General features: G+C 39.4%; 55 protein-coding genes and 1 pseudogene. 41 read left to right on the top strand and 15 right to left on the bottom strand.

The genetic code is table 11. The features are described 5' to 3' along the window. Positions 1–147 precede the first annotated feature (147 nt). The 9 genes from ACFSTH_RS03425 to ACFSTH_RS03385 all read left to right on the top strand — a co-directional run bounded on the left by ACFSTH_RS03425 (position 148) and on the right by ACFSTH_RS03385 (position 8404). Entirely contained in the window at positions 148–1161 is a 1014-nt protein-coding gene (locus ACFSTH_RS03425) for a LacI family DNA-binding transcriptional regulator (protein ID WP_377769658.1), read from the top strand. 51 nt (positions 1162–1212) lie between these two features. Beyond that, positions 1213–2610, top strand: coding sequence for a protoporphyrinogen oxidase (gene hemG / locus ACFSTH_RS03420; RefSeq protein WP_377769596.1), 1398 nt, complete (start codon positions 1213–1215; stop codon positions 2608–2610). 566 nt (positions 2611–3176) lie between these two features. Further along, complete coding sequence (locus ACFSTH_RS03415) at positions 3177–3548, top strand: hypothetical protein (RefSeq protein ID WP_377769597.1); 372 nt, start codon at positions 3177–3179, stop codon at positions 3546–3548. Further along, positions 3545–4069 (top strand): accessory gene regulator ArgB-like protein, encoded by a 525-nt coding sequence (locus ACFSTH_RS03410; protein WP_377769598.1) that lies wholly within the window; start codon positions 3545–3547, stop codon positions 4067–4069. Before ACFSTH_RS03415 ends, ACFSTH_RS03410 begins: the two co-directional genes overlap by 4 nt. A 135-nt stretch (positions 4070–4204) precedes the next feature. Next, complete coding sequence (locus ACFSTH_RS03405; RefSeq protein ID WP_377769599.1) at positions 4205–4531, top strand: LytTR family DNA-binding domain-containing protein; 327 nt, start codon at positions 4205–4207, stop codon at positions 4529–4531. 963 nt (positions 4532–5494) lie between these two features. Beyond that, complete coding sequence (locus ACFSTH_RS03400; protein WP_377769601.1) at positions 5495–5659, top strand: hypothetical protein; 165 nt, start codon at positions 5495–5497, stop codon at positions 5657–5659. A 179-nt stretch (positions 5660–5838) separates the two neighbouring features. Beyond that, a complete protein-coding gene (locus tag ACFSTH_RS03395) occupies positions 5839–6195 on the top strand; it encodes an MGMT family protein (RefSeq protein WP_377769602.1) in 357 nt (118 codons plus the stop codon). 278 nt (positions 6196–6473) lie between these two features. After that, on the top strand, positions 6474–7496 hold the full coding sequence (locus tag ACFSTH_RS03390) for a Gfo/Idh/MocA family protein (protein ID WP_377769603.1): 1023 nt from the start codon (positions 6474–6476) through the stop codon (positions 7494–7496). Continuing rightward, positions 7496–8404, top strand: coding sequence for a Gfo/Idh/MocA family protein (locus ACFSTH_RS03385; protein ID WP_377769604.1), 909 nt, complete (start codon positions 7496–7498; stop codon positions 8402–8404). The genes ACFSTH_RS03390 and ACFSTH_RS03385 overlap by 1 nt, the downstream gene beginning before the upstream one ends. Positions 8405–8699: 295 nt before the next feature. Here the strand turns inward: ACFSTH_RS03385 and ACFSTH_RS03380 are convergent, their stop codons facing one another. Further along, entirely contained in the window at positions 8700–9041 is a 342-nt protein-coding gene (locus tag ACFSTH_RS03380; protein ID WP_377769605.1) for a helix-turn-helix domain-containing protein, read from the bottom strand. Between the two features lie 223 nt (positions 9042–9264). On the opposite strand from ACFSTH_RS03380, the gene ACFSTH_RS03375 reads away from it, so the two are divergent. Next, positions 9265–9957 (top strand): HD-GYP domain-containing protein, encoded by a 693-nt coding sequence (locus tag ACFSTH_RS03375; protein WP_377769606.1) that lies wholly within the window; start codon positions 9265–9267, stop codon positions 9955–9957. Positions 9958–10140: 183 nt separating this feature from the next. On the opposite strand, the gene ACFSTH_RS03370 is transcribed toward ACFSTH_RS03375, so the two are convergent. From ACFSTH_RS03370 to ACFSTH_RS03355, 4 genes are read right to left on the bottom strand one after another with little or no spacing between them, the layout of a single operon-like run. Next, on the bottom strand, positions 10141–10797 hold the full coding sequence (locus tag ACFSTH_RS03370) for a GAP family protein (protein ID WP_377769607.1): 657 nt from the start codon (positions 10795–10797) through the stop codon (positions 10141–10143). 14 nt (positions 10798–10811) lie between these two features. Further along, the gene (locus ACFSTH_RS03365) at positions 10812–11291 is read right to left on the bottom strand and encodes a MerR family transcriptional regulator (RefSeq protein WP_377769608.1); all 480 of its coding nucleotides are present in this window, start codon (positions 11289–11291) and stop codon (positions 10812–10814) included. Next, complete coding sequence (locus ACFSTH_RS03360; RefSeq protein ID WP_377769609.1) at positions 11239–11565, bottom strand: MerR family transcriptional regulator; 327 nt, start codon at positions 11563–11565, stop codon at positions 11239–11241. The genes ACFSTH_RS03365 and ACFSTH_RS03360 overlap by 53 nt, the downstream gene beginning before the upstream one ends. Before the next feature lie 25 nt (positions 11566–11590). Then, on the bottom strand, positions 11591–11740 hold the full coding sequence (locus tag ACFSTH_RS03355; protein WP_377769610.1) for a hypothetical protein: 150 nt from the start codon (positions 11738–11740) through the stop codon (positions 11591–11593). 214 nt (positions 11741–11954) lie between these two features. Here ACFSTH_RS03355 and ACFSTH_RS03350 point away from each other — a divergent pair, with 214 nt between their 5' ends. The 4 genes from ACFSTH_RS03350 to ACFSTH_RS03335 all read left to right on the top strand — a co-directional run bounded on the left by ACFSTH_RS03350 (position 11955) and on the right by ACFSTH_RS03335 (position 15369). Next, entirely contained in the window at positions 11955–12611 is a 657-nt protein-coding gene (locus tag ACFSTH_RS03350; protein ID WP_377769611.1) for a DUF4097 family beta strand repeat-containing protein, read from the top strand. 169 nt (positions 12612–12780) lie between these two features. Further along, complete coding sequence (locus ACFSTH_RS03345) at positions 12781–13644, top strand: MurR/RpiR family transcriptional regulator (protein ID WP_377769612.1); 864 nt, start codon at positions 12781–12783, stop codon at positions 13642–13644. Positions 13645–13855: 211 nt separating this feature from the next. Further along, entirely contained in the window at positions 13856–14413 is a 558-nt protein-coding gene (locus tag ACFSTH_RS03340; RefSeq protein WP_377769613.1) for an RNA polymerase sigma factor, read from the top strand. After that, positions 14410–15369: a hypothetical protein gene (locus tag ACFSTH_RS03335; protein WP_377769614.1), complete on the top strand. Its 960-nt coding sequence runs from the start codon at positions 14410–14412 to the stop codon at positions 15367–15369. Before ACFSTH_RS03340 ends, ACFSTH_RS03335 begins: the two co-directional genes overlap by 4 nt. A gap of 197 nt (positions 15370–15566) precedes the next feature. On the opposite strand, the gene ACFSTH_RS03330 is transcribed toward ACFSTH_RS03335, so the two are convergent. Beyond that, positions 15567–15743, bottom strand: a complete 177-nt coding sequence (locus ACFSTH_RS03330; RefSeq protein WP_377769615.1) for a hypothetical protein — start codon at positions 15741–15743, stop codon at positions 15567–15569. Between the two features lie 508 nt (positions 15744–16251). Between ACFSTH_RS03330 and murQ the strand changes: the two genes are divergently transcribed. The 9 genes from murQ to ACFSTH_RS03285 all read left to right on the top strand — a co-directional run bounded on the left by murQ (position 16252) and on the right by ACFSTH_RS03285 (position 25669). After that, positions 16252–17157, top strand: a complete 906-nt coding sequence (gene murQ, locus ACFSTH_RS03325; protein ID WP_377769616.1) for an N-acetylmuramic acid 6-phosphate etherase — start codon at positions 16252–16254, stop codon at positions 17155–17157. Between the two features lie 31 nt (positions 17158–17188). Beyond that, positions 17189–18667 carry an ABC transporter substrate-binding protein gene (locus tag ACFSTH_RS03320; protein WP_377769617.1) on the top strand — a complete coding sequence of 493 codons (1479 nt, stop codon included), beginning with the start codon at positions 17189–17191 and terminating at the stop codon, positions 18665–18667. A gap of 111 nt (positions 18668–18778) precedes the next feature. After that, the gene (locus ACFSTH_RS03315; RefSeq protein ID WP_377769618.1) at positions 18779–19684 is read left to right on the top strand and encodes a carbohydrate ABC transporter permease; all 906 of its coding nucleotides are present in this window, start codon (positions 18779–18781) and stop codon (positions 19682–19684) included. Between the two features lie 17 nt (positions 19685–19701). Then, entirely contained in the window at positions 19702–20562 is an 861-nt protein-coding gene (locus tag ACFSTH_RS03310) for a carbohydrate ABC transporter permease (RefSeq protein WP_377769619.1), read from the top strand. 6 nt (positions 20563–20568) lie between these two features. Continuing rightward, entirely contained in the window at positions 20569–21834 is a 1266-nt protein-coding gene (locus ACFSTH_RS03305) for an anhydro-N-acetylmuramic acid kinase (protein ID WP_377769620.1), read from the top strand. Positions 21835–21876: 42 nt separating this feature from the next. Further along, entirely contained in the window at positions 21877–22866 is a 990-nt protein-coding gene (locus ACFSTH_RS03300) for a GNAT family N-acetyltransferase (protein WP_377769621.1), read from the top strand. Further along, positions 22867–23571, top strand: a complete 705-nt coding sequence (locus ACFSTH_RS03295) for a PIG-L deacetylase family protein (protein WP_377769622.1) — start codon at positions 22867–22869, stop codon at positions 23569–23571. Between the two features lie 15 nt (positions 23572–23586). Continuing rightward, a complete protein-coding gene (locus ACFSTH_RS03290; protein WP_377769623.1) occupies positions 23587–24729 on the top strand; it encodes an exo-beta-N-acetylmuramidase NamZ family protein in 1143 nt (380 codons plus the stop codon). Positions 24730–24745: 16 nt separating this feature from the next. Beyond that, on the top strand, positions 24746–25669 hold the full coding sequence (locus tag ACFSTH_RS03285; protein ID WP_377769624.1) for a BadF/BadG/BcrA/BcrD ATPase family protein: 924 nt from the start codon (positions 24746–24748) through the stop codon (positions 25667–25669). Positions 25670–25699: 30 nt separating this feature from the next. On the opposite strand, the gene ACFSTH_RS03280 is transcribed toward ACFSTH_RS03285, so the two are convergent. Further along, entirely contained in the window at positions 25700–26182 is a 483-nt protein-coding gene (locus tag ACFSTH_RS03280) for a hypothetical protein (RefSeq protein ID WP_377769625.1), read from the bottom strand. Positions 26183–26786: 604 nt separating this feature from the next. Here ACFSTH_RS03280 and ACFSTH_RS03275 point away from each other — a divergent pair. Both ACFSTH_RS03275 and ACFSTH_RS03270 read left to right on the top strand, forming a co-directional pair. Continuing rightward, on the top strand, positions 26787–27254 hold the full coding sequence (locus ACFSTH_RS03275) for a MarR family winged helix-turn-helix transcriptional regulator (RefSeq protein ID WP_377769626.1): 468 nt from the start codon (positions 26787–26789) through the stop codon (positions 27252–27254). Next, positions 27223–27861 carry a nitroreductase family protein gene (locus ACFSTH_RS03270; RefSeq protein WP_377769627.1) on the top strand — a complete coding sequence of 213 codons (639 nt, stop codon included), beginning with the start codon at positions 27223–27225 and terminating at the stop codon, positions 27859–27861. The genes ACFSTH_RS03275 and ACFSTH_RS03270 overlap by 32 nt, the downstream gene beginning before the upstream one ends. A gap of 200 nt (positions 27862–28061) precedes the next feature. Here ACFSTH_RS03270 and ACFSTH_RS03265 read toward each other — a convergent pair whose 3' ends face one another. Together ACFSTH_RS03265 and ACFSTH_RS03260 are read right to left on the bottom strand one after the other, a co-directional pair. Next, positions 28062–28604, bottom strand: coding sequence for a phosphoribosyltransferase family protein (locus tag ACFSTH_RS03265; protein ID WP_377769628.1), 543 nt, complete (start codon positions 28602–28604; stop codon positions 28062–28064). Positions 28605–28619: 15 nt separating this feature from the next. Beyond that, on the bottom strand, positions 28620–29696 hold the full coding sequence (locus ACFSTH_RS03260) for an NCS2 family permease (RefSeq protein ID WP_377769629.1): 1077 nt from the start codon (positions 29694–29696) through the stop codon (positions 28620–28622). A gap of 303 nt (positions 29697–29999) precedes the next feature. On the opposite strand from ACFSTH_RS03260, the gene fucO reads away from it, so the two are divergent. The 5 genes from fucO to ACFSTH_RS03235 all read left to right on the top strand — a co-directional run bounded on the left by fucO (position 30000) and on the right by ACFSTH_RS03235 (position 35875). Then, the gene (fucO, locus tag ACFSTH_RS03255; protein ID WP_377769630.1) at positions 30000–31148 is read left to right on the top strand and encodes a lactaldehyde reductase; all 1149 of its coding nucleotides are present in this window, start codon (positions 30000–30002) and stop codon (positions 31146–31148) included. Between the two features lie 875 nt (positions 31149–32023). Beyond that, a complete protein-coding gene (locus ACFSTH_RS03250) occupies positions 32024–32215 on the top strand; it encodes a hypothetical protein (RefSeq protein WP_377769631.1) in 192 nt (63 codons plus the stop codon). A 23-nt stretch (positions 32216–32238) separates the two neighbouring features. Next, positions 32239–33117 (top strand): ABC transporter ATP-binding protein, encoded by an 879-nt coding sequence (locus ACFSTH_RS03245; RefSeq protein WP_377769632.1) that lies wholly within the window; start codon positions 32239–32241, stop codon positions 33115–33117. Next, the gene (locus ACFSTH_RS03240) at positions 33110–35221 is read left to right on the top strand and encodes an ABC transporter permease/M1 family aminopeptidase (protein ID WP_377769634.1); all 2112 of its coding nucleotides are present in this window, start codon (positions 33110–33112) and stop codon (positions 35219–35221) included. The genes ACFSTH_RS03245 and ACFSTH_RS03240 overlap by 8 nt, the downstream gene beginning before the upstream one ends. Positions 35222–35236: 15 nt before the next feature. Then, on the top strand, positions 35237–35875 hold the full coding sequence (locus ACFSTH_RS03235; protein WP_377793598.1) for a hypothetical protein: 639 nt from the start codon (positions 35237–35239) through the stop codon (positions 35873–35875). 218 nt (positions 35876–36093) lie between these two features. Here the strand turns inward: ACFSTH_RS03235 and ACFSTH_RS03230 are convergent, their stop codons facing one another. From ACFSTH_RS03230 to ACFSTH_RS03215, 4 genes are all read right to left on the bottom strand, one after another. Beyond that, a complete protein-coding gene (locus ACFSTH_RS03230) occupies positions 36094–37056 on the bottom strand; it encodes an arsenic resistance protein (RefSeq protein WP_377769636.1) in 963 nt (320 codons plus the stop codon). A gap of 187 nt (positions 37057–37243) precedes the next feature. Then, positions 37244–37708 carry a GNAT family N-acetyltransferase gene (locus tag ACFSTH_RS03225; protein ID WP_377769637.1) on the bottom strand — a complete coding sequence of 155 codons (465 nt, stop codon included), beginning with the start codon at positions 37706–37708 and terminating at the stop codon, positions 37244–37246. Between the two features lie 37 nt (positions 37709–37745). Further along, a complete protein-coding gene (locus tag ACFSTH_RS03220; RefSeq protein WP_377769638.1) occupies positions 37746–38477 on the bottom strand; it encodes a response regulator transcription factor in 732 nt (243 codons plus the stop codon). After that, positions 38470–40353 carry a sensor histidine kinase gene (locus ACFSTH_RS03215; protein WP_377769639.1) on the bottom strand — a complete coding sequence of 628 codons (1884 nt, stop codon included), beginning with the start codon at positions 40351–40353 and terminating at the stop codon, positions 38470–38472. The genes ACFSTH_RS03220 and ACFSTH_RS03215 overlap by 8 nt, the downstream gene beginning before the upstream one ends. A 198-nt stretch (positions 40354–40551) precedes the next feature. Between ACFSTH_RS03215 and ACFSTH_RS03210 the strand changes: the two genes are divergently transcribed. The 9 genes from ACFSTH_RS03210 to ACFSTH_RS03170 all read left to right on the top strand — a co-directional run bounded on the left by ACFSTH_RS03210 (position 40552) and on the right by ACFSTH_RS03170 (position 51788). Next, positions 40552–41868, top strand: a complete 1317-nt coding sequence (locus ACFSTH_RS03210) for an ABC transporter substrate-binding protein (RefSeq protein ID WP_377769640.1) — start codon at positions 40552–40554, stop codon at positions 41866–41868. Positions 41869–41900: 32 nt separating this feature from the next. After that, positions 41901–42770 carry a carbohydrate ABC transporter permease gene (locus ACFSTH_RS03205; protein WP_377769642.1) on the top strand — a complete coding sequence of 290 codons (870 nt, stop codon included), beginning with the start codon at positions 41901–41903 and terminating at the stop codon, positions 42768–42770. Next, entirely contained in the window at positions 42767–43594 is an 828-nt protein-coding gene (locus ACFSTH_RS03200; protein WP_377769643.1) for a carbohydrate ABC transporter permease, read from the top strand. Before ACFSTH_RS03205 ends, ACFSTH_RS03200 begins: the two co-directional genes overlap by 4 nt. A gap of 34 nt (positions 43595–43628) precedes the next feature. Beyond that, positions 43629–44450 (top strand): helix-turn-helix domain-containing protein, encoded by an 822-nt coding sequence (locus tag ACFSTH_RS03195; protein WP_377769644.1) that lies wholly within the window; start codon positions 43629–43631, stop codon positions 44448–44450. A 114-nt stretch (positions 44451–44564) separates the two neighbouring features. Beyond that, a complete protein-coding gene (locus ACFSTH_RS03190) occupies positions 44565–46775 on the top strand; it encodes a helix-turn-helix domain-containing protein (RefSeq protein ID WP_377769645.1) in 2211 nt (736 codons plus the stop codon). 140 nt (positions 46776–46915) lie between these two features. Then, positions 46916–47899 (top strand): ABC transporter permease, encoded by a 984-nt coding sequence (locus tag ACFSTH_RS03185; RefSeq protein ID WP_377769646.1) that lies wholly within the window; start codon positions 46916–46918, stop codon positions 47897–47899. Continuing rightward, complete coding sequence (locus ACFSTH_RS03180) at positions 47893–48792, top strand: carbohydrate ABC transporter permease (protein WP_377769647.1); 900 nt, start codon at positions 47893–47895, stop codon at positions 48790–48792. The genes ACFSTH_RS03185 and ACFSTH_RS03180 overlap by 7 nt, the downstream gene beginning before the upstream one ends. A gap of 28 nt (positions 48793–48820) precedes the next feature. Further along, on the top strand, positions 48821–50407 hold the full coding sequence (locus ACFSTH_RS03175; RefSeq protein WP_377769648.1) for an extracellular solute-binding protein: 1587 nt from the start codon (positions 48821–48823) through the stop codon (positions 50405–50407). A gap of 241 nt (positions 50408–50648) precedes the next feature. After that, on the top strand, positions 50649–51788 hold the full coding sequence (locus tag ACFSTH_RS03170; protein ID WP_377769649.1) for a glycosyltransferase: 1140 nt from the start codon (positions 50649–50651) through the stop codon (positions 51786–51788). Positions 51789–52444: 656 nt separating this feature from the next. Here ACFSTH_RS03170 and ACFSTH_RS03165 read toward each other — a convergent pair. Both ACFSTH_RS03165 and ACFSTH_RS03160 read right to left on the bottom strand, forming a co-directional pair. Beyond that, positions 52445–55330, bottom strand: coding sequence for a beta strand repeat-containing protein (locus tag ACFSTH_RS03165; RefSeq protein ID WP_377793595.1), 2886 nt, complete (start codon positions 55328–55330; stop codon positions 52445–52447). 70 nt (positions 55331–55400) lie between these two features. Further along, positions 55401–55748: a hypothetical protein gene (locus ACFSTH_RS03160; RefSeq protein WP_377793593.1), complete on the bottom strand. Its 348-nt coding sequence runs from the start codon at positions 55746–55748 to the stop codon at positions 55401–55403. A 769-nt stretch (positions 55749–56517) separates the two neighbouring features. Between ACFSTH_RS03160 and ACFSTH_RS03155 the strand changes: the two are divergent. Continuing rightward, positions 56518–56724, top strand: a pseudogene (locus ACFSTH_RS03155) (transposase); the annotation flags it as partial. 321 nt (positions 56725–57045) lie between these two features. Then, positions 57046–57522 (top strand): GNAT family N-acetyltransferase, encoded by a 477-nt coding sequence (locus ACFSTH_RS03150; protein WP_377769653.1) that lies wholly within the window; start codon positions 57046–57048, stop codon positions 57520–57522. The last annotated feature ends 149 nt before the right edge of the window (positions 57523–57671 follow it).

Genomic DNA, 57671 nt, shown 5'->3' with positions numbered 1-57671 from the left:
TGCAAACGAGGGTGGAATTCAATATTTAAATTATGATTTACCGACAAAAGATGATAGTATTTAACATATAAGAACAAATATAGATTATCGTTGACGATAAATATTGAAATAGTTATTCCAATGAAGGAGGAGTACGTATTGAAAGAGGTGACGATTTATGATGTCGCGCACGAAGCGGGTGTCTCTGTAGCAACCGTCTCACGTGTGTTGAATAATACTGCACCAGTTAGCCCGAAGACGAAACAAAAAATAATGACAGTTATTGAAAAGTATCAGTTTCAACGAAACGCGCTAGCTAGAAGTTTAAAGAAAAAAGAAACAAGAACGCTAGGCATTATCTTACCGGATATTACGAATCCGTTCTTTCCGGAAGTGTTTAGTGGGATAGAATTAGAGGCAAGAGAAAATGATTACACCTTGTTTTTGTGTGATACGATGGGCGAATATGAACGGGAAACACAATATTTGTATATGTTGCGAGAGCGACAAGTTGATGGAATAGTTTTTTTGGGTGGGCGGATTAATTTAAGTAAAGTGGAACAAAACTTAGCGGAAGAATTACAAACGTTTGCTCAGCGCGTGCCAACTGTACTCGTTAACGGTAGTATTCCAGGTAACCCAATCCACCGTGTTTGTGTTGATGAAGGAGCTGGTACAGAACAAGCAGTACGGCATTTACTTGCATTAGGGCATACAGATATTGCGTTCATCGGTGGCTTAGAATATATGACTACTACGATGCAAAAGATTAGAGCGTTTAAAAAGGTGTTTCGTGAACATGGGCTTACGGTTCGTAAAGAATGGATTTTGTACGATGATTTTTCTTTAAACGCTGGCAAGCGACAAATGAAAAAATTATTGCATATGTCACATAAACCAACAGCCGTTCTATGTGTGAACGATTATACTGCTGTAGGTGCGATTCAAGAAGCGGGACGGAGAGGTTATTCTATTCCGAACGATATATCGATTATAGGATTCGATGATGTACCATTGGCGACTGCTATATTGCCAGAAGTAACGACAGTATCACAAAAAACAGAGCTATTGGGCAGAACTGCTATTTCTATTTTACACAAACTGATTCAAAAAGAAAAAGTGAAAAAATTAACGGTAATAGAACCCGAGCTAATTATTCGGGAAAGTACTGCACAATTATAGAGTAATGTCGTTTTATTGTACATTGATTATTCAAGATAAGGAGGAAGTGGAGTGCGCACCATTGCAATTATTGGCGGTGGAATTACCGGAATTTCTACAGCCTATTATTTGGAGAAACAGCTTGCGGAAACAGGACAGCAAGTCAAGATTGTATTGATAGAACGTGAGGAAAAACTAGGCGGTAAAATTAATACACAACAGGAAGCAAGCTTTTTAATGGAAGTAGGAGCCGATTCAATCGTAGCACGAAAACAAAACGTTGCTCCATTACTCGAAGAATTAAACTTGGCGGATGAAGTTGTCTATAACACAGTAGGAGTTTCGTATTTATACAATGCAGATGGATTAAAGCGAATTCCACCAGATACTATTTTTGGCATTCCGATGACAGTACAATCGTTAGCAGAATCAGAGTTAATTTCTGATCAAGGTAAAGTAGCTGCACTAAAAGATATATACACACCAAACGAAAAATTCACAGCACAAGATTCCATTGGTCATTTTTTAAAACATTTCTTCGGGGAAGAGTTAGTTGACAAACAAATTGCCCCCGTACTTTCTGGTGTTTACTCAGGCAACATCTATGAATTGACATTAGCCAACACACTACCTTATTTACTCGAATATAAAAATACTTATGGCAGTATTATTAAAGGGCTAGAGCAGCATAAAGCACAATTTCAACAGGCAAACAATAAAAAGTTTATTTCATTTGCTAATGGATTAGATCGATTGCCCAATAAAATGGCACAACAGCTAAAGCAAACGGAAATATTACAAGGAATTGCAGCAGAGCACATAACGAAGCAGCATAGTTTACACGATTCCTATGTCATTACACTGTCTAATGGAGAAACGATTAACGCAGATTATGTCATCCTTAGTACACTGCACACCGTAGCGCAACAATTGTTACAGGACGAGCAACTAGATACTTTATTTTCACAATTGAAAACAAGTTCATTAATCAGTATGTATCTTGGTTATGCTCTGCCAGATGCTACATTACCAGCAGATGGAACAGGCTTTATTGTAGCCGGTAATAGTGCGTTAACATGCAATGCTTGTACATGGACAAGCCGCAAATGGGAACATACATCAGCTGAGCAACGATTGTTACTTCGTTTATTTTACAAGAGCAACAGCACTGCGTTTGAGAAATTATGTCAGATGGATGAACAGGCACAATTGCAATTTGCAAAACAGGAAATTAAAGCTAGTTTGAAAATTATAGCCGATCCTGTCGAATTTGTTGTTACAAAATGGACAGATACGATGCCTAACTATCATTTGCAGCATCCTCAAATCGTAAAGCAGTTGGAACAATCACTACAGGAAAACTATCCAGGAATGCTATTAGCAGGTTGTTCGTATTACGGAGTAGGTATACCGGATTGCATCCAAAACGGCGAACAAACAGCAAAGAAAATAATAGAATTACTACGCTAGACTAGAACAAATTAATACGAGGATAATATTAAATATGGATAAATTCACCACGAAGGTGTGCAATTTTTTATAAAGTACACAAAAAGTAAAGTGTCGTTTTATTGAACTTTATAAGTTAATTGTGAAGGTTTTCAAAGTGTTTTTAATAGAAATTTTCGACAAATTTAGAAAAAAAGGTGGACAAAATTCGAAAAATGTCTTATAAATAGTAATAATGTTAAAAAAAAATGACAAAGTATGTTGAGTAAACGCTTCCGTTGTCGTATATTGATGATAAGAAATCGTATCTATACTGGAGCGTGTTCAACTTGAGAGAATTTCTTATGTTTATGTTGTTTTCGATATTGGAATGTTATGCGATGTACTACCTGATGTTTAGAATGTTTAAGATTGATATGTTTCACAAGGAAATATTATTTGCTAGTACATTGATGTCGGTAATTTCGTATTCTCTTAGATTTAGTTATGGATTAGACTACCTGGACGTTTTCATACAGATGATATTGATGATCTTGTTTGTATGGATGTTATTTCGAATACATATTTTCTACGCTATATTGATGAGCGTGATGGTTTACCAAGCCTATATATTAATACAATCTCTTTTATATTACGTTATATCACAAATCGACCCACTGATGGGATTAATTAATGTTTTACAAGCAGTGACTGCTATTATTGTATTTTTAATTGGCTGGTTCTTAAATAAAAAAAGAAAAGGTTTTGATTTTGTACCTGATTCATTAAATTATCGTATAAAATTAAAACAACATGAAAAGATTATACTAACGCTTATGATTCCCACAGTTGCACTATTGATGTTAACCTTGCATGCAATGCAAAACTCCCCTGATTGGTATATATTAATTCCTATAATATACGCTTTAGTATTTTTTCTGTATATTCATTATAGTTATAGGAAGGACAGAACAGAATGACTAGCATGGCACGAAACCTTGCGTTGATTATTAAAAAGGCTAATCCAGATGAAACTGTGTCTGTTGCTGTTATGGAATATGCATTGGCAATTATATTTAATTACTTATTTATTTTTTTTACTTCTCTTATAATAGGGTATTTTACTGATTCATTAGGATTAACAATATTAGCACTTTTCGTATTTACTATAATTCGAATGCTATCAGGAGGAGTGCACATCAAATCGATTTGGGGATGCATCATAGTTTCTGTACTATTATGTGTTTTGATACCTCAAATTTCTTACGTCACATCAAATAATTTTACACTTTTATTTAATATTATTAGTTTACTATGTATGTTCTTTTTTGCACCTTCACCTGATAAAAACTCTAGAATTGATTCCAAATACTTCAAGCATTTAAAACTAGCGTCAATTATTATGATAGGATCTAATTTTTTTATTAATAGTGCAGTAATTGCATTATGTTTTCTAGCTCAATCTATAACTATTTTACCATTCAGAAGGGAGGGGAAATAATGGTTAAGTCATCTGCTCGTTTGATTTCTGCTGGTTTAGCGGCATGTGCATCACTTTTTGTAGCTATATTTAAACCAATGATATTTAGTCCAGAAATTCCAGAAGAATTGAAGTAAGTGAATGGGGGATGGAATAATGCTCGTTCTGACACTGGATGGCACCCCCTGTGAAATCAACGAAAGGGAAATATTGTATTTTTCCAGTTATCGAAATACAATACATGTCCATACGGAAAAAGGCGAATATATCTATCCCACTTCATTATCAGAACTTCATGATGCTTATAGCACGATAGGTTTTGAAAAATTGGATCGTTCGAATGTTGTTAATGTTAACAATATAAGCGAATATGATGCAATTAGAAAAGTCGTGAAGTTCGGCGCTAGTGATAAATATACGGTGGTGTCTGAACCAAACGAAAAAAAAGTGAAAAAGTTGCTAGAAGATAGAGAAAAGCAGTGAAATTGATAGATATTTGCTTTATAGCGAAGACGTGTTATTGACTTGAAATGTTCATTTGTAATCAAATGCAGATAAATGCTGTGTTTGGTTTTTCTTTTTGGAAAAAGAGATTAGTGGGTTAGCTATATTAGAACGTGTCTGAAAACTAAATAATTTCGCCTTCTCACTATATTATTAATGGTTATTGCATGTCATAACTATGTCATATTCAAGATTAATGAATGGAACGGTAAGCTTGTACGTTTTTTCGTATAAAGTTACATTCCGATCATCGCAATTGCAGTTGATTGTACGTTTTATCGTATAAAATCCTTATGCTTATCCTGTTATCGGGGTCGCTTTATATGATTTTTCGTATAAACGTGATCTCCTTGGGTACTTATTTGAATTTTTGTACGTTTTATCGTATAAACTCCTACTACATTCCCCTATTACAAATTTCACAGTAGTTGTTAAGACCTCATGCGATACAAGCCACGTCTGAACGACCAGTTTTAATTGTTACAACACTTGGAAATAAAAGAAACGATCTTTAAGATCAATTTTTCGCATTTGTATACATATATCCCATTTTCAATCTGACTACATGGTAAGTTTTCAGAACGTACTAGATTAATATGTATAATAATAACAACTTTATATTCCCTTAGAGGTCTGTGGCGCTTTTTGCTAGAGGCTTATTTTTTGTGCCTTCATAACCAATTATAAATTAAAAATTACATATTATATCATTAAATATAGAATATATCAATAGTTGTTTACATTGCGAATCACTAACGACTAGGCTGATTTTCAGTGCTATTATCATGTTAGTAGCTACTTGTTAATTATTACATGTTGGCTATGTCATCCTACGTAAGTTTATATGTTCTCTATTAGTTATATATTGTCGGTTAATCATTAGTATAGCTAGGATAGTTGATATTATAACTTACTGAAAAACAACTGAAAGGGTGATTGCAAATGGTAGTAGAAAAACAGAAATCAGCATTAGATTCTTTATCCGATGAAGAATTAGCAGAATTGTATCAATTTGCTATAAGTAATCAAGTGTCCGGCGAATTTGTAATCATTATAAAAAATACTTTACTCAAGAGAGAAGCGCAGTTAGTTGGTGCGTTTTCATAACATTTAATTATAAAAAGCTGGACTACCTGTTCCGTAAATTGTATCCTACGTGATGAGTTATTTTTTAAGTAACTATCTTTCGTGGTACAATTCAATGATGGAACGGGTTTTTTGTTTTTAAAAAATTGTATTACTATACAATATAACGATAGGACATATAGAATGTGGCGGTGAATATAGTGCAAATTTTTACCAGAAAAGTTATCTGTATTATCCAACATATACCGGCAGGTAGTGTTATGAGTTACGGACAAGTAGCTGCTATAGCAGGTAGCCCAAGGGCAGCTAGACAGGTAGTGAGAATTCTTCATACGATGAGTGAACGATATCGATTGCCTTGGCATCGTGTCGTCAATCGTGAAGGTAAGGTTATGTTGTCGGATATGTTAAGCAGACAATTGCAAATCACTGCATTGCGAGAAGAGGGTGTTGCTGTTGATGAGGAAGGAACACTAGAATTGCAACGCTATATGTATCAATTGGACTCCTTAAAATGGTGCGAAATATTGTCTGAATTATGTGGTGAGGAGATATAAATTTACAATAATGAGAAGATGCGAATGTCTTTATTTATTCACTAAATATTTCGAGCATTAACTCATTGACATTTAGTCATAAATTAGGAATAATTAAAAAAGAGAGTATTCATTTCGGTAAAAAGTAGTAGAAAGGGAAGGTTTCATTTGTGGGTACTCTAGTTTGAAAGCGATTACTGGAAAGTGCAATTGTATGAAGTATTTAACTTGAAGGTCCATACTTTTAGTGGTGATTACTGGATTTATCGCATTTCAATTATGTTAGTGGAGTGAAACGAATGGAAAAAATGAAGTTTGCTATTATTGGCTGTGAACATGCGCATATTACTATTTTTATCGAAGAAATGTTACAACTAGGTCATATTGGCATTGGAATAGTAGAAAAGCGAAATATGGAACTAGCTTCTAGCTTATCAGAAAAGTATGAAATACCTTTAGTTGATGATGAAGAAACGCTAATGGCAGAAGCTGATTTTATTGGTTGTGCAGCGATTAATAATGAGAAAATAGCTATTATCGAGCGATGTGAGCAATTTGGCAAATCTGTCATGATTGACAAACCAGCGGTTACTAACCGGCAAGATGCTAAACGATTGGAAGAGGTTATAGCAAGGAAAAAAATCGAAGTAGGCATGCTGCTTACCGAACGTTTTAATCCAGTAATATTTACGTTACAACAACAGATTGTTTCCGGTTCATTAGGTGAAATTGTATCGATTCAAATGCGCAAACCGCATCAACTAAATGCAGCAAAGCGTCCACCATGGTTTTTTTCAAAAGAACAGTGTGGCGGAATCATTATTGATTTATTTATCCATGATTATGATTTGTTACGGTGGTTCACTTCTTCGGAGGTAGCAAGTTCGGATGGTCAAATGACTAAGCGGAATTTTCCACAATATGCTGGCTTTTATGATACTGCTAGTATGCAAGTGATGATGGACAATGGCGTGATCGCACAACTATATGCGGATTGGTATACACCAGATAAGAGCTGGACATGGGGCGATGGACGAATATTTGTTGTTGGCACAGAAGGGGTAGCGGAACTTCGACTAGCGGGAGACCCTTTTGTCAGTAAAGATGCGTTGTTGTTGCAAACGACTAATGTACAGCAAGCAGTCCAAGTGCCATTAATTATGCCGGAACATAATATTACGGAAGACTTTTTGTTGCGATTAAACGGTAAAACTTCCTTTATTCAAGCGCAAGATGTTATGCAAGCAACGTGGGCAACGATTGAAGCGGATGAACGAGTGCAAATAATGCAAATTCCAGTAGTGGAAGGGGAAAAAGTGTGATGAGCGAACAGCTGTTAAAAATCGGAATGATAGGGTTGGACACTTCGCATGTTGTCGCATTTACAGAACTACTTAATAGTGCAGACCATGAGCATCATGTATCTGGAGGAAAAGTTATCGTTGCATATCCGGGTGGTTCTGCCGATTTCGAGCTAAGTTATGGGCGAGTGGAGCAATTTACTACGGCATTAAAAGAAAAGCATAACATTACGATAGTAGATACGATAGAAGAAGTGGCTACCATGTCTGACGCATTACTGCTTGAATCTGTAGATGGACGAGTTCATTTGGAACAGTTTCAACAAATTGCCTCCTATGGAAAGCCGGTCTTTATAGATAAACCACTGACGACGAGCTATGCAGATGCCGAAGCGATCTATCAATTGGCAAAGCAACATAACGCACCAGTGATGAGCTGTTCTTCGCTCAGATACGCCGGAACGTTTCAAGAAGCATTAGCTGATGAACAGAAAGGCGCTATTTACGGTGCAGATTGTTATGGACCATTGGCGCTGCAACCTACACAACCCGGTCTGTTTTGGTATGGTGTCCACACGGCTGAAATGCTATTTGCGGCTCTAGGTGCTGGCTGTGAAGAAGTCCGTGCGGTTGTGGAAGAGGATCATGAGGTTTATGTTGGCAAATGGTCTGGTGGACGACTAGGCACGTTGCGAGGAAATCGTTCTGGTAATGGTCAGTTTGGTGCTGTAGTACACCGCCAAGCTGGCAGTCAGCTAATTGATGTGCAAGCTTCAAAAATACCGTTTTATGCGTTGATGCTACAACAAATTATTTCTTTTTTCAAAAGTGGTCAATCCGCTATTCCCGCAGAAGAAACGTTAGCCATTATTCGATTTATTGAAGCAGCCAATAAAAGTAGACAAACGGGACTATCTGTTAAACTATAATTGTCTGTAATTTGTAACGCCAAAGAACGAGGTAAACGGCAGTAATACCTGCCTACCTCGTTCTTTTCTTTTTTTAGATTAGCAAGTTTTACAAAGCTAGTAAGGTGGTCGGTTTTGTTCTGTGGAATTTAGGAAAATAGCAAAAAGAAGGAGCATCAGCTCTCGTTTCTAATAAAAATGGTGCAGGTTATTTATTATCATCATCTTTTTATAAGTGAAGTTAAAAACGATTGGAGTGAATGAACGATTAAAGTAAGGCACGAAGTAGGTAAATGAAGTGATGGGAACGACGAGTTTAATTAATGGCTGTGAGAAATAATTTTAATAGCGCATAAGCATCTTTGCGTTGCTGATCGTTACATTGTTGTAAAGCGGATGTGATCATATCTATTTCTGTATTGTTTTCTGTTGTAAATATAGTTGAATCGGGTAATAGTAGTTCATTTGGCGTTAACTTTAATAACGAACAAATGCTTAGTAACGTTTCAATAGACATTCCTACCTGCCCGCGTTCAATATCTGCACAAAATTTAGGAACACGTCCAATTCGTTCTGCGAAGTCCTCTTGTGTCAGGTTGAAAGATTTGCGACGTTCCCGAATACGTTCTCCTACTTGTTTTTTATTATATTCGTTCATTTTATATTCCTCTCTAATTCCATGAGTTATAAACTACTATTATGAATGAGTTTTAAGTTGACTTGAATGAGTTAGTAAAGTAGTATTTATAATAGTTTAAAAGGTAACTAAAAAGATAGTTTTAAAGGTATTTTAAAAAAAGTTGCTACATTCAATTATGTACAAAATATATGAATTTAAACCAGTAATTATTTGAACGACAGGCATAAGGAAGTTGATGAATATGATTCTCCAAGTAGGTTGGCCAACAAAATTTCCAAACAAAGATGAACTAGAAAAAACAATTCGTGTACTAGAACGTAAGCTGGGTATACCCGTAGATTCTATGAAGCATTATGAGCGGTTGATTGATATACTATCTACTATACTGTTTCCAGAAAAAAAAGAGCCGTGGTATTTTTTTGTTCCAGCTCTTGCCCGTTATTCGGACTGGTTATATGTTCATTGTATTCATGTTGCGTTATTATCATTAATAATTGGTAATAAGTTTGGTTATACAAAGCAAATGTTATTCGAACTAGCGCTAGGTGCCTTCTTCCATGATATAGGTAAAATATATATTCCAATGACGATATTAGATAAACCCGATAAATTAACTGCTGTAGAAACAGATATTATGCGTGAGCATGCTAGGTTAGGTGTAGCAGCTTTGTCTCGGTATAAACTTCCGGCAACGTGTTTGGAGATCATTGGGAATCATCATGAAAGATTGGATGGAAGCGGATACCCGCAAGGCTTAACAGCCGATAAAATTTCAGAACAAACTCAAATTGTAATGGTCATGGATGCATTAGACGCCATATCGGCTAATCGTCCTTATCAAGTACCACGTAGCTTCTCACAAGCGCTTACTATTATTGCTAAAGAGAAGGATAAATATGCACAACATATTGTTGCGGCTGTGGCTGAGTTGTAGGTTGCGAAAGTCAATAGGGATACTGGTGAAATTACTTTTTTCGTGGAAAAAGTTGATTGTGAGCATTTGTAGCGCTGTTAATTCAGCAGTACTATTAGAACTGTGTACAAACGATGAAGTAACATGTAAAGCCGCTAGACAGTTAATGTCTAACGGCTGTTTTCGCAAAATATAGAAAATGTACTATAAGTAATCCAGACTATTAAAAATTAGTACTAAACCTACAATACATAAAATCCAAGAAACTGCTGAACCCGTATGCTTTGCGAGTGTCATTTGCAGTTTTTCTAATGATCGTTGCATTGTGCGACCTAATAATAAGTGCAGTATAAACAAAATTAGTGGTGGAAGTACCATGATCAAGTTATAACCTGCTAACATCGGCAGCCACTGGAAGGCGGCAAGTTCAGAGGTGGATAATAGTCCAATAGCTGCAAAATAAGGAACGGCTGTGCCCACTTCGATAGCATAGGTAGTTACACCAAGTGCTACCATCGCTATTTTTTGTTTGGACTTTGGTTGAGGTAACTGTTTTTGCTTCTTTTCGGGGTAATAAAAACTCATAATAAATAAAATCATTCCAATTATAAAAGTAGACCAGCTAATGATACGATTTTGTAATATAGTGGCTGCTGCTGTAAATAGCATATCCATTCCTAGCATCAAGGCGATGCCAGTCAAAAAATAAAGAAGCGCTACTGTTATTAAATAAATAGATAAACGTGATAGCAGCTGTTTTTTTTCGGTTAACAGTAAATATATCGTAACACCTATAGTCGCAGGACTTAACGTATCTAACAAAGCTAGTCCTGCAACCGAAATAACAAGTTGTAAGTCCATGAAGCTCCTCCTAATTAAAGGGTGTGATTGTTCAAATGGTTAAGGTAGATTTCATATGCTTTTTCTAGATAAACAATAATGTCATCGTCTAGAGGATAAAATCGGTATTGTTCCGATTGTTCTGGAGATTTTCTTATCTCCCATAGTTTGTTGAGAAAATCATCTTTATTATGAAATTGTTCTGCTTGTTTTTCCAACATCCGCCTTATAATATGTTGTACATTTGGTGAGGCAGGATCACTAGTTAATGCTCGTTTTATTTGACCTAATAAGCCAATCCATTCCAAGGAATCGGGGTCTTCTCCACGCATTTTCGGTAATTTACTCCAAAGCTTCACATCTTCTTCTTGAAAAGGATGTTCTGATAATTGCAATGTGCTTCTATTTTGTTGGTTGGATAGCTGAATTAATTTTTGAATAGCTAGCCAATTATCCCCATTTTCAACTGCTATTCCATTGATTAATTCTTTTATAGCGGTTTCCATATTTCGCAACTGTTGTTGTTCTTCCGCAATAAAAGCTAATTGACTTTTTACTTTGCATCCAATCCCAATGACTATTAGAAAGTATCAGTTTAATATCTTGCAGCTTATATCCCATTCGTTTGAAAAATTGTATAAACTGTAACTTCTCTATTTCATCTTTGGAGTATAATCGATGTCCACCTTCTGTTTTGGCGGAAGCAGTTAAAAGCCCGATTTGGTCGTAGTAACGCAGAGTTCTAACGGTAATATTCGTTTGTTTTGCAACGTCTTTAATATGAATCAAGCTGTTCCCTCCCGAATTCCAATGATTACTCTGTTTTATCTTTATATAGAGCGAATTTGATCAGATAGCCAATGCCGAGTCCAATTAATACGCTTGGAAAAGTAAAGTCCAATATAAGTCCGACTCCAGCGCCAATAATGACACAAGCATAAATAATCATATCTCCTTGCTTCATGTCTGTCACATCCTATTATCAAAATTATTCCCCACATAACTTGTAAACGATACAAAATATTGTTGCTTACTGGGTACGTATTTGATTATAGAAGATGACGTAACGTCACTTTCAAGTTCTTTTTTTAAAAAAAGAGTTTTATTAATTTCCTTGATGCTGACGTAACGTCATCTTATATGATGGTAGTTATACGATACGATGAAAAGGTGATGTTATGAAAAAAAGTATGTTTTATGTTTGTTTCCTAACTATTTTATTACTTGGTGGTTGTACTTGGGATAATAATAATGAAGAGTGGAGAACGGTATCGCTTAAGGCAGTTCAATCAATAGAAGTTGATCAGGCGAGTACAACGGTAGAAGTAGAAACGGCCAATATAGACCAGCTGGAAGTTGCTATGTTTAATGGGGCAGGAATTGTTATGGAAGAAGAACGTGGTCGAGTTCGCATTCGAACGAAAAGTAACATCGTAAATCTATTTCGCATGAAAAGCAAACCTAAATTACTTATCCGTATTCCAACGTCCTACAAAGAGCAATTGGTGATAAAAGGATCTTCTGGACATACTAAAGTGAACAATGTGCAATTACAACAGTTGGAAGTGCTAACGAGAAGTGGTCATGTTTCTTTGGAATATGATAATATAGACAGTAATATATTGGTTATTGCTAGAAGTGGCAACATTCGGTTGTTTCTCAAAGAAAAAGAACCGAATGTTCAATGGCTGCTCGAATCTAATAGTGGTAAACGCTCCATACAAATACCTTTAGAAAATCCAAATCAGACCAATAAAAAAACAGAAGGACAAACAGGCAACGGCGCATTTCGTGTACACTTCCAAACAACGTCTGGCAATATAAATGTAAATTAAAAGGGCTTAATGGTTGAGCAAAGCTAGGAAGGTTATATTAGTTGACTTCTAGTTTGAGTGAATGCTATTCTGACAATAGATAAAACATAAAATAAGGTATGCATCGTTTTACAAGTGAAGCGTTAAGATTATTTGCTTATTATATTAAATATAGGTAAGTAGGTAGATTATGAGTATAAATGATAATATACTAATTAAAATTCGAGAGATGAGAGATAGTTTTACGCCAGTCGAACGGATGGTAGGGGACTATATATTAGAAAACACAGAAGAAATTCCTCATCTATCGATCAAAGAGTTAGCGCAAGGAAGTAAGACGAGTGATGCATCTGTATTGCGATTTTGCAAAACAATGGGCTATAGCGGATATCGCCAATTTATTGTTAGCATATCGGCTTCACTTGGCTCGCGTGACGAAGATATTAAAGCACAGTATACCGATATAAGACCAGGCGATGAGTTATCTACGATAATATCTAATATTTCATTGAACAATATGAAGTCGATTGAAGATACACTTAGTGTCATTGATCGTGTGGAGATTGCACGGGCAGTAGATTTACTATGTAGTAGTAAGCGAATTGCTTTTTTCGGAGTAGGTGCATCAGGTTTAATAGCTATGGACGGACAGCAGAAATTTTCCCGCATTAATAAAATTTGTCATGCTTATACAGATGCACACAGTCAATTGACCGCAGCGACATTACTAACGGAAGAAGATACTGCTATCTTTATTTCTAATTCAGGTATAACGATTGACATATTGGACGCGCTCGAAACTGCTCAAAAAAACAAAGCTACTTGTATCGCTATTACGAAGTATAATCGCAGTGCACTGGCTGAGCGTGCAGATATTGTGCTGAGCATTTCAACACCAGAGATTACGATGCGCAGTGGCGCTATGGGTTCACGGATTGCGATGTTAACGGTTATCGATATATTGTTTGCTGGTGTTGCAAGTGTCGATTATGAAAATATTAAAAAATATTTGACTCAAACGCATAATATTGTAACTCGGAAATTAAAATTATAGTGGTTGAATGAATGTTCACTTTTATAAAGCTATAGCGCAAGGTAACTAACCTAGCTATGGCTTTTTTTCTGTGTGGTCATTCAAAACGGATTCTTTTTCTGAAAATAATAATATAAATGCAACCAATGCTGCAAATTTTCTACTCTATAAGTAGAGCAGTTAATACACAGTTATATAGCAAAGGAGTAAACAGTGAAAAGGGAGATATCAGATGGAGGATCAAGAAATAGTTCACCTATACTTGCAGCGTTCGCAGCAAGCCATTCTAGAAACTAAACGTAAATATGGGGCTTACTGTAGAACAATTGCAAGAAACATACTTTCTAGTGCTCGGGATATGGAAGAATGTGAGAATGATACTTATTTAGCAGTATGGAATGCAATACCGCCTACTAAACCTAGAAAGTTATCTGTATTTTTAGGTAGAATCATCCGTAATATAGCGCTAGATAAACATAGTTATAATACAGCTAAAAAGCGTTATCGTGAGTTTGAAGTTATTTTATCAGAGTTGGAGTCGTGTTTGGCTTCTACTGATACTGTAGAAACAGCATTTGAAGCAGGAGAGTTAGCCAACGAAATCAATCATTTTTTATACGGAATAGAGGAGCAAGCAAGAAATTTATTTATTAGAAGGTACTGGTATTCAGATTCCATAGCGAATCTTTCTATTAGATTTAATATGAGTAATAGTAAAGTCAAATCGATATTGTTTCGAACGAGGAATAAGCTGAGAGCTTATTTGGTGAAAGAGGGGGTTAACCTGTGAAAAGAGAAGAAATATATAAGGAGATTGGATTAATTGATGATACACTGATTGAAGCAGCCGAGCATAGCGGCAGTGGCATAGAGGTTAGAAAAAAAAGAGTTTCTAAAAAGTGGGTTGCCTTAGTTGCGTGCCTTGTTCTTTATAGTACAACCTCAACTGCTTTATTAGCAACAGAATATTATAAAAACCAACAAACAGAGCCCTATATCCGTTATTTAACTGCTGAAAGTATGGAGCTACAGCCCGTTACTCACTTTGATGTCGATAAATTTTTAAAAGCTTTAAATACTAATAATAATGAGTATATCTATATTGCTATTAATAGGCTTATAGAAACCTTTAATGACCAAAAGTTGAGAGAAAAAGCGTTACATGAGCTTCAGCCATTTCTAGAACATGAAAATCAAAAAATCACCGATGCGGCTGCATTTGCTATAGATATTTTGTCAAAAAGTTTTGAGAGTCCTTATATTGTCCATTTGGAAGATGGAAGCAAGATGTTTACGTTGTTTAACAATTATTCGGATTATGGCAGTCAAAATGTCCTTTGGCGAATCAAAGACAATGTGCTTGAAGAGTATTTTCATTTTTCCGCTACTGCCATGTATATAAGAGAAATCATTCCTTCACCAGATAGGAGAAGTATTGCGGTAGTGATGAACTCTAATAAAAGTGACTTTATTTCTATCATTAATGTTGAAAAAGGAATGCACAGTCCAGAGCTAGTAGAATCAGCAAGGGTTAAATATGGTGCACAAAAACAATTAGATACATGGATTCGCACAGATCACGAGAATTATAGCGGTTTGATGAATATCGCGTGGGAGGATAATGATACTCTACAATTTGAAGCTGCTCTTGCATATGGAGGTACGGAAATTGTAGAAACTGTTACTGTAACGTATCAAATTAGTAAAAAGGTAATGGGAGTAACAGAACTTATCGAGTCTGAATAAGCTTCATAAAAACAAACGTGTGATTTGCAAAAAAAGATATACCTGTGTAGATGAACTATTTATACTTATACCACCTACAGCAAAAGATAAAGTAGGAGCTAAGGGATTTACTACAAGTGAAAAAAGGGGATCATCACCATCACTCATGGCTTAAAATAATATAAGTTTACTACTGTCCGAGTACAGATCGCAATCCTCTAAGGTGCACTCCCCACACTTGATACAGACCAGAACGGACCAACTTTTTTAATATAGAACGTACCGATTTCTTCTCCAGTAGACCAATCTTTATAACCTTTTACATCATAAAGATATCCATAATTTTTATCATACTGATTCATGTTACTGATGCTTAATGTAAATGCACTTACCATGTGTAATCTTACCACCATATATCTACGGATGGTTAGCTGAGGGTTAAAAAAACTAAAAACCCACATTATAATTATTATTGCTATTAATGTTATTACTATTTTTCTTCTATTAATAAAATTCACAACATCACCTTCTAGCAAGAGTATCAAAATAATAATGTTTCATAGTATATATTTAAAATTTTAAACATAAATGGTATTATAATCAACTTATAAATTGGAAAAACAGTCAACAGAGAATAATTTTAAAAATGTCCAATTAGAGGGTGGGATTAGGAATAGTACATAGCTAGAAGGTGAAAGTTCGTTTACAAAACAAGTTAAGATTCGATATGAAATTGACAACATAGTTTAATTGCATTAAACAATCACAATAAAATTTCATTATAAAATTTTATTTCAAAATGTATTGACGTAATGTAAGCGCTATATTATGATGGGTTTAGAAATAGAGCAATAAGGATTGTACTAGAGTATGCGGCAATTATTCAACATGAGGAGGATGGCTATGAATGATTACCTTGCGGGATTGACCACGGAGGCGATTAATCCAGCGTCATTCATGATCGATGAGTGTACGACAGAAGAGATGGTTGCACTCATCAATGAACAAGATGCACTAGTGCCTGCAGCAGTAGCTAAAGAGATTCCGCAAATAGCTCAGGCAATCGATATGCTGCATCAACGTATGTCGAGCGGTGGCAGAATGTTCTATATTGGAGCGGGTACGTCGGGCAGACTTGGTGTATTGGATGCATCGGAGTGTCCACCGACCTTTGGAACAGATCCTACATTGGTCCAAGGCTTTATAGCAGGTGGAGATATTGCACTTCGTGAAGCGGTAGAAGGATGTGAAGATGATGCGGATGCAGGAAGTGACTTAATAGTAAGGATAGGTGTGACGAGCAGGGATGTGGTTGTTGGCATATCGGCTAGTGGGAGTGCATCGTTTGTTACGGCAGCAATGATGAAGGCAAGGGAAGTAGGCGCAGCGACGATTGGCGTCTGTAATAACAAAGGTTCTAAGTTGGAGCTAGTTGTTGATGTTTGTATTGCACCTGTTGTTGGACCAGAAGTGATCAGTGGATCGACAAGGTTAAAAGCAGGAACTGCTCAGAAGATGGTGCTTAATATGCTTACTACTTCTGTCATGGTCAAATTAGGGAAGACATACAATAATTTGATGGTCGATTTGAAAGCTAGCAATATTAAGTTAATTGAACGTTCTGTTCGCATTATTATGGAAACGACAGGGGTAGATTCCTTCACGGCTAGAGACATGTTGGAGCAAGCATCGATGAACTGTAAGTTGGCAATTATGATGATTAAAACGGGGTTAAATGCTAAGCAGGCTACAGCAGTGCTACAAGATCATGAAGGAAATTTAAAGAGGGCAATTCGGTCTACCGTATAATTTGAAATGAAAATTGAGGGGGCAATTTTTTATGAAAAAGATTCGTGTGTATGTTTTGTTATTAACAATTACTATGCTTGTTTCTTTATTGGCTGCTTGTGGTGGCAAATCTACTAACACACCTGCACCGTCGAATGCAACACAACAACCATCCGAAACAAATTCGAATAAGGACAAAGAAAAAGAGAAGGATGCTGAACCGACTAAAGATACAATAACGGCACTATTGCCGCCAGTATCAGCTAATTACCAAGCAAGATTTGCAGATATGGAGAAGGAGTTTAATGAGTTATATCCACACCTTACATTGAAAATCGAACCAGCTAGTTGGGAAGATATGACGCAAAAATTAGATACACAAGTGAATGCAGGTTCACCACCAGATATTGCTTGGATTGGTGCAGCTTCCGTCTCTAAGTATGCTAATTTAGATGTACTTATCGATATTAATCCAGCACTTACTAGTGAAATGAAAGCAGATTTTGATGAAGTGCCGTTGCAATATTTTCAGTTAGGAGACGCACAGTATGGCTTCCCTGCCTATATGGCGGTTCATTCTATCGGTGGTAATAAGGCATTTATGGAGGAAGCAGGGATTGACTGGAAAGCTGTACAACAAAATGGTTGGACATTTGATGAATATCGTGAAGCAATTAAAAAAGGTATAGTGAAGAACGATAAAGGCGAGACGACACGCTATGGTTTCGTATTTGCTACATCTGGCGTTACGTCAAAAGATTATTTGAGCATTATGGCGAAGTCAGCAGGTATTCCCGAATATTTTGATAATGATTTGAAGTTCACCTATACAAGCAAAAACTTTTTGGGATTATTAGAAGCACTTCGTACAATGATTGATGATGGATCAATGCCAAAAGAGTTAAGTTCGATTGACGCCGGTAAGCGCTGGAATATGTTTTTGACAGGACAGACGATGATTACTGGAAAAGGTTTGGCGAGTTTTGAAAACTCGGCTCGTTTGAATAATGAGAAGATTAAAGCGAATGATGGTTCGGCGGTAGCAGATTCTATTGAAGCGGAATATATTCCACTACCTGTACCAACGTTCAATGGGGCGGAATATATTCCAACTACCGTTGTAGACGGTTACATTGCACTTAGAGGTAAAAAAGAACCGACGGGAGAGCATGTGAACAATATTGCACTTGCGATGTATTATCTATCTTCGGGAGCAGTAGCAGCAAACTATAGTAATGAATTATTTTTGGCACCAGTAACGGAAACGGCTAGAAATGCAGCGGTAATTGAAGAATATCCACGCAATGAAGATAATGTTAAAGCAGATGAAATTATGATGTCCAAAGCGGTAGCAGCACGTACGGATATCCCAACGGACAAAGCTGCCGAAGCGATTAAAATTGAAACAGAAGTTATTATACCAAAACTACAAGCTTTGTTAGCGAATGAAATTACACCACAGCAAATGTATGATGCTGTCAAAACAGCAGCGATTAAATCATTCGGTGAAGCTGGAATTGTTGTAGATTAATAGGAAAATAAGTTGGGCTGGTTAATTGAAAGCTGTACGTTTTAATTACGTACAGCTTTCATTTTGAGCACGATTAGCTTATATATGTTTGCGAAAGGAAGGTGTGACACGATGAGTCAAACAACAATGACAAGGCGAAAGAGAATGAAATTAGAAAGTGATATGGGATGGGGCTATGCATTTATTGCCGTTGCTCTTATCGCTTTTTGTTTATTTACTGCATATCCCGTTATAAACGCTTTTATTATCAGTTTGCAAGAATATAGACCACTTGGCTCTACGTACGTCGGTTTTGAAAATTTTGTAACTACATTTTCGGATGGTTTATTTTGGAAAGCAGTTAGAAACACCGTAGTCTATACACTGTTAACCGTACCGTTTAATATCTTTTTATCTTTTTTAGTAGCGATTCTGATTATTCCTTTTCAAAAAAGGACACAAACGGTATTTAAAGCAATTTATTATTTGCCAGCGGTAGCATCAGGAGTGGCGATGGCTGTCGTGTGGTTATGGATTTTTGATCCACTGAAATCAGGAATTGCTAACCAAGTGATTAGTTTCTTTGGCATTAGCAATCAAAACTGGTTAGGATCGAGTGCCACTGCGATGTTCTCGCTCGTTTTAATGTCGTGGCTATCCAGTCATGGGACAGCGATTATTATTTATTTGGCAGCACTACTTGGTATTGATAATAGTTACTATGAGGCGGCTGCTATTGACGGCGCTTCCTTTTTGCAAAAGCTACGATATATTGTTATTCCGTTTTTGAAACCGACCACTTTGTTTTTGCTCGTCACAGGTGTAATTGGTTCCTTTCAAGTATTTCAAAATGCGTTTCTCATGACCGGCGGTGGACCAGATCATGCGACAACGATGATGGGGTTATTAATATTTAATAATGCATTTACTTATTTTGAATTTGGCAAGGCAGCTGCGCAATCGTTAATACTCGCTCTTATTATCGCTATTATTTCGTTTATCCAGTTTAGACTTTTAGGAAAAGACATTGAATACTAGGGAAAGGGGGAGAGCTAATGGGTTTGTACAACAATAATCTAAGAAACAAATGGATATTAACGCTTCGCAACGGTTTGATCATCACTTTTCTTGTACTATTCGCAATGGCGACCATTTTCCCTATTTACTTTATGATCATCTCCTCGTTTGGAGATCCGGTGGAAGCGGGAGCGATGAGTTATTCGATTGTGCCTAGCAAAATATCGTTCGCTTCTTACAAGTTTTTCTTTGATTTCAATAGTAATTCTTATAAGTGGCTCATGAACTCCATCATAGTAGCGGGGTCGGTGACGATTACGAACGTTATCTTCGCTACACTTGCTGGTTATGCTTTCGCAAAAATGAAATTCAAAGGGCGCAATATATTGTTTGCTGTTTTGTTAGGTTCAATGATGATACCAGGTCAAGTGACGCAAGTTCCACTGTATATTTTGATCGTCAATATTTTTGAATTGCAAAATACGTATGAAGCACTCATTATGCCGAGTATTGTTACGGTATATAATATCTTCTTGGTAAAACAGTTTATGTCATCTATTCCGAAAGAAATATTGGAGGCAGCCAAAATCGAAGGATGTTCACAGCCGAAAATATTTATTCATATTATTGCTCCTCTGTCGAAAACAGTGATGGCTGTTTTAGCAATATTAACGTTTATGGCAAGTTGGAATGATTTCTTCTGGCCGTTTTTGGTGACGAACACGATGGAAATGCAGACCATTCAAGTTGGGTTAAAAAATTTTCGTTTTGCCAACACCACTTATTTTGCACCGATGATGGCTGGAGCGACGATTTCGGCTGTACCGATGTTTATATTATTCTTTAGTTTGCAGCGTTATTTCTTAGAAGGGGTAACGGTGGGAGCGGTGAAAGGCTGATGGTGGATGATGAATAATGCGAAAACGATAATAAAGACGGAAAATCCAGCAACATCACCTACGACAGTAACGCCAGAAATTTGTTATGCCGTTGGTTTAATGTCCGGTACTTCGGTAGATGGGATTGACGCGGCAGTCATTGAAATTAGACCAATAGCAACAGCAGACCACGTATTAGATGTGAGATTACTTGCCTTTGAAAATAAACCATTTGTACCAGCAGTGCGAGAGCAAATTTTTCGATTGTTTGATCCAGCTAAAGCGACGATTGATAAAGTAGGTGCGATGCACACGTGGCTTGGTGAACTGTATGCAGAAGCGGCGCAATCTGTGTTAGCACTAAGTGGGCTGCAAGCAGAGCAAGTGATGGTAATAGGTTCACACGGACAAACGATTTACCATGCCCCAGAAGATAATTTCGTGGCTAGTTATAACTTACGTTGTTCTGTCCAAATTGGAGACGGTGCAATCATAGCTAATCGTACAGGAATTGCCTGTGTGTCGGACTTTCGAGTAGCAGATATGGCGTTGGGCGGACAAGGTGCTCCGCTTGTTCCTTTTACAGAATACGTATTGTTTCGAGAGGAAACAACGTGTTTATTGTTGCAAAACATTGGCGGCATCGGCAATATGACCGTTTTACCTGCTGGTACGTCGTTAGAAGAAGTGTTTGCCTTTGATACGGGTCCAGGCAATATGATTATCGATGGCTTAGTAGCGTTATTATATCCACCGTTGATGATGGATGTGGGTGGAAAAATTGCTGCTCAAGGTACGATAGTTGCTGAACTGCTGGAATGGCTGCAAGCTGACGACTATTACACGATGGCTTTGCCGAAATCAACGGGAAGAGAACGGTTCGGTGAGCAGTATGTAGCGGCTATCGTGCAAAAAATGAATGAGCAAGGGTGGCAAAAGGAAGATGTCATTACGACAGTTACTTATTTTACCGCTTGGACTATCGTTCATAGTTATCACTATTATGTAGCGGCTGAACAAACACTTGCACGGCTTATTGTTAGCGGTGGTGGTAGTTACAATTCGACATTAATGGGTTTCTTGCAAAAATTGTTTGTTCCACTTGGAATTGATGTTTGTACGCAAGAAGAGATAGGTGGTAACAGTGATGCGAAGGAAGCTGTTGCGTTTGCTCTGTTAGCTTTTTATACGATGGAGCGTCTACCTAATACGATTTCTAGAGTGACGGGAGCTACTGCGCCAGCTATTATGGGCAAAATAAGTTACCCGACTGGACGAACAAAGCCTAGCTGATAGCGATTATAGTTGCCGAGCCAGACAAGGGAGGTACAGTTAATGGTGGAGTTAATGCAGATGCAAATTAGACTAATGGAGCGGAGTGACGTGCCGCAAGTGGTGGTGCTATGGAATGAGGAAGCAATGGAGTATCACTATCAACCTTTCTCAGTAGAATCGTTTATAGCAAAGTTTTTCGAACACGATTATTATATTGCAGAATTACTGCTTGTTGGCGTAATTGACAGTGAAATAGTTGCTTTTGCAGCAGGCTGCATTGGCGAAGATTTGCCATTAGGTAATGTAGCTGGATATATTACAACGGTTATTGGTAGAAGAGATAGAATGCAACTCCATCATTATGATGCGCTCGTCCAGCAGTTGGAACAATGTTTTCGAGAGCGGGGTAAAAAACAAGCAGATATTTTATTTTTTAATCCAATGAAATTAGCGTGGAATATGCCGACTGTTCCAAGTCATGAACATAACAACGCTCCTGGTATAGATCGGGCGATGCCGTTTTATTCTACATTGAAAAAACGTCATTATGTTGAGCGGGCGATGCAATGTGGCATGTACTTGGCATTAGGTAATTTTGTTATTCCAGAAGATATATTGCAAAAAGAGCAGCAAGCATACGCAAAGGGATATGCTATAACGATGTATAAGCAAGCGCAACATACAGGGTTAGAAGCAATGTTACAAGCGCTTAACAATGAGCAGTGGCTAAACGATGTTACTAGACATGCTAGAGAAGCAGTGCCTTTGGTCGTTGCAATACAAAATGATAGATGTGTAGGGTTCGCAGGTCCCATTGTTCGAGAGTCAAACGGAAGGGCTTTTTTCAGTGGCATCGGTGTTCATCCTGATCATGAAGGTCATGGGTTAGGAAGTATTTTATTTTTCAAAATGATCGAAGCGTTCCAGCAGGCGAGTTGTCAGTATGTCACTTTATTTACAGGCAGTAATAATCCAGCCATTCGAATTTATACCAAGGCTGGATTTCGAGTAGAAAAACAGTTTGCAATATTGCGAAAGGAGTTAAGTTAAATGTCGGAAAAACAAACGATTTTAGCAATTGGCGCTCACATTGGCGATGTGGAATTGGCTTCAGGAGGTGTGTTAGCTAGTCATAGTTTACAAGGTGACCATGTGGTGACACTTGCGTTAACCGCTGGAGAACGTGGTGTGCCAGCAGGAAAAAATATGGATGAATATAGACAGCAAAAAAGACGAGAAGCAGAAGCTTTTGCTCACAAATTAGGTGGCGAAGCGATCATATTTGATTATAATGATGGTCAATTGCCAGACACAGATGATGTTAGGATGGAAGTTTGTGATGTCATTAGACGAGTTAAACCGGACATACTTATTACGCACTGGAAAAACAGTATGCATAAAGATCATACGCTTACACATCACATTGTAAATGACGCTCGTTTTTTTGCTAGCTTGCCAACATTTGAACGACAACTACCTGCTCATTTTGCAGCACGATTATATTATTCGGAAAATTGGGAAGATGCGGTTGATTATGTGCCCTACTTATACGTCGGTTTTGATCAAGCTGCATATGATTTATGGATTAGCGGATTAAGTGAGCACTGGTTTGTTACGAATAGTACATCATTCAACTATATGGAATATTACAAGGCACTTGCTGTTGTTCGGGGCTGTGAAGCAAGAAAAACATATGCGGAAGCATTTATGGTACCGGCAGAAGCGATGAAAATAAGACAATCGGGGCTAATATAAGTGAGGTGATAATCGATGGTTTTGAATGGCGTAGATTCATTTTCAAAATTCCGTCATTTGTTTGCCGGTAAACGGGTAGGGCTAATTACAGCACCAACCGGGCTGACGAAACAACTGCGTTCCACTATTGATGTGGTGCAGGAGCATTGCCAATTGGTTGCAATGTTTTCACCAGAACATGGCGTAAGAGGAGATCTTGATGCTGGTGATTTGGTCGATACTTATATAGATCCATATACGAATGTCCCGGTGTATAGTTTGTACCGCAAAGATTCGAAACGATTAACAGAAGAGATGTTACGTAAGGTGGATATCGTTATCTATGATATTCAAGATGTGGGGGTTAGATATTACACGTTTATCTATACGATGCTGTATGCGCTGGAAGATTGTGCGAAAGCTGGTGTGGAATTTGTTGTTTTAGATCGGGTCAATCCGCTCGATGGGATTACGGTACAGGGGAACATTTTACAAGCGAGTTATCGCTCTTTTGTTGGTAATTATGAGCTAGCCGTTCGCTATGGTTTAACTGCTGGAGAAGTAGCGATGATGGCGAATGATCAAATGAACTGGCAAGCGAAATTGCATATTGTACCAATAACCGGCTGGCAACGTGCGATGGCTTTTCCAGAAACGGGTTTAACATGGGTCCATCCTTCGCTAGGCATTCCTCGCTATGAAACAGCACTACTCTATGTAGGGACTTGTTTATTCGAGGGAACGAATTGTTCGGAAGGTAGAGGGACAACGTTTCCTTTTGAACTGATTGGTGCACCTTATATTCAAGCAGAGCAGCTAGCGCAGCAGATGAACGACAAAGGGCTAGAAGGTATTTTCTTTCGCCCTGTTTATTTTAAACCGAATATGTCGAAGCATGCGGGAGAGTTATGTGGCGGTGTCCAATTGTATATAACGAATCATGCCACGATTCGCCCATTGGATGTAGCGGTTACATTATTATTTATGATTCGAGATTTGTACGAGCAGTTTTCCTTTTTGCCACCTATCAAAGCAGGGTCTAGACCGTTTATCGACTTATTAGGAGGCAGTGATGTTTATCGACAGCCGCATCAGACGGCGACTACTTTATTGGAACAATTCGCTGAGGATAGTAAGCAGTTTGCTGTTATGAAAAAAGCGTATCATTTATATCGATGAGAGGGAGTGTTAAGTGATGGCATATATCGTAGGAATAGATGGTGGCGGTACGAAGACAGCGGTCACCGTTGCTCGTCATAACAAGCAAATAGTCGCTACTTTTGTAAGCGATCCAATCAATTACAACGGTGGAGACCGAGATACGATAACAGGCTCTTTTGCTACGATATTCCATCATATTGTTGATATCTGCGGCTCGTTAGATGCTGTAGATTATATTTGTATTGGCGCAGCAGGATTGAGTAATCCGGAGGTGAAAGGGTGGCTGCAACAGCATGTCATCGATAATAATTATACTGGTCCACTAACGATTATTGGCGATCAAGAAGTAGCTTTATATGGTGCGCATAATAACACGCAAGGCATCATATTGATTGCTGGCACTGGTTCGATTTGTTTTGGTGTGAATGAAAATGGCGAGCAGCATCGGTCGGGAGGATTCGGGCATCTCATCGATGACGAAGGAAGCGGGTACAGTATTGGTCGAAGTTTATTATCCATTGTTGTTCAAGTAGCAGATAGCAGACTCACCGATACAATTATTCCCGAGATGGTATATGAGCAATTAGGTGTACGCACTGTGCAAGATATAATTGGTTTTGTCTATCACCCGAATACGACGAAAAAAGATATTGCTAAACTAGCTCCGATTATGACGAAAGCATGTGAGGCGGGTGATAAACAAGCATTGGTGCTTGCCGACTACAGTGCTCAGCAGTTGTACAAATTAGTTGTACCAGTGATAGAACGGTTAAATATGGCTGATCATCCGATTGCTATTGCGGGTAGTGTATTATTACAGTCCCAATTTGTACGGCAAGCTTTGGAACAGCAATTATTAAAAACGTATCCAAACGTGAAATTAATAGAGCCGATCAAAGATGCAGCTTATGGTGCGGTATTGATGGGTGTGCGCGCATTAAGAAAACAGCAAGTATAGTTGGCATTTGGTATAGTGCAAAAAAGTTTGTTAAGTCATCTTTCTAAATAATTTCCATTTTCTCCACAAGTATAGAATCACTGCTAAAACGATTACAACAATACCAATTTGAATCCAAGTTAAATAGAAAAATCCATTCGTATGATGGTTATATTCCAACTTATATTCAGGGAACGAACTAGCTGAAGCTTGTTCATTTGGCAAAGATGAAAAATGGAGAATAACACGAGTGTAGTCGTCCAGCGTCGTCAGTTGCTCGCCTTCAACTGTAAAACTTTGCAAAGAAGTCATAATAGGCACTAACTCTTTAAAAAATTGCCAACTGTCATTTGCAGTTGGCTTTGTGTACATTGCTCCGTTTAGTGGATCAATTGGGTTTAAAAAATCACCAACTGTCGTTATAAATGCGTCCTGATTGCCTACTTTCATCGGAGTTATAAAAGAATAATCGATAATGGTATCGTATATTGCTTCGGTTCCATCAGTAACATCTGCTTTTTTGAAAGTATACACCGTAATATTTATCTTATCATTTATGTTCTCATGCACACTTTTTTTTGTGTTTTTAACTGTAACGAAATTTGCATGAAATTCAGAGTGGACAAATACGCTATTACTAATATTAGTACGTATATATTCCGATAGAATGGGATCTAAATTGTCCATTTCAGCAGTGGAATCATTCGACTTTAAATTGTTTTCGATGGAAGAGGCGTAAGTCAAACTGGTCGTTAGATTTGTGAGTAGAAATAAGAAACATAGGAAGAAGCGCATTTTGATTTTACTGTTTAATAATAAACATTTATCATATCTGTTCATAATTAACAGTCCTTTCAAAGTATTTTTGATGGGGAAACCTATCGACTATTCATTTACATTTTAGCATAAAAATAAGTATTTATATGCAACACATAGACGATTTAACCGGCAATTTCTGTATTCATAATATAATCCGATTCGTTTAGAACCAATTATTTAGGTTGGTGATGATTTTAATGGAGCACGTACCGCAATAGTTGACAAATGTTTTGTTTCCCGATACTATGAATAAGTCATTACTTGATACGTCAATGATTGATATATCAATTAGTAGTGAATCAACATAAGGAGACTAAAAATGAACAGTTCCGAAGAGAGCACTATTATCGATCGACTTCAATCGCTTTATATCCAGTTAAATGCTAAATTTGGAAGTTGTACTGGTATTAGTCCGTCTAGATTTAGGTTGTTACAGACATTACATGATGTGGATGAAATCAATCAAACCAGTTTACAAAAAGAATTAAAGATAGATGGGGCAGCCATTACACGACACTTGAAACAAATGGAAGCAGATCGTATTATAGTGCGTCGAAAATGTCCGAAAGACAATCGGGTTACATTAGTAAAGCTTACAGATGATGGGAGACAAAAAATCATCACTTATCGTGAAGAAAAAATTCGTTTCCTTACCCAAATGCTCGATGGTTTTAGTCCGGAAGAACAAACCTTGCTTTCAAGTATGATTGAAAGAATGCAAGGAAATATAAAAAATATTATAGGAGAGATGGAAGATGCAACAAACAACAATTCAAAACAATTTTAATGAAATTATAACAGGAAGACGTTCTATACGGAATTACGACCCGACTGTAAAAATTAGTAAAGAAGAAATGACACAAATATTACAAGAGGCAACGTTAGCTCCTTCATCTGTAAATTTACAACCGTGGCGTTTTCTCGTAATTGAAAGTGCAGAAGGAAAAGCTAAACTTGCGCCGCTAGCTAAATTTAACCAAGTGCAGGTAGAAACTTCTGCTGCCGTAATTGCTATTCTCGGAGATTTGCAAAGTGTCGACAATGCTGAAGAAATCTATGGCAAAGCAGTGGAGCTAGGGTATATGAGCGATGAGATTAGAGAGAGACAACTAACAGCCATTACGAATTATTATGCTCACATCTCGCCTGAGCTGAACAAAGACACCGTACTTATCGATGGCGGTCTAGTTGCGATGCAACTAATGTTAGTCGCTCGCGCCCATGGTTATGACACTAACCCTATCGGCGGATTTGAAAAGGACCAGATCGTTGCAGCTTTCGGCTTAGACGCTACTCGGTATGTGCCTGTCATGCTTGTTTCTATAGGAAAAGCAGTAGAAGCAGGTTACACATCCGTTCGTTTGCCTGTTGATAAAGTAGCGTTTTGGAAGTAACATCATATAACTTTTTGAAATTTCATTCTATCAAACAGATAACTGGAGTAATTCATGTTTTCTAATATGCTATGATTTGGCTGGTTTGAGTTCGATACTTTATTGAACTTACACCAGCTAATTTTTGCTTTTAAACGAATAAAAGTAGCACATCCTATCAGAAATAGTTTGTGCTACTACAAGTATGTGACTGGTATGTTTTATTCGTGTGGGAATAAAGGCAGAGCCCCTAGGAAGATGATGTCGTCACGCTGTGCAGCATCACCTTCTGCGAGAATGGCTGCTCGTGCAACTACTTCACCGCCAGCTTTTGCTACAAGTTGTTCCAATGCAAGCAAGGATTCTCCTGTACTGATGACATCATCGACGACAGCAACCCGTTTGCCGCGAAGAAGCTCTGCATCGGACTTTTCTAGGATGAGTTCTTGTTCTTTTTGTGTCGTAATGGAGTTGACCTTGTAGGAGATTGTTTCTCCCATATAGGCTTTGACACTTTTTCTAGCTACGACGTAACGTTGCATTCCAAGCTGCTTGGACAATTCGTATACGAAAGGAATACCTTTTGCCTCTGCTGTTACTAGCATATCGATAGGAGGCAGTTTTTCTACCATATCTTTTGCTGTCTGGATAACCAGTTCTGTATCGCCAAGAATGACGAAGCTCGCAATACTCAAAGAATCTGATATCGGAATAATGGGAAGTTCTCTGGTAAGATTTCCGATTTGTAATGTGTATGTTTTCATGAATACTCTCCTTCTCTACATGCCAATCCAATTCATCAATGTTTCTACAATAACACCTGCTAGCATACCGAAGAATGGATCAGTAAGAGCAGTTACAACCATCGTTACGGCACCAACAACGCCCGATCCGGCACCTTCACCTGTTAGTGCAGCAGCAGCGTTCCCAGGCAATGTAACCATTACGCCCAAAATCATAAGAAAACCAGCGATGGATGAGCTTGGAACGAATTTGCCGATTTTCGGCAATGTTTTCGTAATCAAGATGATCGCCATAATAACCATCATAAGTACCCCAGACCATACGGCATGCGGAGCACTCGCTGTTGCCGAAATAACAACCTCTACAGGCGCGCCACCGAACAATACGGAAGCAATGTCAGCTAAGCTACTAATAATGGACAGTGTGTCCACATTGACGGGTTGACCAGCAATACCTTCGTTAATCCGACCGAATGCGATGTTAGCACCAATATTCAAGCATGTGATGGCAAGTGCGCCACGCAGTACAGCCATATTGAAGGTTGGTTTGAGGAAATTTAGTTTTTCTTCAGGATATTTGTTAGTACTTTTTGTATCACCAGATCGTTTTTTCATAATATTGTAAACAATACTAGAAAGAATTACCGAGATAGTAATCGTATAAACGAGATCTTTGGTGAACAGATACGTAAGTAAAGCACTACCAATGGAGGTGGCGCCGATAATGCGATCTTCCTTTGCCATATCAAAAGCAACTTTGGCAAGCATAATACCTACCCCAGCCATCATACCACTTGTAATCGCAGGTCCAATCCAATCAATAATGAGTTCGAGCATGCCAAATAAACCGATGACGGTGAGGATGATGGCTCCGAAGAAAATCGCCGATAGACGTTCGCGCATCGTTTTTGCCATCGTACCTGCTAGTGTAATTGTTTCTGCTTGATACGAAACGACTGCAACGTTGTTAGTCGCTGCGTTTCCAATTGCTCCGACGATAAAGGCAAAAGCTGTAGGCACAGAAGCGAAACCAAATGCAAGCGCCAAAAGACCTTGCGGCAATCCGTTAAGTACTACACCGAGAGCAGCAAGAATGTCTTGAATAATATCCATTGTAGTTTATTTCCTTTCCCCGACTAGTCATAATTTTTTCTCAACTATAAGAAAGTATCATAATAACAAGGAATATTCAATAACAATTCTTTTTCCATATCTGTAGCGTAGGCGAATTAGCTATCGGTAGGCTTGGAAATATATACGGATCTTTTATTGATTCGTTCTAGTTTGTGCATTTTATCCAGTAAAGTGAGGAAACGCATGGTGTAGAAATAAGCTTGAAATATAATAAAAGTAATAGCGTCGTCTCTTGCAATGAAGAAGCAGGACTTGACAAAATAAAAGTAGAGGTGAAGTTTTATGGCAAATCGATTTGTTTTAAATGAAACTTCTTATCATGGTTCAGGTGCAATTTCGCATATTGTTCCAGAAATAATAGGCAGAGGCTTTCAAAAAGTGTTTGTGTGTGCTGACGCAGAATTAATTGCATTAGGTATTGTGGCTAAAGTAACCGATTTACTGGATGCTGAAGAAGTACCTTATACAGTATTTTCTGATATTAAAGCAAACCCGACTATTCAAAATGTGCAGGCAGGAGTTGCCGCTTTCAAAGAAAGCGATGCGGATGTAATTGTTGCCATTGGCGGTGGCTCTGTTATTGATGCAGCAAAGGCAATTGGCATTATTATTACAAACCCAGCGTTTGCTGATGTACGTTCTTTGGAGGGGGTTGCCTCTACAAAGAACAAATGTGTACCGATTATTGCTGTTGCTACAACAGCGGGTACGGCGGCAGAAGTGACGATTAATTATGTTATTACAGATGTGGAAAAAAACAGAAAAATGGTGTGTGTAGATGTACATGACATTCCTGTTGTTGCTATTGTTGACCCTGATATGATGGCAAGTATGCCCAAAGGTTTGACCGCCGCAACGGGGATGGATGCCTTGACCCATGCCATTGAAGGCTACATTACACGCGGTGCTTGGAAAATGAGTGATATGCTCCATCTGGAAGCTATTGCTCTAATTGCAACACATTTGCGTGGTGCGGTTGCAAACACTGCCGAAGGGCGTGAAGGTATGGCGCTTGGGCAGTATATTGCCGGCATGGGATTTTCCAATGTGGGGCTTGGCATTGTGCATTCCATGGCGCACCCTTTGGGTGCACTATATGACACACCTCACGGTGTGGCGAATGCTATTCTGCTGCCAACCGTTATGGAATATAATGCTCCTGCTACAGGCGAGAAATATCGTGACATTGCCAAGGCAATGGGCGTGATCAATACCGAAGCAATGACAATTGAAGATGCCCGAAACGCTGCCATTTCTGCTGTAAAACAGCTAAGTGGAGATGTAGGCATTCCTACAGACCTGAAAGATATTGTGAAAAAAGAAGATGTAGATTTCCTGGCGCAGTCTGCTTATGATGATGCTTGCCGCCCTGGTAACCCGAAAGATACAAGCGTAGACGATATTCGAGAACTATATATTTCATTACTGTAAAATCGAGGTCACTTAAAAAGTCCATAACCTATAAACAGGATAACTGTCCTCATTTTTTCGAGGAAAGGTATCCTGTTTTCCAGTTTGAGGGGTAGATGAATATTGTATGTAATGCTTATGGAGTGCATTAAATGTTTCGTTTTTGGTTGCCACTGGTATGACGGCACGGAATAACACTGCTCGTAGGCGTGACCGCCCTCGTTTGCTAATCCCAGTCATGCCTTTACGCTTCCGGAGCTGTTTTCTTTTAAGTTCAGACCGGCTAGTCGAATGTTTTGTTGTCTGTGGTCATAATGTTCAGATCGCCAACCTCGGATAGAAAGCCTACTACAGTGATGGCTTCAACCCTTGGTATCTTAGCATCTGTTTTGTTCCTGGGATGTCGCTGAGTATATGCATGACCTGATTCATCATCTCTTCGAGTTGTTTACAGAGTAGATCATACTGATCTAACAGCATATTTAGTTCCATTCGAGTAGCCCTTGCACTCTCTGTTTATCCGATTGAATCTACAGCGGCCTTACATTAAGCTTTTGTTCGTTTGTTCCCTACTCCACGTTTGACCTCCGTCTTTCAGTGCTTTATTTCACCGTTTCTGTCTTATTAGCCAGTCTTTGTTTTGATAACAAATTGAGGAATTGATAGGGCGAATTCAATTACTAGCGAGATTATTTACAAATAATATTATTAATCGACAAAATATTTCAATATTCGCTATATACAACCTATATTTTACACTATATAGTCGTAGGTATAAACAATGGAAATACATAGTGGGATTTTTTTGGGAAATTATGGTCTCGAAATATCGCAGGCAACCTCTAAAGTGGGTGATAAGTTGAAGTTATCGACTAATAAAAATGTGATTACAATGTATGAGGAAAACTTCCATTATTATCTCTCATCGTTTAGGAATAACCAGATATGCAGATAAAATTTTGGTATTGAAAGATGGAAACTTGGTAGAGGCGGGATCACACGATGAATTGATCTCTATCAACGGTGAATACAAAAAGATGTACCATGCTCAGGCACAATGGTATCAGAATGACACAGTTCAGATGTAATAAATAAGATAGGGAATGATTCTATGCGAATAACAGTTCAATCATTGTCAAAAAGATATCATTCAGGTGTTAAGGCGCTTAATGATATTGATCTGGAAATTTCGAAGGGTATGTTCGGGTTGTTGGGCCCTAATGGGGCAGGAAAAACGACGTTTATGCAAATCATAACCACGATTCTTCCGGCGTCTTCCGGCATTGTATTATATGATCAACTTCAATTGGGCAAGGATGATCATGAAATTCGAAGAAGAATCGGATATCTCCCGCAGTATTTTGGATTATATAAAAATCTTAGCGGTGAAGAGTTTCTAGATTACATTGCCATAATCAAAGGGCTAAAGAATCACGAACATAGAAAAAAGCATATTCAAGATCTTTTGGAATTGGTGAATCTCAATGACAAGAAAAAAGATAAAATAAAGACCTATTCAGGCGGGATGAAACAGAGAATCGGCATAGCACAGGCACTTGTTGGAAATCCTGAAGTTGTTATCGTTGATGAACCAACTGCCGGGCTAGATCCGGAAGAACGTGTGCGTTTCCGAAATTTACTTTCTGAATTCAGCGATGATCGTATTGTGCTACTATCAACACATATTGTTGCAGATATTGAGCACAGCTGCTCGAGTTTTGCCGTTATGGATGCAGGAAAAGTAAAGTTTTATGGTGATTCGGAACAATTGATAGAAAAGTACCGTCGAAAAATATGGACAGGGCAATTATCGGAGGATGAATGGAATATGCTTCCCGACCGGCAATCAGTTATTTCGCGAAAAAAAGTTAAAAATGGATATGAAGTTCGCTTATTTGCAGAAAATAGGTTACCCCAGTTTGATGTAGTCTCCGAACCAACTTTAGAGGATGCCTATATGGCCCTTATGGGGAGTAAATCCAATGCATAGTTGGCAGGGTTACATTCTTTTGGAATGGAGATTATTGGTTCGAAGCCGTATGACACAAGTGCTGTTCATACTCACTATTCTGTATGCTTATGTGATTCATAACGCGGTTAGCTGGACAGCCAATTTCGTTTATTTTTTAGCTCAGTTTTCTTTTCTATTTTTGGGGCCTATCTCTATCATTGCTTTGTTATTTGGTATACATGTGACTAGAAGCGATAAACTGGAAGGGGTAGATGCCATTTTGGGCAGTCTTCCTATTAGAGCCTATCAACAGTATTTAACTAAGTACTTTTTTGCTGCTCTTCCCTTTCTTATGGTTTCCTTCGTTCCGGCCTTTTTGTACGTATGGCATGTTAGCCGCAATTCGTTAATTTATCGTCCATGGGACTTCCTATTTTTATTGTCAAATGCAATTCCTTTTTTATATGTAATAAGTATCGGCTTTTTTCTAGGAACTCTTATCAAGGGAAAGGTTTGTTATTTTGTTGGTATATGTTTTTGGTTCATTCATTTCTATGGAGGATTATTGTTTCTCGAGCCGCTGTTACCATCGAAGTTCAGTTTGCTTCCCAATTTTTTGCTGTTTGATTTCCAAACCATGGGTTTTTTCGACTTTTTGTTTGGATTCAACTCGAATGACAGCACGTTCTGGCTTCATCGGTTATTTTATACAGCGGCAGCAATCAGTTTTGTCCTTTTTATGATTCACATATTAGTTAAGAGACGGAAAGAGCAGGGAAAATGGTTATGGATCGCATTCAGTATGATCATAACATTAGTCGGCATTTCTGCGGCAACTACCCACGTAGCCGTCAGGGCAGATAGAGAAACTGCATACCATTCTATGTTGGATAGAGAAAAGGATATATTCTTAAATGATCTGCAAAGCAAGTCTGCAGATGTGGAAAGTTATATCTTGAATGTGAATGTGCAAGAACGGGGGCTCCTGCAATTTGAAGCAAAGATGGCTGTACCGTTCACTACGACGACCTTCCCTGAAAATATAATGACGTTCACTTTAAACCAAGCATTAAACATCGAGAAGGTGATGGTCTCTGGAGAAGAATATTCTTTCCAAAGACGAGGAGAAATCTTAGAAATCAACCTTATGCAGGTGCAGGCAACAGCGGACTATTTAGACATAGAAGTTATTTATTCTGGGCATGTAAATGATTATCGAAAACATTATTATAGAGGCATTCATAATTCCAATCGAAATATATTCCCATTCTATGTTGCAAACAAAAATCAGATGAATCTTCCATCATACTGGGGCTGGTACCCGCTTTTGGGAGACGTAAAGTTGAAAAACTTTGAACTCGTCAACGGCAAGATGGTCGTATATGACAACATGCCCTTACATGGAAACGCAGACTTTCAAATCAGAATCAATTACCCCCAATCCATGCCTCTTTATAGCAATTTGGATTTGAAGCAGCAGAAGAGTTTGGGGGATTCTAGATTAGAAGCCGTATTCATAGGAGAAAATGTGGAGGGTAGTACGCTTCTAGGGGGAGCTATTCAACAGATCACTCGAGAAAAGGATCATTTAGGCGTGCGGATCTTAGTGAACGAACTTGTTAATGAAGCATATGCTGGCAAGATTGCAGATTTATTTCTTGCTGCAAAGATTTTAATGAATCTTCTAGATGAAGGCATCTTGGATTCGGCAACAACGACAACGATTATTCCGATCGATCAAATGAAAGCTTCAAGGCCCATCTACAATGCCGGTTATCTTCCCGTAAATACCTACTTGATTGACGGATTGTTTACGGATTCCGAAGCGGTCATGAAGACCCTAGAAAGTCTAGATGTATATTATCAGTACCTTCCCAAAGGAGTCAATGAGAATGTCAAGGAGATATTCTACGCGACGTGCGCGGCTTATATTTTTCGAAGCAATTTTAATAAACCTTTCGATTTCTCGGTTCTTAACCACGATGGGGAGAGCAGGAAGGAAGTCGTCACCAGAATTCAAAACGATATCAACCAACTTCCTGATGATAAAATCTTAGAGAGAATTATAAAAATGTGGACAATGTTACCAGATTCCGGTAACATTGAGGCGGATTTTCTTGCGATTTTATCGAATGAAGATTAAGGGGGATGTAAAACGTTGCTCTTTCTAACTCGATGGCGGCTTCTACTTAAAATTATAAATTCCGGACTGTTGTGGTCAGCTATCTTCATTGCTATCGTTCTTACAATACTGGTGTCCATAGTGAATCATCCGGTTATAATTCTTGGAATATATGAGATCGGCTTTACGTTGGTCGCTATTTTGATCTTCTCGCAGCTTATCCTCGTTGAGGTGGAAGAAGGGATTTTAAAATGGTTAATGGCTTTGCCTCTCAATAAGTGGACGTTTCTCCTTCAACGGTGGTTAGCAGCTGTCATCCTTTTGCTTGGACTGTTCACATCATCGATTGCAGTGGTTCATGGGCAATTAGGAGAACTTTCAATGAAACAGCTATATTTTGAAGCCTTGGCTCCTTCATTTTTCTTGGGCAACGTTGCGATCGTTTCTACACTGATTGGTCGAAGTGCATCAGCAGGTTTGGGAATACCTTTGTTCTATGTGGCATTTGAAACTTTATCCAGGGGGTCCATTTCGAAGGCATTTTTTCTTTTCAACACCACTATTTCAATTAATGCTGTAGATCAAGTTTTGAATCGCCAGATGATTTGGATTTCTTCATTTGTTATTCTTGGTATATGCGGAATATTGTTGATGAGACCAGGGCTTAGACGTTGATAGGAAGGCTGAGCCTATTTGTCTTATGGTAGTGACCTCTAATATTAGTATGTTTGGGGTGCATCACCACTATATAAATTATACCTTGAAAGTAGTATAGTTCGATGCAAAACTAGTAAAAAAACTAGTTATTAATAATATGCGAGTGGTATATTCAAGTCCTGCTTCATCAATGATTTATTCCATGTAATCCTCAAAGCGCAATAAACAGTTGCTCATCAACCGTTTATTGCGCTTTTTCGTTTCGTACGAAGTAACAGCTGGCTAATAAAAGTAAGGACAGGCAGTTCAATGAGTGGTCCAACGACTAGTGCGAGGGCAATCAACGGTTGGTCGGGAAAGACTGTCACTGCGATGGCCAGTGCGACGGGCGAATTTCTCGCAATAATCGTTAATTCCAAACTGACAGTATCCGCATAGCTGAAATGTAACCATTTTCCGATCAGATGACCAACGAAATAGTTAATAGCAAAGAACAGGAGTACCGGCATAATTAGTGTGTATATAATCGATAAATTATCAAGTAAAATAGCACCTTGGGAAGCAAACATACAAGCGATAGCTAAAGACAGAAAGAGCGTTTGTCCCGCTGCAAAAAACGGAATAACACGTTTGTTAAGAGCAGTCTCATGTTTACGAGATAAAAAACGGGTACCGTGTGCCAGAACAAAAGGAATGACTAGTACAAGTATTATACTTTCGAGTAAAGTAGCCATTGGTATAGGCTCTATTGTCCCAGTAAACAATAGCAAGTAGAGAGGCAATAGTATGACTTGTAACAGTAAATTGACGGGTAAAATCGCTGTCGATAAAGCAACGTTTCCTTTTGCAATACTGGTAAACATCAAGTACCAATCCGTACACGGCGTAACCATCAGCATAATAAATCCTATCCATAGCGCCGGTTGATCAGTGAGAAAGATTGCTCCTAAACCGAAAGCAAGTAGTGGTGTCCATATAAAGTTAATAACTATGCTAGCACACAAAAAACGAATGTTGAAAAAAGCTGCTTTCATTTGTTGCAGTGGAATGGTAAGAAATAATCCATACAACATCAGGAATAGAAAAGGAATAATTAAATCTTCCGCAAAAGAAGACAACAGCGGCGATTGTCCCAATAACAAGCCTACGCCAATCGCCAACATAATTATTAACGTTTGCATTTTTTCCAATAGTGCCATCAATGACCTCGCATTATATAGTAATTAACTTTTATATTTTAGCAGAGTATAACAATAAAGTAAGCATAATCTCGCCTACGTTTATTTTACTATCTTAATCGTGTATCCCCCTCGCTCTACAGGAATGCTGAGCAAAGGGGATACGCTTGTAAAGGGATCAAAGGGGAGAGGATAGTGTCGAATGAAGTTATGGCTGGATGTGAAATTGCACAATTTCCAAACCTTCAGCAACTTCTCTTCTTGTCGTTTCTACAAATCCGTGACGTAGGTAGAAATGAATAGCAGGAGAATTTTTTGCTGCTGTTGCTACGATTGCTGTGTGGAAATTTTGTTCATGGGTCAGGACAAATTGTAGTAAGCGTCCGGCAATCCCTTTTTTGAATTGTTGAGGATGAACAAACAACCGATGTATATCTAGTACACCGGCTTCTTTTTTGTAAGAGATAACTCCACTTAAAACTCCGTCTATTTCGTATCCATAAAAGGTTTCTCCGCATCGTTGCAGCGTAGGAACCGTATCTTGCAGTGGTGGTAGTGCAGAAAAATTAATTAATTGTGCTTCGACCGCATAAGCAGTGAGTTGCAATTCCAAGACGGCGTTCGCCACCTGTTCCGTTGTTATATCTATATTTTTGATAGAATAGATCATCATTAGTCGTTCCTTTCATCAGCTCAAATGAGTCCCTCTGTTATCCATGTCTAAACTCACTTGGGGTCATGCCTACGTTTTGTTTGAATATGCGACTGAAATAGTAGGGATCAGCGTATCCGACGTGATCACCTACTTCTTTAATCGGCAAGTGAGGCTGGTTTTGTAAAAGTGATTTTGCTTGATTAATGCGTAATTTCATAACATAGCGGGAAGGGGCTTCGCCGGTATGTTTTAAAAAAATTTTACTTAAGTAGGCAGAGGAAAAATTGAATTTTGCAGCGATTTGTTCCATATTTAAGTCTTGTTTGAAATTGTTTTTCAAGTACTGTTTTACTTGTTCAACGGTAGATTCGACAGAAAGAGTAGTATGAACAATTTCGTTTTGTTTATTGTTTTTTACTGTTTGCAACGCATCGATAAGCTCTTTGTTTTTAATCGGTTTTAATATATAATGATTAACTTGAAAACGCATCGCTTCACGAGCATATTCAAAATCGGCATAACCACTAGTAATAATGACAGCTATACTCGGAAAATCACTATGAATTTTTCTAATGAGTTCCAGCCCATCCATCATGGGCATTCGGATGTCGGTAATAAGCAAATGGGGTGGTTGTTTAGAAATAATTTCTATCGCCTGCTTACCATTACTAGCTTCACCAATAATTTCTATCGCTAGATTAGCTTTTTTTATTTTTCTAATAAGTCCTGAGCGGATAAGTTCCTCATCTTCAGCTACGACGACTGTAAAAGGTTGTTCGTTATTCATGTTGTCCTCCTTGTAAAGGGCCACCGATCCAAACAGATGTGCCGCCTTGTTCATTAGCTGTAATATGAAATATTTTTAACTCCCCGTACATTAACGTTAGTCGCAAATAAATATTAATTAACCCCATTCCGCCTAATTCTAGTGCAGGAAATTCTTTATTAGCTGCAATGTTATCTATTCGCTCTTGCCATTGCTGCATGGCTGCTACGCTCATACCTGCTCCATTGTCAGCGACTTCGATGAGCCATTGGTTTTTATCGTCGGTCACTGTGCCAGTTACGATCAATTGCCATGGTGGTTCGTTGCTTGTAGCATATTTGATGGCGTTTTCCACTAACGGTTGAATCGATAATTTGGGAATTTTTTGCGTTAATAGTCGTTCATCGACAGCGTAGCTGTATTGCAAATTAGACCCAAAACGCACTTGATTAATCGCAATAAAACTAGCCGAATGATCCAGTTCTTCTTGAATCGTTACCGTTGCGGAATCAGCAGAAATGTATCGCAAAACATCGGACATATGGTCAATCATATCCACAATTTGTTCATTCATTTGTAGCTCAGCCATTTCTTGAATATTCGCAAGTGAATTGTATAGAAAATGTGGATTCATTTGCGATTGCAAAGCATTGAGTCGCGACTGCAATTGTTGTGATTCTGCTAATAATAGTGCATCCAGTGATTCTTTTAAACGGTGATTCATATGTTGAAAAGCGTAATGAAGTTCATTAATTTCTTTGATGCCGCTGCTCATTTTTTGTTGTGCAATGACGGAGGTTCCGATGTTTTCAAATGAAATATTACGGACAGCTCTATTCATGCGATAGATGGGTAGCGCAATTTTATTTGCTGCCAACAATGAAAGTATCATACCAATAATTAAAAGAATACAAGCAGCGATAATTAAGTTTTTAGTAAATTGCGTCAATGGTTGAAATAGTTTCTTTTCGGACACAACTAATACGGTATGCCATTTGGTTAATTCGGAATAGTGGATAGACAATAACTGCTCTACTCCAGTATCTGGGTGACGAAATGGAACCGATTGGTACGTACTGGCTGTTTGATCCGGTTGCAAAAATTGACTATAATGCTGCATCGCATCGCTATTGCTTGCGACTGGATAGATTAATGCTCCTTGTTCGTCAAAGACGTATATTTCTCCTTCATTATCGTCATTGGCGATATATTCATTGGCACGATGAAAGATGCGATTGAAATATTGTTTGATCTCAACCACACCGATCGGTACGTTATATTCATCAAATAACAGCCGATATAAACTCATCGTATAGAGCCCTTGTTGGGAGGAGACGTAGCGAGACATTTCATAATCAGCAATTGGTCCGATTATTACTTTGTGAAACTCTCCGTTCAATAGTTGATCAAACTGTGGTTTATTTTGCAAGTCATATTTACGTTCACGATTATCAAAACCGTTACCATATACTCTACCGTCAAACGTATACAAATAGATTTGTTCAACCGGTCTTGAAGGCCCAATAATAGCGGTTAATACTTCTGTCAACGCCTTCATATCTAGTGGTAGAGCGCTATTAATAGATGGATATAAAGGAAGTTCATCATTATCTCGCTCATTTGTATTATCTAATTTCATATATCGTTGGAATCGTTCTTTTACCATATTGGAATAAATAATGTCCAAAGAGACCGTATTCATTTTTTCAATTTCACTGTTGATATGTGTTTGTACCGATTCACCCATGCTCTCCAATGTTTGGAAGGCATTCTGTCTTAGTATATCTGTTGACCAAAAGTAGAATAAACCTACGAGAAAAGAGAAGACAATAACAATGATAAGTGAATATACAGCGAAAAGTACTGTCCTAATATTACCAAAGTATTTTTTCATCATACCTCCTTGCTACAGCGATAGAAAGTTATACTTAGTATATTGCCTGTCAAAATTAAATTTGTAAAGCTCTTTGTTTACTAAATTGAAAGCGGTTAAATATATACAAGTTTTGAACAGATTTATACATGGTGACTTTTATGATAGCGTTTTATACTAAATAGCATAACTAATTTTACATAATCAACAGGAGGTAAAAAAATGATGAAGAAACGTTTGTTTATAGTAATGAGTCTTATTTTGACCGTTGTTTTAGTAGCGGGGTGCGGTAGCAAAAATGAAAGCGATTCCTCAAATGGAGAGAAAAAAGGGAAAAAGCTGACGTATATGGCTAGTCAAGGCTGGGTTACTAATGCCGAGATGGAATTAGCTAAACAATTTGAACAAGAGACAGGAATTAAAATAGATTTTCAAATTGTGCCGTCCGATCAGTATATGAACATTATTAAAGCGAGACTAAATTCAGGTGAAGGTCCTGATATTTTCGGAGGACAAAGCGGGGTAAGTGAACTAGCTCTCAATTATAACGTGGAAAAAAATGCTGTTGATTTGAGTGATATGGAGTGGGTGAATCGCATTGATCCGTTGTCGCTAGAGCAGCTTACAATTAATGATAAAGTATATGGTCTTACGATTTGGGATACTTATAACAGCTTTGTCATAGGCTACAACAAAAAAATATTTGCAGATTTACAATTGGAGATACCAAAAACATACGAAGAGTTTAAAAACCTATCTATTAAAATTAAAGAAGCAGGTATTGAACCGATCTATGAGCCGATTGCTGATGGCTGGCACCACGTCATGTGGTTTACAGAAGCAGGTCCACAATATGACAAATTAGAGCCAGGATTATATGAAGATTTGAATCAAAATAAACGTAAATTTGTAGATAGTGAAGTTATGGTCAAAGCACTAGAACAAATGAAAGAAATGTATGATTTAGGTCTGTTTGGAGAAAACTCGTTCTCAGATATGGGTTCAGAAACTCCAGCCAAATTGGGAAGCAAGCAATATGCAATGTCTCTAACAGCTCAAAGCGCTATTATCGATATTGTTAATGAGTTTGACGAATATACGATGGACGATTTCGGATTTTTCGTATTGCCGATAGCAGATAACCAAGTGTACTATATTAACCCAGGTGGTCCAAGTAAATTTATCTACTCTGATTCCAAACATGTGGAAGAAGCAAAAGCTTACTTTGAATTTATAACAAGAGAAGAAAATCTACAGTACTTATTGGATAATGACAAAATAGTTGCCAACTTGAACTTTCCAGGTTTGAAAGATAAGTATAGTAGTGAACAGAAAAAGTTGTTTGAAGCTTATCCGGAACGTGGCGTAGACATGCAAAATTATATTACTTATTTTAATCCGCAATGGATGGATATTGCCAAAGATATGGTAGCGATGCTATCTGGTGTTATGGAACCAAAAGAAGTACTAGAAAACATTGATACACGAAGAGAAGAGATGGCAGTAATCGCTAAAGATCCTCATTGGACGAACGAGTAGTAGCTGAACTATAACGAAATGAGGGGATTACAATGATCCGTAAATCTTACCCAATTTATTTTGCAATAGCGGCAATTGTACTATATACGATTTTTTTTGTAGCACCCGGCGTTATGGGGATCTATTATTCCTTTACCGATTGGAACAGCTATACAACAGAAGTTAATTTTATCGGGCTTGATAATTTCAAAAAAATATTTACCAGTAATACAAATTATGTAGGGTTTATTGAAAACACATTAATCTTTACAGTTAGTACCGTTATTTTAAAAACATTGCTAGGTTTGTTGTTCGCGATTGCGTTAAATGAAGGAATAAAGATGAAAGGTTTTCACCGAGTAGCACTATTTCTTCCATCGATTTTGCCTATGCTTGTAGTTGGTTTGATTTTCAAATCGATACTTCATCCTGCGACAGGATTGCTTAACGAAACGTTGCGTTTCATTGGTCTAGATGTAATGACCCAAAAGTGGCTTGTTGACTTGGCATGGGCGTTTAAATCGATTATAGCTGTAGACATCTGGAAAGGTGTCGGCTATATTATGATTATTTTGTTAGCTGGATTGCAGTCGATATCCAAAACGTATTATGAAGCAGCATCAATCGACGGAGCGAATGGATGGCAAAAGTTTATTCACGTGACGTTACCTTTATTGATTCCATCGTTGCTAGTAACTACTGTACTAAATATGTTACACGGATTAAAAGTATTTGAAGTCGTATATGTGTTGACCAATGGTGGTCCAGGAGATGCAACGGATGTTATTTATACTTCCATATTTAAAGAATTCTCCTCAGGAAATTATGGGATGGGAACAGCCTTATCTACAGCACTATTTGTCGTAATGACGATACTCGGTTACTTTGTAATTCGTGTCATGGCAAGGGAGGATGACCAATGATGAGAGGGAGTAAAGCTATTGTTTCACTTGCCCGCAATATATTTGCTTGGTTGTTAAGTATTATCATGCTTTCGCCGCTTGTCTTAGTACTCATTAACTCCTTAAAAACGAGAAGCGAAGCTAGTTCCATGAATATGTCGCTCCCTGCCAAATTCCAATGGGAAAACTATTTAGTTGTTATACAAGAAGGAAAGCTATTTCAATCTTTTTTTAACAGTTTACTTTATGCCGGTGGTTCGACGATTCTTAGTGTATTGTTTGCAGCAGCGGCGGCTTATATATTTTCCCGTAATCGGACGAAATGGAATAAGTTTTTGTACTTCTATTTAATTATGGGAATAGCGATGCCGGTTAACTTTGTTACATTGATGAAAGTGATGCAAATAACTCATTTAATCGATACACAGCTAGGTATTATATTAATGCTAGCAGCGTCGGCAATTCCGTTTAGCGTGTTTTTAATTTATGGGTTTGTTAGTTCGGTTCCAAAAGAGTTGGATGAAGCGGGCATAGTCGATGGTTGTTCACCGATCAGATTGTTTGTTTCCGTTATTCTTCCATTATTAGTGCCTGTGCTATCTACGGTTTCTATATTGAACTTTATGGGAGCGTGGAGTGACTTTATCCATTCCTTGTACTACTTGAAAGATTCTGCGAAATGGCCAATGACGTTAGCAGTTTATAACTTCTTTGGACGATTCCAAGTGAGCTGGAATTTAGTATCTGCAGATATTGTACTGACAACATTGCCAGTCATCATTATCTATTTGCTCGGTCAGAAGTATATTATTTCTGGAATGACTGCTGGTTCTGTCAAAGGGTAACGGATAAAGGTGCATAACAGGAGGATGATAGATCATGAATTGGGACATTAACCGTATCGTTACTAGCTCGAGTAAACAATTATATCGTCCCGAAAATAATTTGGAACTGCATGTCATCGTGCAGGGAGAAGCGGTATATCAATGTGGCGAACATCGATTCGTCGCTCGAGCAGGCGGGATAGTACTATTTCGACCGTATGAAACAACATACACGATAATACCCAAACAAAACCAATGGTTTACCTGTTTGCGATTTACCTTTTCACCGACACTCATTCACCAATTGCCAGACGGCGATCGTTTATTAGCATCCTTCTATTCTTTAGAGAAAACACAGTGTTTGCAAAATGATTCCATCGTCCTGCGCTCGCTGGTGCAAGCGGCTTGCGATGCTTGGCAAGTACAGCAAGAGGAGAAAAATAGATTAAAGCGATATGCTAAAGTGATAGATGTATTAGCTAGTTTACATGCTTTACTGCGTGAGCAACTATTATTATCTGAAGCGACAGATGAAACAGGTGTCTATACGGATACTAGTATGAATGAGGCGATTGCTTATATTGTAGAACATGCGAACCAAGATATTGATATGCAAGTGTTAATTCGGACAGTCGGTAAAGGAAAGACCCAGTTTTACGCTGATTTTCGTAAACTAGTTGGTTTAACACCGAATCGATTTGTCCATTACTTGCGTATCCAAATGGCAGCTCGTTTGTTGAAGCAATCCAATCTTAGTATTACAGCTATCGCATTGGAATGTGGCTATCATTCCATTCCTTATTTTAATAAACATTTTAAGCAGTTTTGGCAGCAATCTCCCCGAGAGTTTCGGAATTCACAGCGTGCGACAGGATAAAAAGCTATTTTTTCTAAAATAGTTATCGAAAAAGGTGTTATATTTACTTATCGAGAATAAACTACTTGCAATGAATTTATAATTGTAGGTAGTTTTTTTGTGGGGGGATAAGGTATGCAGATAGACAAAACGAAACAAAGTACTTTTTTTCATAAATATTTATGGTCGTATTTGTTTTTTTTGTTTGTTTCTTTAACGATTAGTATTTATGCGTATCAACAGTCCATTTATACGATGAAACAAGAAGCTGAACAGTTGAATGAGACGATTCTTACCCAGAGTGAAGCAGCTTTGCATGACGTGTTGTCAGAAATTAAAGAAACAGTAGCATTGTTGTCCCTCGATACAGACGTATTGCAACTGATGATTACAGCTGACTATCCTTGGCAGCCAGAAGTGATCTACCAGTTTTCTGAGCTGCAAAAAAACAAACTAAGTATGTTATCGACGAGCCCAACTTTTTCGCAATTATTTATTCATTTTAATCATAGTGATGCAGTCCTATCCAAAGATGCGGTATGGTCGCTCACCGATTTGCCACTTCGTATTAATGATGAATCGTACGCTGATTGGATAAAACAAGCGATTGCAACTAAGCGTGTCAATCAATTTATCCGGTTGGAAAGTGTTTCGAATCGCAGTCATACCGAGCCATATTTAGCTTATATTAGTACGTTACCTATGAGTAACCAGCAGTTGATAGATGGGGCAATCGTTATATTCATAGAAGAGAAAAGTATTACACAATTGTTTCAACAATTATTAGCGGAAGAGTCTGCATTTGCGATGATATGGGATGAACAGCAACAGTTATTAGTGGCAGAAAACCGAGCGCATCATGAGCTGCCAAGCGAGCTACAGCTTGCTACAGTAGGAGAAATACGGACGAAGGTGCAGGATGAATTACTGTTAACGAGCTATCATTCCCCTTATAACGGATGGCAGTATCAAATTGGCATTCCTACCAAACATGTTTTCGCTAAAGCCGATAATTTGAAAAGGTTAAATATGATGATTTTGGCGATTGGGCTTATCGTAGGCACATTAGCAGCACTTTGGTTAGCTTATAGAAGTAGTCGACCAGTAGCAGAGTTATATGATTCGGTTCGTTCTTTAACTCGTACCGTACAGCATCATACCATGTTGCAAATAAGAGCTAATGAGCAAAAAAGTGCTTTGCAGCAAGCATGTTTGGAGCGGGCTATTCGCGGACGATTTGCTGATGCGGGGGAGTTAAGTCATCATTTTGAACAAGCAGGTTTAGCTTTAGCTGGAAACTGGTACGCGGTAGCTATTGTAAAATTACTGCCCAATGTATACATAGAAAAAGCGGCGTTGAACGAAGAACAATTATTGCGCGTCATACAGGAACAATTGGAGGAGTTATTCGTTTCTGTAGGTTACATTTGTCGATTGGGGCAAGCGGAATTAGCAGTTGTTTATGTTATAACGGAGCAAGTGGCGAATGCGACATTATGGCCAGAGCAATTACAATCGATGCAAATGGATTGGTGGCATGAATATTATTGTCGGACGGCGATAGCGACAGGTTTATTTTATAACCAACCGCTGCAGATTTGGCGTTCTTATAACGAAGCATTACAAGTATTAGATAGCGAAAAAGTGTTGGAGCACGTGACGATTCATCATTATGAGCAGCTGCAGCTACCGACAGATCACTATTATTATCCGTTAGAATTGGAAATGCTGGTAACGAAAAGTGTTCAAACAGGCGATCTGGAACAGTTGGAGCAGTGGCTGACACAATTAGATATTCAAAATTATCAGTTGCGTCAATTAAGTCAAAAGAATGAACGTCTTTTATTGGATGAGTTACTAGCTACCGTTTACAAGTTAGGCGACCAGTTTAAGCCAGTATGGGATGAAGTTTGGCCTGAGCGAAACGATAGAAATGAGCTGTCCACAATTAGTATTTCATTTGCCCAAGTAACGTTACTTTTGAAAAACTGTTGTATGCAAGTGCATGAAAAACGGTTACGCAAACAACATCAATTATTTACTTCGATTAAGGATTATATCGATCAACATTATAGCGATTATAATTTGAGTTTATCGTTAGTAGCCGAGCAGTGTAAACAATCGGAAAGCTTTGTATCGGTATTTTTTAAAGAACATATGGGCATTACTTTTTCGGAGTACGTGGAGCAATTGCGTTTGGAGGCAGCGAAAGTATTGCTAACAGATATGGATCAATCGATAGCTATGATCGCCGAAACGGTTGGCTATGGCAATGACAAAACTTTCCGTCGGGCATTCAAAAGGGTATATGGCATTCAACCGACCAGTTATCGAAAAAACCAGTAATGATCAAGAAAAATAACGTATAAAAAAACTAAAGTATGCTCCAAATGAAATGTACCTTTACCAAATTTAACGCTCCGCATATGCTGATGTTGATAGCGCTGTCATAGCGCAGTTAACATGTAGTAAAGGGGGGAGCGCGGATGAACGAAACGGCTATACAAGCAAAGTTGAAAAGTACCCGACATGAGAAATGGAGATATTTGCTGTCCAAAATTAAAAAACAACGAGTCCTATTGTTACTATTACTACCTGCTGTTATTTACTTTATTATTTTTAATTATGTGCCGATTTATGGTGTGTTAATTGCCTTTAAAAATTTCAAGTTGCAAGAGGGTCAAAGTTTTGTGGAAGCAGTTTTCTATTCGAAGTGGACGGGGACGTTTGGACTTGATCATTTTATTAATTTTGTGAATGGGCCATTTTTTTGGAAGCTGTTACGCAATACGTTTGTGTTAGGGTTGTACGGTATTTTATTTGGCTTTCCTATTCCGATTTTATTTGCTTTGTTATTAAATGAAGTTCGGAAAAAGTTTTATAAAGCGTTCGTGCAAACGGTTAGTTATTTACCTTATTTTTTATCTGTCGTTGCTGTAGTTGGCATGATGAAAATGATTCTTTCCCCAGGTTCCGGAATCGTTAATCAATTACTTACTAGTATTGGGCTGGAACCGATTTATTTTATGGCTGACGCAAGTTGGTTTCGCTTTTTATTTACTTCTTCTGGCATCTGGACATCGATGGGAATGGGGGCGGTTATATATTTGGCTGCTTTGTCAAAAGTAGACCCAGAGCAATACGAATCAGCGGTTATCGATGGCGCTTCCCGTTTGCGACAAATATGGCATATTACATTGCCAGCGATAAAGCCGGTAGTAGTCATTACTTTAATTTTGAATATGTCAGGGGTACTCAGTGTAGGGGCGGAGAAAATTATATTAATGTATAACTCGCTAACGTATGATACTGCTGATGTGTTTTCTACTTTTGTTTATCGTCGTGGTTTAGTAGAGCTCGATTTTAGCTTCGGTGCTGCCGTTGATCTATTCAATGCGATTGTAAACGTATGTTTCTTAGTAGCTGCCAATTACATTGCAAGAAAGGTGGCGGACGAAAGCTTATGGTAAAAGATCACTCGGTTAGTTCTCGAATATTGGATATTGTCGTCCATGTCGTCATGATATCCGTAGTCATTATAACGATTTTACCGATATTGCACGTCGTTTCGATCTCTTTTAGCGATCCAGCCGAAATTGTTCGAGGTAGAGTAGGCTTGCTACCTGTAAAATTCAATTTATCCGCATACTATACTATTTTATTTGAAAACGCTCACATCGTTAAATCTTTTATGAATTCAATTGTTATTACGCTCGTGGGGACAGCGCTTAACGTGTTATTTACAACAACTGCTGCTTACGTACTGTCCAAAAGCGATCTTGTCTTTCGACCATTCTTTTTAATATTAGCGATTATGCCGATGTTTTTTTCTGGTGGAATTGTGCCACAGTTTTTATTAGTAAAGTCGCTGGGGTTAATGGATTCCATTTGGGCGGTTACTATTCCTGTTTTAGTTAGCTCATGGTGGCTAATGATTATGATTTCATTTTTTCGCAATTTTCCAGCGGAGTTGGAAGAAGCGGCACGATTGGATGGTTGTGGTGATATTCAAATATTGCTGCGAATCGTACTGCCATTATCCATGGCATCTGTTGTCACCATTGCTTTATTTTATGGGGTTAGTCATTGGAACTCCTACTTTTCTGCCATGCTTTACTTTCGTAGTTACGATAACTATCCTTTGCAGCTTATTTTACGAGAAATTGTGTTGCAAAACACACTGGCAGAGCAACTTGCTGCTCAAGGGAATACGGCATTGGCGGAAGACTACAGTTCATTGATTACACCGGAAAGTGTGCAGTATGCGACATTAGTTATTTCCATCGTTCCTATGCTGCTCGTTTATCCATTTATCCAAAAGTACTTTGTGCAAGGCATGATGATTGGTTCATTGAAAGGCTAATAGCATGAAAAACCAAGGGGGCAACGCTATGTTAACGAATAAAATTCGCAAAGTGATTGGTCTAACTGCTTTATCTTTTGTGTTAGCATTAACCGGGTGTGCTAGTGGAGGTAAATCCGAACCGACGAATACGGCGACAACGGAGAAACAGTCGAATCAAACGACGGGTGGAGAAGCTTCAGCGAGTGCTGTGAAGGTTACGGTGGCAACGATGCCTAAATATCCTCCTAATAAATTGCCCAATACGTTTATGGAAGAAGTAGAGAACCGGTTTGAAATGAAGTGGGACTTACAATCGATTCCGTTATCTGCTGGTATTGAAAAGTATAGTGTTATGTTTGCATCGGGTGATTATCCTGATTTTATCCCCAATATGAATAGTCCGACTAATGTGGCAAAATGGGCGACTGCCGGTTACTTATTGCCAATTAGTGATTATATCGATCGGCTGCCGAATTATCGTGCACTATTTACGGATGAAGATTGGGAGTTAGTGATGGAGTTCGGAACGACGAATGGCAAACTGTATATGTTACCGAGCACTTCTAGTAGTGATCCGATGACGTGGATATATCGCAAAGATATTTTTGACAAAGCTGGCATTACTAATTTTCCAACGACGACGGATGAATTGTATACTGTGTTGAAAAAGTTAAAAGAGCTTTATCCACAAAATGTTGGTATTGGTGTGCGGGGAGGCAATGAAAATACGGGAGTTAAAAACTTAATAACTGGATTCAGACAGGCATTCCGTAATCCGCACAATACGTATACGAAAGGTTTCTGGAATGACCCAGATCAAGGAGATCAGGTCGTATGGACATTAGCGTCCACCAAACATCGTGATATGCTGTCGTATCTAGCCAAACTATATGCCGAGGGATTAGTAGAAAGAGAGTTTGCTACCATTACACAAGACCAATGGAAAACGAAGCGGCTAAACGGGCAAGTGTTATTGGATTTTCAATATGCTAGTCACACCGTTGAACCTGCGTATGAACTAGTGGATATTCCGGGTGGGCAGTGGGAGTACGCACGAGAATATGTAAAAGCAACGGATCAACCTGCGCTAGATTTTAAATTGGTAAACTTTGCATTGTTCGGTCCAATCTTTAGCAACAAACTAGCGAAAGAACCAGAGAAGCTAGATCGTTTATTGGAATATGTAGAGTGGGGAGCAACAGAAGAAGGACAGCTATTCCATCAAGCAGGGCTTGAAGGTGTAACCTATGAACAAGTCGATGGAGCTTTGCAATATAAAGATGACTACAACAGGCAACTAGTAGCCGAGCAACATGGATTTGACTGGTGGTTAACCCAAAGTGAAGAATTTATGAAATCAGATCCGATGTATTTGAAGAAAGTCGAAGCAATGGAACAAGTGGCAGACAACTACAATGTGATGCCAAGAAGTGCACCGCTAACAGAAGAAGAACAAGAATCGATCAATGTAAAAGTAAGTGCCCTAGAAGATGTCGCCTATCAATTTGCCACCAAAGTAATTATGGGCATCCTCAATATAAACGATGACAAAGTATGGGAATCTTACTTGAACGATTTGGAGAAAGTAGGGTTTTCAGAAGCGTTAGCAGTGTACAAAAAGTATTTGGAGTAGTGGTGTAAGGGCTTGAATGTTGTCAAAAATTTAGTATTTCGCTTTTTGTTTAGAACAGTTTGGCATCTGCTTCATGTACTATGTCTATCTTATGGTAGATGCCAAATTATTTCTAATGGTTCTATAGATTTGTAAGGAAACATATAAATGAAGTGGACCGATAGATTGCTATAAAATTTGACGAGGATGAAGGAGCGATCGTAAGGAAAAACTAGCAGCTCACCTTAAGGAGGTATTTCGGATGCATTCACTGACACTATCACTGGTCATGATTGTCAAAAATGAGGAAGCTTCTATTGGCCGCTGTTTAAGCAGCATCCGTTCGTATGTGGATGAGATTGTGGTTGTCGATACGGGTTCCGAGGATGGTACGATCGACATTTGCCGCTCGTTTGGCGCCAATGTTTATTCGTTTCCCTGGAACGGAAGCTTTGCAGATGCCCGCAACTACGGACTGGAGAAGGCGCAAGGGGACTGGATTTTCTGGCTCGATGCCGACGAAGAACTGGCTCCGCTAGACGGACAATCATTGAAGGAATTATTGGCAGGCAGGGCTGAGGTGATTCTTTCGGTTCGCCTGATCAATTACGTCGGAGCCACCGCGAACGACAACGAGGCCTACCTGATTCACCATCCTCGACTCTTTCGTAACCGTATGGGCTTCCAATTCATTTATTCCATCCATGAAACGTTGAATGTTACCGATATACTGCCTGAGCTTCATGCTTCAGCGATGGGGAGCATTCCGGTCAACATACGTCATTATGGCTACCTCGACGCTTACGTATCCTCCAAAAACAAATTCGAGCGCAACATGACCTCTCTTCAGAAAGCATTAAAAGACGATGAAGCCAATCCATGGCTTGAATATCATATTGCAAGTGAATATTATCGGGTACAGCAATACGACAAAGCTTTCGAGTATGTCAACTTGTCTATCGTCCGGTTTCTGCAAGTGCGTACTACGCCTCCCTCCATGCTGTACAAATTGAAATATGCCATTTTGCTTGCCACCGGAAGCATTAACGGCGCCTGGCCGGGAATCGATAAAGCAATCGAACTTTACCCGGATTATGTGGATCTCCATTTTTTCAAAGGAGTTTTCTTGTACCTGAAAGGCTGGTATTCGCAAGCGTTGCAAACATTCGAGCATTGTCTCTCTCTAGGAGAGTCCAATATTCAACATCTTACGGTCAAGGGAGCGGGAAGCTTCCATCCATTATTCTATATGGGAAAATGCCATGAAGCGCTTGGCGACGATCAGCAGGCAGCCGGTTTCTATACGAGCGCATTGCGTCTTGCAGACGGCACTTATCCGGAGGCGCTCGCCGCTCTTGACAATCTGACCGAAACTGACAAGCCCTTCGAGCAAAATCCCTAGAGGCACGATCAGAACACTGCTTATACGAATTTATGAGGTGGGAGGAAAGTAGATGTCACAACCGAATATAACGCCTACATGTGAGTGTCGTCGTCGCATCATTTTCCGGACTTACAGCTCTAAACTGCAGCGTCAATGGAAAGGGTCATCGGAAACACAAATACACGAGAATAACCTCCTCGAATGGAATGAGATCAAGCTAATAAATGATGTTGTCGGTTTATATATGATGTTGCGCTCGGGACACTCTCTACGCAAGCGAATCGCCTCCTGAAGTACGGCTCGCAGGATGCGTAGGTTGGTTTCCGATTAACGAAAGGGGCAATGAGGCTGTAGTGAAACGCGGCCCTTTGTTCCTGCAACGATGGATCCATGGCGATAAAGAGTGTTCCCCTTGGCTCCATTCTGAGGTACCGTCAAAAGATTCGACATAAGAGGGCTTTGCAATATTTTTCTTTTTAGTAAAATTAATATAAAAATGAGCGAAAGTTTATGACTATGAATGGCAGTACAGCCTCCGGCTGCACACGCCATTCATAGTCCCTCATCTACGTCACCCTTAGCAAGAAAAAACGGCTCAGTTTCCCGACAGGGAAACTGAGCCGTAACAGGGTACTTCAAAAGAGGCTTCTCTACATTATATTTCTGAATAAACACTAAGCCAGTTGTACAATTTCCAAGTGAGATGCATCATACCCATTATTATAACTTATATTGCCGGGCTGCTCGCTGCCCGCTGTGAGTGGACTAGTGGTCTCAACACGCACTACGCGTGATACTGTACCATACCCATAGGTAGTTGGAGAAGCAAATGCTGACCCCGAACCCAGTAATTTCACCCCATCTAGAGCTATATATATAGTTCTATTTCCAATATTAGGGCTAAGAACATAACCCAATGAACCTGTAACCAGATAAACCCCTGGTTGCAGAGTAATCACGCCCGTTCCACTATTAAAAGAAATATTTGGAGTGGTGCTAGGAACAAGTTCGTTATTAAATGGAATGGGGTCATCAGCATTGAGTGATAAAGCTTGACCAGTGCCAGTGCCCCACATAACGGACAGGTATCCTAATACAGCAGAACCTGAACCTGGAGGTCCTGTAGTTCCTGTAGCACCTGTAGTACCTGTAGCACCTGTAGCACCGGCACCTGTGGCACCTGTAGCACCTGTATCACCTGTAGTTCCTGTAGCACCTGTGGCACCTGTGGCACCTGTATCACCTGTGGCACCTGTAGCACCTTTTCCTGCAATCAACGTATAGTCCGGTGAAGTGCCGGGAATGCCTGTTGGCGGAGCGGTATTTACCAAATAAGTGCTGCCATTGAATGTGACGACTTGACCAACGTTGTACGTCGGTGCGACTCCTGGGTTGAATAGAATACTTCCTAGTAAGCCTACACCCGGAGGACCTGTAGCTCCAGTTGGACCTGTCACACCACTTAATACTTCTTCATAATCCGGTGAAGTTCCAGGCGTTCCGCTAGGCGGTGCGTTGACCACTACATATAGTTTTCCGTTATAGGAAATAACTTGCTCCTCGGTTAGGTCACCAGCTGTACCCGGATCCCACGTATTAATGCCGTCTAATCCAACTCCGGTAGCCCCAGTTGCGCCAGCAGCTCCAGTATTTCCTGTAGCTCCAGTCGGACCTGTCACACCACTTAATACTTCTTCATAATCCGGTGAAGTTCCAGGTGTTCCGCTAGGCGGTGCGTTGACCACTACATATAGTTTTCCGTTATAGGAAATGACTTGCTCCTCGGTTAGGTCACCAGCTGTACCCGGGTCCCACGTATTAATGCCGTCTAATCCAACTCCGGTAGCCCCTGTAGCTCCTGTAGCCCCAGTCGGACCTGTCACACCACTTAATACTTCTTCATAATCCGGTGAAGTTCCAGGTGTTCCGCTAGGCGGTGCGTTGACCACTACATATAGTTTTCCATTATAGGAAATGACTTGCTCCTCGGTTAGGTCACCAGCTGTACCCGGGTCCCACGTATTAATGCCGTCTAATCCAACTCCTGTAGCCCCCGTAGCTCCTGTAGCCCCTGTATCTCCTGTAACGCCTGTAGCCCCTGTAGCCCCTGTATCTCCTGTATCTCCTGTAACACCAGCAGCTCCTGTATCTCCTGTGGCACCAGTTACTCCAGCAGCTCCTGTATCTCCTGTGGCACCTGTCACTCCAGCAGCACCAGTAGCGCCTGTATCTCCTGTAACACCAGTGGCACCTGTATCTCCTGTCACTCCAGCAGCACCAGTAGCACCAGTTACTCCAGCAGCGCCTGTATCTCCTGTGGCACCAGTTACTCCAGCAGCGCCTGTATCTCCTGTGGCACCTGTTACTCCAGCATCACCAGTAGCGCCTGTATCTCCTGTAACACCAGCAGCACCTGTAGCTCCTGTCACTCCAGCATCACCAGTAGCACCAGTTACTCCAGCATCACCTGTAGCTCCTGTAGCTCCAGTAACGCCAGTAACGCCAGCATCACCAGTAGCACCAGTTACTCCAACAGCGCCTGTAGCGCCAGTAGCTCCTGTAGCTCCTGTAGCTCCTGTAACACCAGCAGCTCCTGTATCTCCTGTGGCACCAGTTACTCCAGCAGCTCCTGTATCTCCTGTAGCTCCTGTCACTCCAGCATCACCTGTAGCTCCTGTAGCTCCAGTAACGCCAGTAACGCCAGCAGCACCAGTAACGCCAGCAGCACCAGTAGCACCAGTAGCACCTGTAGCTCCTGTCACTCCAGCAGCACCTGTATCTCCAGTAACGCCAGCAGCACCAGTAGCACCAGTTACTCCAACAGCGCCTGTAGCTCCTGTAGTTCCTGTAGTTCCTGTAACGCCAGCATCACCAGTAGCACCAGTTACTCCAGCAGCTCCTGTATCTCCTGTAGCTCCTGTAACGCCAGCAGCGCCTGTATCTCCAGTAACGCCAGCATCACCAGTAGCACCAGTTACTCCAGCAGCGCCTGTATCTCCAGTAACGCCAGCATCACCAGTAGCACCAGTAACGCCAGCAGCACCAGTAGCACCAGTAACGCCAGCAGCGCCTGTAGCACCAGTAACGCCAGCAGCGCCTGTAGCACCAGTTACTCCAGCAGCTCCTGTATCTCCAGTAACGCCAGCAGCGCCTGTATCTCCAGTAACGCCAGCATCACCAGTAGCACCAGTAACGCCAGCAGCGCCTGTAGCACCAGTAACGCCAGCAGCGCCTGTAGCACCAGTAACGCCAGCAGCACCTGTAGCTCCTGTCACTCCAGCAGCGCCTGTAGCTCCTGTCACTCCAGCAGCGCCTGTAGCTCCTGTCACTCCAGCAGCGCCTGTAGCACCAGTTACTCCAGCATCACCAGTAGCTCCTGTCACTCCAGCAGCGCCTGTAGCTCCTGTAACGCCAGTAGCCCCTGTAGCACCTGTCGGGCCGGATGCTGCTGCCGGTATAAGTAGCTGATAGTCCGGTGATATACCAGGTATGCCGGACGGTGGACTGTTCACAATAATATAAACAGCCCCGTTGTACGTAATTAGTTCGCCAATTGCCATTATTAATGTTCCTCCTTGTATGAAGTATTTCTTACTCTTTATCCTTAGCGTTGAATAAGACGATTTCTCTTTAGTTGATACGGGCAGCAGAGATTGTTGCGTTGAAGACAAGATTCGTGGTTCCCGAGCCTATAAAATACATGCCGATCACCGTATTAATCGCCGTCACGGTGAATATGATCGTATTGCTCGCCGTTGTTCCCGCATTAGATATGATCGTCGTGTTCGGGATCGGTACAGTGTTCACACGAAGCTCTACCGGTACGGACAAGGATCCGCTTGCAGAATACGAGATCTCGTATTTGCCCGGGTTCAGAATGATTTCCGCCCCGTTGCTGGAGATCGCACCGTTCGAGGTCCCCGGAGTTGCCAGCGGAATGTTCTGGTTGGTCGTGAGCGGTCCGAGAGTCGACGCCAAGCTATATTGGCCATTCTCCAGGAAAGCCGGACCCGTTTCCCCGGTCGCCCCTGTCGCACCTGGTGCTCCTGCTGTCCCGGTTGCTCCCGTTGCTCCTGGTGCTCCTGGTGCTCCTGGTGCTCCCGGTGCACCCGGTGCTCCAGTCGGTCCTACGGGTCCGCCGGCGGGGCCAGTTGGCCCGGTTGCTCCCGTTGGTCCCAAGAGCGTAGGTGCAGCCAGAATCGACTCCATCTTGTCATGGAGCGTCATCTCCTTGCGGGTGANGGGTAGCCCCCGGCAATGTCCCCAGGGCATACTGTAGCTTCTCGCCCTCAGCATTAATAATGTGACTTAATCCCAACTCCTCCATAGCGATGGAGGCCAGAACCAGATTTACAACTTCATCACGTGTTAAACTGATCGTCGGTGTGATGCTTGGAATATTGGGCAGTGACAATATAATCCCTCATTTCTCTTAAATTTTTACTCACTTTTATTCATGAGCTAGCATTAACATATGTTGCATATTCGATTATGGCGTGAGCGATTTGGCTATCTTTGAATCAAAATAGACAAACCAATAGGTAATTCAGCAGGCTCTTCGTCACTATAAGTTCAAATAAAGACTATCAAATAGGCAATCGTCTTCGAAACGCAGGCAAAGTGGATCGGCTATACTAAGTTAGACAGAAAAATTAAGGGGTAGTAGAATAATAGAAATAGATGAAGGAGTGGAACTACTAGCCTATCCAAACAAAGAAGAACATTCACAGCAGCATGTAAGAAACAAATGGTTGATCTCTATGAAAATGGTAAACCTAGAGTGTCAATTATGAGAGAATATGAGCTTACATCATCAGCATTAGATAGAAGGATGAAACAAGCGCAAACGACAGGTTCTTTCAAAGAAAAGGATAATCGATCCGCAGAAGAAAACGAACTTATCACACTACGAAAGGAAATTCAGCAACTTAAGATGGAGAACGATATTTTAAAGCAAGCAGCGCTGATCATGGATTTATTTACATATACGATAGCTCAGTTTTGTACCTTGATCGCTCTCTAAGTACCAAAGGTTGCCCATATGTTAATGCTGTTGCAGAAGCTACATTTAAATGTATGAGAACAAAATTTACTTATCAAATTACGTTCTGTACTCTTAAGCAATTATAAATAGAATTATTAGGGCCTATGTCCATTGGTTTAATAAATAAATGTGTTAATAATATTGCACTAAAAGGAACTAAATGGTGCTGAGCGAATGGGATACGCTTTATAGCATGCTAGTCGTCAAAAATAGAGAGAGGAATACTAGAAAATGGTTATTGTAGAATTTGAAGAAGCTGATACGGAAGAAATTGTTTCTTTGTTTTATGAAACCGTTCATTCGGTTAATGCAAAAGGTTATTCCCAAATCGAATTAAATGCTTGGGCACCATTGGAAGAAAAGACTGCAAAGTTAGCTGCATGGAAGGTTTCATTAGGTCGGAATCTATCCTATGTCGCAAAAGTAGATAATCAAGTAGTAGGTTTTAGTGATATGACACATAGTGGATATTTAGATAGATTATACGTTCATCATTGTTATCAAGGTCAAGGGATAGCTACGGCTTTAGTTGATAGACTGGAAAATGAAGCGAAAAAAATAAATCTGCTTGAAATTGCTACCGACGCAAGTATTACAGCTAAACAGTTTTTTGAACGGAGAGGTTTTATGACTACTTGTCCGCAAACTGTGGAACGTAAAGGTGTGAAACTGATCAATTACAAAATGATAAAAAAACTAGATAGTTAGTTTGAATCACTTCATACTGCTCACTCCCTCAATTTGAACGGGATTACTCACGCATGCTCGCTTATTCGCAGGATCTCAGATAACTCGGATGAGATGGAACGACATGAAGGGATAGAAACCGTTAGTAACAATGGATTGGAGCAGTCAAT

Origin of the sequence: Paenibacillus yanchengensis (assembly GCF_042684845.1) — a bacterium.
Classification (GTDB): Bacteria; Bacillota; Bacilli; order Paenibacillales; family Paenibacillaceae; genus Pristimantibacillus; species Pristimantibacillus yanchengensis.
Note: the sequence above shows the minus strand (reverse complement) of the source record. Positions and strands in the feature narration are given on the sequence as shown.

Excerpts from the sequence above, each read along its gene's own strand:
- ACFSTH_RS03260 (WP_377769629.1), bottom strand. The coding sequence starts at position 29,696 with ATGGATATTATTCAAGACATTCTTGCTGCTCTCGGTGTAGTACTTAAC.
- ACFSTH_RS03250 (WP_377769631.1), top strand. The coding sequence starts at position 32,024 with ATGAGGAAAACTTCCATTATTATCTCTCATCGTTTAGGAATAACCAGA.
- ACFSTH_RS03170 (WP_377769649.1), top strand. The coding sequence starts at position 50,649 with ATGCATTCACTGACACTATCACTGGTCATGATTGTCAAAAATGAGGAA.
- ACFSTH_RS03405 (WP_377769599.1), top strand. The coding sequence starts at position 4,205 with ATGCTCGTTCTGACACTGGATGGCACCCCCTGTGAAATCAACGAAAGG.
- ACFSTH_RS03165 (WP_377793595.1), bottom strand. The coding sequence starts at position 55,330 with ATGGCAATTGGCGAACTAATTACGTACAACGGGGCTGTTTATATTATT.
- ACFSTH_RS03275 (WP_377769626.1), top strand. The coding sequence starts at position 26,787 with ATGAACAGTTCCGAAGAGAGCACTATTATCGATCGACTTCAATCGCTT.
- ACFSTH_RS03190 (WP_377769645.1), top strand. The coding sequence starts at position 44,565 with ATGCAGATAGACAAAACGAAACAAAGTACTTTTTTTCATAAATATTTA.
- ACFSTH_RS03225 (WP_377769637.1), bottom strand. The coding sequence starts at position 37,708 with ATGATGATCTATTCTATCAAAAATATAGATATAACAACGGAACAGGTG.
- ACFSTH_RS03320 (WP_377769617.1), top strand. The coding sequence starts at position 17,189 with ATGAAAAAGATTCGTGTGTATGTTTTGTTATTAACAATTACTATGCTT.
- ACFSTH_RS03385 (WP_377769604.1), top strand. The coding sequence starts at position 7,496 with ATGAGCGAACAGCTGTTAAAAATCGGAATGATAGGGTTGGACACTTCG.
- murQ (WP_377769616.1), top strand. The coding sequence starts at position 16,252 with ATGAATGATTACCTTGCGGGATTGACCACGGAGGCGATTAATCCAGCG.
- ACFSTH_RS03270 (WP_377769627.1), top strand. The coding sequence starts at position 27,223 with ATGCAACAAACAACAATTCAAAACAATTTTAATGAAATTATAACAGGA.
- ACFSTH_RS03300 (WP_377769621.1), top strand. The coding sequence starts at position 21,877 with ATGGTGGAGTTAATGCAGATGCAAATTAGACTAATGGAGCGGAGTGAC.
- ACFSTH_RS03180 (WP_377769647.1), top strand. The coding sequence starts at position 47,893 with ATGGTAAAAGATCACTCGGTTAGTTCTCGAATATTGGATATTGTCGTC.
- ACFSTH_RS03230 (WP_377769636.1), bottom strand. The coding sequence starts at position 37,056 with ATGGCACTATTGGAAAAAATGCAAACGTTAATAATTATGTTGGCGATT.
- ACFSTH_RS03400 (WP_377769601.1), top strand. The coding sequence starts at position 5,495 with ATGGTAGTAGAAAAACAGAAATCAGCATTAGATTCTTTATCCGATGAA.
- ACFSTH_RS03185 (WP_377769646.1), top strand. The coding sequence starts at position 46,916 with ATGAACGAAACGGCTATACAAGCAAAGTTGAAAAGTACCCGACATGAG.
- ACFSTH_RS03210 (WP_377769640.1), top strand. The coding sequence starts at position 40,552 with ATGATGAAGAAACGTTTGTTTATAGTAATGAGTCTTATTTTGACCGTT.
- ACFSTH_RS03220 (WP_377769638.1), bottom strand. The coding sequence starts at position 38,477 with ATGAATAACGAACAACCTTTTACAGTCGTCGTAGCTGAAGATGAGGAA.
- ACFSTH_RS03285 (WP_377769624.1), top strand. The coding sequence starts at position 24,746 with ATGGCATATATCGTAGGAATAGATGGTGGCGGTACGAAGACAGCGGTC.
- ACFSTH_RS03175 (WP_377769648.1), top strand. The coding sequence starts at position 48,821 with ATGTTAACGAATAAAATTCGCAAAGTGATTGGTCTAACTGCTTTATCT.
- ACFSTH_RS03290 (WP_377769623.1), top strand. The coding sequence starts at position 23,587 with ATGGTTTTGAATGGCGTAGATTCATTTTCAAAATTCCGTCATTTGTTT.
- ACFSTH_RS03265 (WP_377769628.1), bottom strand. The coding sequence starts at position 28,604 with ATGAAAACATACACATTACAAATCGGAAATCTTACCAGAGAACTTCCC.
- ACFSTH_RS03370 (WP_377769607.1), bottom strand. The coding sequence starts at position 10,797 with ATGGACTTACAACTTGTTATTTCGGTTGCAGGACTAGCTTTGTTAGAT.
- ACFSTH_RS03345 (WP_377769612.1), top strand. The coding sequence starts at position 12,781 with ATGAGTATAAATGATAATATACTAATTAAAATTCGAGAGATGAGAGAT.
- ACFSTH_RS03295 (WP_377769622.1), top strand. The coding sequence starts at position 22,867 with ATGTCGGAAAAACAAACGATTTTAGCAATTGGCGCTCACATTGGCGAT.
- ACFSTH_RS03380 (WP_377769605.1), bottom strand. The coding sequence starts at position 9,041 with ATGAACGAATATAATAAAAAACAAGTAGGAGAACGTATTCGGGAACGT.
- ACFSTH_RS03375 (WP_377769606.1), top strand. The coding sequence starts at position 9,265 with ATGATTCTCCAAGTAGGTTGGCCAACAAAATTTCCAAACAAAGATGAA.
- ACFSTH_RS03245 (WP_377769632.1), top strand. The coding sequence starts at position 32,239 with ATGCGAATAACAGTTCAATCATTGTCAAAAAGATATCATTCAGGTGTT.
- ACFSTH_RS03390 (WP_377769603.1), top strand. The coding sequence starts at position 6,474 with ATGGAAAAAATGAAGTTTGCTATTATTGGCTGTGAACATGCGCATATT.
- ACFSTH_RS03150 (WP_377769653.1), top strand. The coding sequence starts at position 57,046 with ATGGTTATTGTAGAATTTGAAGAAGCTGATACGGAAGAAATTGTTTCT.
- ACFSTH_RS03315 (WP_377769618.1), top strand. The coding sequence starts at position 18,779 with ATGAGTCAAACAACAATGACAAGGCGAAAGAGAATGAAATTAGAAAGT.
- ACFSTH_RS03195 (WP_377769644.1), top strand. The coding sequence starts at position 43,629 with ATGAATTGGGACATTAACCGTATCGTTACTAGCTCGAGTAAACAATTA.
- ACFSTH_RS03215 (WP_377769639.1), bottom strand. The coding sequence starts at position 40,353 with ATGATGAAAAAATACTTTGGTAATATTAGGACAGTACTTTTCGCTGTA.
- ACFSTH_RS03205 (WP_377769642.1), top strand. The coding sequence starts at position 41,901 with ATGATCCGTAAATCTTACCCAATTTATTTTGCAATAGCGGCAATTGTA.
- ACFSTH_RS03305 (WP_377769620.1), top strand. The coding sequence starts at position 20,569 with ATGATGAATAATGCGAAAACGATAATAAAGACGGAAAATCCAGCAACA.
- ACFSTH_RS03355 (WP_377769610.1), bottom strand. The coding sequence starts at position 11,740 with ATGAAGCAAGGAGATATGATTATTTATGCTTGTGTCATTATTGGCGCT.
- ACFSTH_RS03340 (WP_377769613.1), top strand. The coding sequence starts at position 13,856 with ATGGAGGATCAAGAAATAGTTCACCTATACTTGCAGCGTTCGCAGCAA.
- ACFSTH_RS03240 (WP_377769634.1), top strand. The coding sequence starts at position 33,110 with ATGCATAGTTGGCAGGGTTACATTCTTTTGGAATGGAGATTATTGGTT.
- fucO (WP_377769630.1), top strand. The coding sequence starts at position 30,000 with ATGGCAAATCGATTTGTTTTAAATGAAACTTCTTATCATGGTTCAGGT.
- ACFSTH_RS03350 (WP_377769611.1), top strand. The coding sequence starts at position 11,955 with ATGAAAAAAAGTATGTTTTATGTTTGTTTCCTAACTATTTTATTACTT.
- ACFSTH_RS03200 (WP_377769643.1), top strand. The coding sequence starts at position 42,767 with ATGATGAGAGGGAGTAAAGCTATTGTTTCACTTGCCCGCAATATATTT.
- ACFSTH_RS03410 (WP_377769598.1), top strand. The coding sequence starts at position 3,545 with ATGACTAGCATGGCACGAAACCTTGCGTTGATTATTAAAAAGGCTAAT.
- ACFSTH_RS03310 (WP_377769619.1), top strand. The coding sequence starts at position 19,702 with ATGGGTTTGTACAACAATAATCTAAGAAACAAATGGATATTAACGCTT.
- ACFSTH_RS03330 (WP_377769615.1), bottom strand. The coding sequence starts at position 15,743 with ATGGTAAGTGCATTTACATTAAGCATCAGTAACATGAATCAGTATGAT.